This window comes from Phyllobacterium sp. GQ127, from assembly GCF_059758635.1.
Genome location: NZ_JCAXDZ010000001.1, coordinates 1,536,482 through 1,594,152, shown reverse-complemented (window position 1 = coordinate 1,594,152; position 57,671 = coordinate 1,536,482). Strand labels below are relative to the sequence as shown.

Sequence of the window (57,671 nt, the reverse complement as noted above, 5' to 3'; positions counted from 1 at the left end):
CACGTAAAATACGGCTTGAGGCCCCTTGGCCACGCCAGTCAAATGTGGCCACTGTAAAACCGCGCGCCGCAATATCCCTGGCTGTTTCGAAATATTTTTCGATACATTCGCTACGACCGTGCAAAATAATGACAGTTCCGCGGATCTGGGATGTGCTGGCGGGGATGATTGCATAACGCAGTTGCTTGCGATCCGGCAGTTCAAAGCTATCGACACGGGTACCCGCGGGAATAGGGTTGGACGCAATTTCGACGAGTGATCGGATCATGTGCGGTCGGGTGCCTCAAAGAGCAAGTTGCCTCCGTGATAAAGCCGCTCCGACAGAACGTCAAACAATGCCTGAAACGGCAAAGCTAAAAATAAAGATCGACCGGAAACTCTGCCTGAGAGCTTCCGGTCAGTACATTGCAGATGGAAGGGACGTTACATCTGCAATGATTTCGGCTTTTTTATCAGTAGGCCGGATTGATCTCGATGCTGAAGCCGGAGCGGCGATCACGGTCACGTCCGACGCGGCGGGTTTCAAGAATTTCGCCTCTGCGGGATACGACGACAATCACCGGATTGCCGCGGCGAGAAGCTCTTACAAAATAACGGCCACGTTCGAAATCGATATCGCGAACCCGGTAACCGCGACGCTCCAGCATGCGGGCAACATCGCGTGGCCCAAAGCGTTCACGGCGGTCATCGCGCCAGTCCGAACGGTCGCGATCGTAACGGCCACGATCCTGAATGAGATAGCCATCCGACTCGTCCTGCTCCAGATAGATGGCAGGTGAGTTATCGCGATAATAACGTTCCTGAGCAAATGCCGAGGAGGCGAAGCCGGTGATCAAAACGGCGGCTGCAGTAAGAGCGATAAGGGGTCTTTTCATTGTCCTATCCTTTATATGCCGGACCGTATCCGACCTTGGGTGTAGTTATAAAATCATCGAGCTGAACGTATTCCGAAGATGATGTTCATTTTGCGTTCATTGAACGTCGCAGTTTCATACAAATAGACTTGAAACCAGGAATTGCGCTTACCAAATATGGTTTGCAGCCGCCATATCGGGGTTGCTGGTTCAACAGAATTTGCCACATCGGGGATTCTGACGTGAATCAAAAAACGCAAACATTGTCGCTCTAAAGGAGGGCTTACCCATGCGTCACGTTGATTTTTCACCACTCTACCGTTCAACCGTCGGTTTCGACCGGCTTTTCACGATTCTCGACAGTTTGGCTCAGCCGGAAGGTGCCCAAACTTATCCGCCCTATAATATTGAGCGGACAGGCGAGAACACCTATCGCATCACAATGGCCGTTGCCGGGTTCTCTGAGGATGAAATCCAGATTGAAGCCCACCGCAACCAGCTCAAGGTGACGGGCGAAAAAACTGCTGAAAAGTCGGAAGATTCCGAGACATTATATCGCGGTATTGCGTCTCGCGCATTTGAGCGCCGTTTCCATCTTGCCGATTTCGTCGAGGTAAATGGGGCCAGCCTGAAAAACGGCTTGCTGCACATTAATCTCAAGCGCGAAATTCCGGAAGAGATGAAGCCGCGCAAGATTGCGGTTACGGCTTTGTCCGATAACGAAGCCAAGCAGATAGAAGCAAAAGCCACTCACTAAGCGGCTACTGCAATGAGTGGAGAGCGGCGCAGCGATGCGCCGCTTTTTATGCGATCAGATCGCCAAATTGGCGGATTTCTTCTTGCGTCGTAGCAAAGCTGGTTACGAGGCGGATCATTGTTTCGTCATTTGCAAGCAGGTTTTCTTCGTTGTGGGGTGGCTTCCACTCATAAAAAATGGCTCCGCTTGCCTGTAGGCTCGCCACAACACCCTTGGGGGCAATCGCAAAGACTTCGTTTGCCTGGGGTTGCCAGGCAAGTCTCATCTTCTTCGAACCAGCAATTTGTTCTGCAAGAAAGCGCGCCATCGTATTGGCGTGGGTCGCGAGCTCCAGCCATAATCCGCCAGCAAAATAGGCTTCGAATTGCGCTGCAACGAAACGCGACTTTGAAAAGAGCTGCGCGGATCTCTTTCGGATAAAGGGCACGTCCTTTGCCTGATCGGGGTTCATGAATATCAATGCTTCTGCACACCAGCAGCCGTTCTTGGTTCCTCCGAACGACAAAATGTCGACACCCTGTTTCCACGTCATATCCGCAGGACTGCAGCCAAGGGTAATGAGCGCATTGGCAAAGCGAGCGCCATCCATATGGAGTGGCAGGCTATTATCCTTGCACAGTGCTGAAATCGCTGAAATTTCGCCGAGCTCATAGATGGTGCCGATTTCTGTGGATTGGGTAATTGAGACACCCATTGGCTGTCCGGCGTGCACATTCCCGGGGGCGAATCCCCGAATAGCTGTTTTAAGATTATTAGTATCAATACGCCCGGTCGGACCGTCTACCGGCTGAAAACGGCCTCCAGCTGAGAGAAAGCCTGGTGCTCCGCCCTCGTCCTCAATCAGATGGGCCTCACGATGAGCGAAGGTTACGCCGCCTGGCCTGCCGATGGCAGCTTGGGCAAGCGAGTTGGCGGCAGTGCCAGTTCCGACGAAGAAAACGGCGACCTCCCGTTCAAAGATTGTGTTGAATGTTTCATCTATTGCGCGGTCGAGCGTGCTGGTGCCGTAAGCCGAGGCAAAGCCATCGGAATGCCGGTTTAAATTCGCGGCAATTTTGGGGTGGGCGCCAGCCCAGTTATCGGACGCAAAGTGCATGAAGCAAACCTCTCTTCAGGATGGATGAGCAGAGGCTTACGCCTTTAGAAGCATAGTGGAAAGCAGCCGTAACTGTTAATAATGGAGGAAGTAACTATTCAGCATTCTATTTTTAGCGGAAACACCTGCTCTCGTAACTAATGCGAGCAAATTGACAATTTGACGCAATCTTCTTTCGTGGAATGATGTTATTTTTTGCTTTTCCATCTTGTTTGTTTGGAATAATTCTGGCATACGCTGATACGACAGCATTGCTGTCCTATTTGCGGAGACTGATAATTGAGGACGGCAGTCAAGTGCTTTCGTCCTTCTTAAGGTGCCCGCAATCTACAATCGGAAGATATGCCGCATGAAGCGGGGCAGGAATTATGCTATTCCGTCCCATATGACTAAGACCGCCCTGTGAGGGCTTCAATGGAGGAATTGACGATGTCGGATTTGACGCCATCTGTAACGACTGAACTCGCTCAGGCCGTACAGAATCGTGCGGTCAAAACCAATAAATTGTCAGGTTTCCCCAAAGCCCAAGGCCTTTACGATCCCCGTAATGAACATGACGCATGTGGTGTGGGCTTCGTTGCCCATATGAAGGGTGTGAAGTCCCGTAAGATCATCGAAGACGGGCTTTTCATGCTCGAAAACCTGACCCATCGCGGCGCTGTTGGTGCCGATCCATTGATGGGCGACGGTGCTGGCATGCTTGTCCAGATTCCGGACGCGTTTTTTCGCGCGGAATGGGCAGAAAAGGGTGTCGAGCTTCCTCCGGTCAATCAATATGCCGTTGGCTATTTCTTCATGCCGCAGGACCCGGAAGAGCGTGCACATATCGAGCAAGTCGTAGCGGAAGTTATTGCTTCGGAAGGCCAGACACTTATCGGTTTCCGTGACGTGCCCGTTGATAATTCGTCTTTGTCAAAGGCTCCGCATATTGCTGCCACCGAGCCGTTTCATCGTCAGGTCTTCATTGGACGCAACCCGAATATTGAATCCAATGAAGACTTCGAAGGTCGCCTGTTTGTCCTGCGCAAGGTGATTTCAAACCGTATCTATCAAGAGAACGGTGGCAAGGAGAGCGACTTTTACGTTGTCTCAATGTCTGCCCGTACGATTGTCTATAAGGGCATGTTTCTCGCCTATCAGGTGGGTGCCTATTATAAGGATCTGAAGGACCCACGCTTTGTCAGCGCTGTCGCGCTTGTGCATCAGCGGTTTTCGACAAACACGTTCCCTTCCTGGAAGCTGGCGCATCCCTACCGTATGGTTGCGCATAACGGCGAAATCAACACGTTGCGCGGCAACGTCAACTGGATGGCTGCGAGACAGGCTTCGGTTGATTCCGAGTTTTTTGGCAACGACATCTCAAAGCTCTGGCCAATTTCTTATGAAGGCCAGTCGGATACGGCGTGCTTTGATAATGCTTTGGAGTTCCTGTTTCAGGGCGGGTATTCGCTTGCCCATGCAATGATGATGCTGATCCCCGAGGCATGGTCCGGTAACAAGCTGATCGCGGATGATCGAAAAGCATTTTACGAATATCATGCTGCGCTGATGGAGCCGTGGGATGGACCAGCTGCTGTCGCGTTCACGGATGGCCGTCAAATTGGCGCGACCTTGGACCGCAATGGTCTGCGTCCAGCGCGCTATCTCGTGACTGATGATGATTTCGTGGTCATGGCCTCGGAGGCGGGTGTGCTTCCTGTGCCGGAAGAAAAGATCGTCAAGAAGTGGCGGTTGCAGCCCGGTCGCATGCTGCTGATCGATATGGAAAAGGGTGAGATTGTTTCTGATGACACGATCAAATCCGAAATAGCCAATCGCCATCCATACAAGCAGTGGCTCAAGAACACCCAGTTGATCCTGGAAGAATTGAGCCCGGTTGAGCCGCGCGCCTTGCGCAAGGATGTCAGCCTTCTCGATCGCCAGCAGGCATTCGGCTACACGCAGGAAGACACAAGAATCCTGATGTCGCCCATGGCGACGACGGGCCAGGAAGCCATTGGTTCGATGGGTACTGACACGCCGATCTCGGCAATGTCTGACAAGTCGAAGATGCTTTATACCTATTTCAAGCAGAACTTCGCACAGGTCACCAATCCGCCGATTGATCCGATCCGTGAAGAGCTGGTGATGAGTCTTGTTTCATTCATCGGTCCACGCCCAAATCTTTTCGATCTGGTTGGAACATCGCGCCGCAAGCGGCTGGAAGTACGCCAGCCCATCCTGACCAATGGAGATCTGGAGAAAATTCGCTCCATCGGCCATACGGAAGATCGTTTTGACACCAAGACGCTCGATACGGCCTATAATGTTGAAGAAGGCGCTGCTGGAATGGCCGGTGCCGTGGAGCGGCTTTGTGATCGCGCTGAAGCGGCGGTTCACGGCGGCTACAACATCATCATTCTTTCCGATCGCCAAGTTGGTCCGGACCGGATTCCAATCCCGGCGCTTCTCGCAACCGCGGCCGTTCACCATCATCTGATCCGCAAAGGGCTGCGTACGTCGGTTGGTCTCGTGGTTGAGTCGGGCGAGCCGCGTGAAGTGCATCACTTCTGCTGCCTTGCAGGTTATGGTGCGGAAGCAATTAATCCGTATCTGGCTTTTGATACATTGCTCGATATGCACAAGCGGGGTGAATTTCCGCCGGAAGTGGATTCGAGGGAAGTTGTATCGCGCTACATCAAGTCCATCGGCAAGGGCATCCTCAAGGTCATGTCGAAGATGGGCATTTCGACCTATCAGTCCTATTGCGGTGCTCAGATTTTTGACGCTGTCGGGTTGAAGTCGGAATTTGTTGATCGCTTCTTCTTTGGTACGGCGACGATGATCGAAGGCGTAGGACTTGAGGAAATAGCGGAAGAAACAGTGCGCCGCCATCGTGACGCCTTTGGCAATGATCCTGTTTTGTCCACTACACTCGATGTTGGCGGCGAGTATGCCTATCGCATGCGCGGTGAAGCACATTTGTGGTCGCCGGACGCGGTAGCAAAGCTGCAGCATGCCGTGCGTACGGACTCGGCCAGCACGTTTAAAGAATATTCCGATATGGTGAACAGCCAATCGGCGAGGGCCAAGACCATTCGTGGCCTGTTCAATATCAAAATGGCTGCCGATACCGGACGAAAGCCAGTTTCGATTGATGATGTCGAACCTGCAAAAGAGATCGTAAAGCGATTCTCCACCGGCGCCATGTCGTTCGGCTCGATCAGCCGCGAAGCCCATACAACATTGGCTGTGGCGATGAACCGTATTGGCGGTAAGTCGAACACTGGTGAAGGCGGCGAGGAGCCTGATCGTTTCTACCCGCTGCCCGATGGCAAGCCAAACCCGGAACGTTCGGCGATCAAGCAGGTGGCGTCAGGTCGCTTTGGTGTCACAACCGAATATCTCGTCAATTCTGACATGATGCAGATCAAGGTTGCCCAGGGCGCAAAGCCCGGTGAGGGTGGTCAGCTTCCCGGACATAAGGTCGATGCGACAGTTGCCAAGACCCGTCACTCGACGCCCGGTGTTGGCCTGATTTCGCCGCCGCCGCATCATGACATCTATTCCATCGAAGATCTGGCGCAGCTGATCTACGATTTGAAGAACGTCAATCCCGAAGCGGATGTGTCGGTCAAGCTTGTTTCGGAAGTTGGTGTAGGCACAGTTGCTGCCGGTGTGGCCAAGGCACGCGCTGATCATATTACCATTTCCGGTTATGATGGCGGCACAGGTGCATCGCCGCTGACGTCGCTCAAGCATGCCGGTAGCCCTTGGGAGATGGGTCTTGCTGAAACCCAGCAAACGCTGGTGCTTAACGGGCTTCGCTCGCGCATAGCCTTGCAGGTCGATGGTGGCCTGCGAACCGGTCGTGACGTGATTGTCGGCGCACTTTTGGGAGCGGACGAGTTTGGCTTCTCTACCGCTCCATTGATAGCGGCAGGGTGCATCATGATGCGCAAGTGCCACTTGAACACCTGTCCCGTTGGCGTTGCAACGCAGGATCCGGTCTTGCGCAAGCGCTTCAAGGGCACGCCTGAGCATGTGATCAACTTCTTCTTCTATATGGCGGAAGAAGTTCGTCAGTTCCTGGCTGAGATGGGTTACACGCGGTTCGAAGAGATCGTCGGCAAGGCCGAACTTCTCGAAAAGCGCGAGGCGATTGATCATTGGAAAGCCAAAGGGCTCGATTTCTCTCGCATATTCCACAAGCCGGAAGCGCCTGAGGAAAAGACACGTTGGACAGAACGACAAAACCATCCAATCTTCGATATTCTCGACCGCAAGCTTATTGAGCAGGCGCTGCCCGCCCTCGAAAGCAAGCAACCGGTCAAGATCGAAATGGGCATCAAGAATGTGGATCGCTCTGTAGGTGCAATGCTTTCTGGTGAAGTTGCCAAGCGTTATCGGCACAAGGGACTAAAAGAAGATACAATCTCGGTGAGATTCACAGGTACGGCCGGGCAATCTTTTGCTGCATTTTTGGCCAGAGGCATCTCCTTCGAGTTGATTGGCGACGGCAATGATTATGTAGGCAAGGGACTTTGCGGTGGCCGCATTGTCATTCGCCCGCCTGAAAATACGAAAATCGTGCCGGAAGATTCAATCATCGTTGGCAATACCGTGCTGTACGGAGCAATTGAAGGCGAGGCTTATTTCCGTGGGGTCGCGGGCGAACGGTTTGCTGTTCGTAATTCCGGAGCAATTGCCGTTGTAGAAGGCACCGGCGATCATGGTTGTGAGTATATGACCGGCGGTGTTGTTGTCGTCATTGGTCAAACGGGCCGAAACTTCGCAGCGGGTATGTCCGGCGGCGTCGCCTATGTCCTTGATGAAGCTGGAGATTTTGCCCAGCGTTGCAACATGGCCATGGTTGAGCTGGAGCCTGTTCCGGAAGAAGATGACATCCTTGAGAAGCTTCATCATCATGGCGGTGATCTGGCACATAAGGGGCGTGTTGATGTTTCGGCCAATATGACAAGGCATGATGAAGAACGTCTGGTTCAACTGATTTCGAACCATATGCACTATACGGGTTCTGGCCGCGCGAAAGAAATTCTCGATAATTGGGAGAGTTTCAGGCCGAAATTCGTGAAAGTTATGCCGGTGGAATACCGACGCGCGCTCGAGGATATGGAGCGTATGCGGATGGGTGTCGCAGCCGAATAGTTTCAATGCCTTAGCTTCGAGCGTCGCTGTTGCGATGCTCGGCAAAGGTCCAATGCTGCCCGTTGATTTAAATCGATATGGGTGGCCCTCCAAGAGGCGAGGGGAGCAGTTTTATGGGTAAGGTTACAGGTTTTCTTGAAATAGACCGGCAGGTTGGCAAGTATCAACCAGCGTCAGATCGTATTCGCCATTTCAGGGAATTCACCATTCCCATGACCGATGGCGAGGTCAAAAAGCAGGCGGCACGCTGCATGGATTGCGGCATTCCGTTTTGTCATGGCCCTACGGGTTGCCCGGTTCACAATCAGATCCCTGACTGGAATGACCTCGTCTACAATGACAATTGGGATGAGGCGATCCGAAACCTGCATTCCACCAATAATTTCCCTGAATTTACAGGCAGAATCTGCCCTGCGCCTTGCGAAGAAGCCTGTACGCTGAACCTTGAAGATGTGCCGGTATCGATCAAGACGGTCGAGCAGGCCATCGCTGACAAGGCCTATGAAACCGGTTTTATCATTCCTCAACCAGCCGCTTCCAAGACCGGCAAGAATGTTGCGATCATCGGTTCGGGTCCGGCAGGGATGGCGGCGGCGCAACAACTTGGTCGCGCAGGACATGAAGTTCATGTTTACGAACGCGAGAGCAAGCCAGGTGGATTGCTGCGATATGGCATTCCGGATTTCAAAATGGAAAAGCATTTCATCGACCGGCGGGTGAGTCAGATGGAAGGTGAGGGCGTCACTTTCTTCTGCGGCGTCAATGTGGGAATTGATAAGCCAATTCAGGAGCTTATCGATAGCTACGATGCCGTTTTATATTGCGGCGGCGCCGAAACGCCACGCCCTGCAGGCATTCCCGGCGCTGAATTTGAAGGTGTCCACGATGCGATGCACTATCTGGTTCAGCAAAATCGTCGTGTAGGCCGTGAAAACATTGAATCCGTTGCCTGGAAAAGCGACTCGATTGTCGCGTCCGGAAAGCACGTTGTGGTTGTTGGCGGTGGTGATACGGCGTCTGACTGCGTGGGCACGGCATTCCGTCAAGGCGCGGTAAAAGTGACCCAGCTCGACATCCGCCCGCAGCCTCCAGAAAAAGAAGACAAGCTGAGCGTATGGCCTTACTGGGCAACGAAAATGCGTACTTCTTCATCGCAAGCCGAGGGTGCTGCCCGTGAATTTCAGGTGGCAACGCTTGAATTCATTGGAGAAAATGGCGAGCTGACCCATGTGAAATGCTGTGAAGTGGATGAGGCACGCAAGCCTATTGCCGGAACGGAATTCTTCATCAAGGCCGATCTTGCCTTCATCGCCATCGGCTTTTCCGGCCCGTTCGAAGACGGGATTGTCAAAGAGCTTTCCGGTTCGCTGGAAATGAAAGCCGACCGTCGTGGCAACCGCTCGGTTGTAGCGGATGATGTCGATTATCGTACCAGTGTCGACAAGCTTTTCACCGCTGGCGATGTCAGGCGGGGACAGTCTCTGGTGGTCTGGGCGATCCGGGAAGGTCGTCAGGCGGCAGCTTCAATAGATGAGGCTTTAATGGGAAGTTCGGTGCTCCCTCGATAGGTATTTCTACCGCGCGCAACCAAATTGCACGCGGTAGTTACAATTCTTCGGCAAAAATCGACGATTCTTCGGCAATTCCCAGAGAGTTTTCGTTGTTTTTGTATCAGTTCCGGAAATTCTGATTTGAGTTCGCAACTTGTCGGATTATTTTTGCGGAAATCCCGATGACAATCTCATGCACGTGGCGCGCGAGTACCAGTGTCGGTCCTATTTGGCCGGTTTTGGCCAAGAAAAATCATTTGTGCGTCCGGGCTGGCTTGCTGGTGTCACACCCTGTTTGATGAGCAGATCGCGGTCCGATTTTTCGGCAGCGGGGACGGAGCGCGTGGAGGCGCCAAGTAGATCGGTGCCGCCGTCCAGTTCGGGATCATTCAGGCTGATTGGCGCAAGCCTGTCAACTCTGACAGGACCGGATGGGGTTTCCGGCAATGCCTGCACAGGAGCACCCGGTTTGATGGCGGCAATATCGGGCGCGGTGGCTGTACCCAGCATTTGGCGCAATGGCTTTTCGACATAGAAAGCGAGTTTACGCTTGCCGGCAGGGGTCAGGCCGATTCCGTCATTGTTACGCAGGCGCGCCGTTTGCCCCGACATATCGAAGCCGGTAAGCGTAAATGAGCCACTTTGATCAACGAAGCCATCCCACACATCGACGAACGTGCCTTCGGCTTTTTCAGCGGCATTGCGATAGAGTTCGTTAAAGGCCAGCACGTCATTGGTCATGCTCTTGGTTTTGAAAGCCGGTTGCCCGACCCAGACGACCGGTTTGCCGGTTTTCTCGACCGCATCTAGAAATGCACCGAGCCGAGCCTGATACTCCTTCGACCATTCTTCACTCAGAAATGGTTTTCCCTTGGCCTCAGACTGAACACCGGTAAATTGCTGCCGGTCATTGGCTCCCGCCATCACCACGACGACTGAAGGTTTTTCCGTTTCAATCAATCCACCTATGGTCATAGGCCAATTGCGATGATCGTCGCGCACGAACCCGGATGAGCCATCGGCCTTATCAATGACGCGCACGCCGGGGCTATCGATAAAAGCTGCCTCAAGACCCTCCGCCAGACCGCTGGCCATGAAGTCGCCAACGACAAGAACTGTCTTGGCATCAGGCAATTTGTCAGGAATGGCTGGTTCAACCGCTACCGATGGCGCGGGTCCCGATTGCGGTCCTGCCGGAACTGCTTTCGGGCGCGCGGGTTTGGTTGCGCGATTTTTAGGCCGAGGGCGGACCCTCCGGCCATCATCGATCAGGCGGTCGGTATCTTCGCGATAAATTTCACGACGTCCCATCAGCATATCGAGCAGGGTTCGGGCAGCTGCGGTTTCGGTGAAAACGAGTATCCCAGAAAGTCCGAGCGCCATAGCAAAACCTGCCAGCCGTATAATTCTTTGCTCGGGCGCAGTGCGTGGTTCGACTTTCGACAAGCGCTCAGGAAGCTCACCACGAGGAAGCTTCGTGGGTTGCAAAGAAAGTGGCAACCTCTGAGTTTCTTTAGTTTCTGCCGTCAAACCACATTCCTCACGGTGAGCTTGTCGTACCACGCTATGTTCGCGCAGTGCGACAGACTCTCCCCTACTTCTTACGCAGGATCGTCAGCACTTCCTTGCTGGGGTGACCATCAGGGTCCAGGCCCATGCGGGTCTGGAATGCCTGAATGGCATTGCGCGAACCACTGCCGATCTTGCCATCTACCTTGCCGTCATAATAGCCGAGTTCGGTCAAATGATGTTGAAGTTCTTCGCGTTCTTTCATTGTGATGGGCGTAAACGGCCGGTTCCAGTCCTGACGCAGGCCCGTTGAACCGGCAATCTGATCGGCCAAAAGGCCAACGCCCAATGCATACTTATCGGCATTATTGTAGTTTTTCAGCACGAAAAAATTCTTGGTCATGAGGAATGACGGACCTTGGCGTCCATCCGGCACTTTCAACGTCGCTTTTACGCTACCATTGGGGAAAGCCTTGCCATTGGCACGGACGACTCCGAGTTGTTGCCACTCTGCGATGGACTTTGAACCGGCGGGGAATTTGCGCCCGGCAGGCAGCACAACCTCATAACCCCATGTCTGGCCGCTCTGCCATCCATTCTTGCGAAGAAGATTGGCGGCTGTCGCCAAGGCATCAGGCACGGAGTTCCAGATGTCGCGTTTGCCGTTGCCATCCATATCCACGGCATAGGCGATATAGCTTGTCGGAATGAACTGCGTATGGCCGAGCGCGCCTGCCCATGAACCGGTAAGGTGACTGCGGTCAATATCGCCGGACTGAAGAATTTTCATGGCGGCAATCAATTGCGTGCGGCCGAATTTGCCCCGGCGCGGATCAGCATAGGCAAGAGTGGCGAGCGAGCGCACAGCATCGCGCATCACATCATCGCGTTTCATGATCTCGCCGTAGTTGGTTTCCATCGACCAGATTGCGAGAAGAATATTGCGATCAACGCCGAATGATTTCTCAATGGCACCCAGCCAACGGCTGTACTTCTTGGCCATTTCGCGGCCTGTTGCCACCGAGTTTTCATTGACGCGGTTATCAATATAATCCCAGACAGGCGCAGTGAATTCCGGCTGGAATTTCGCCTTCTCCAAGACTTCCGGATCGATCTCCGTGACGCCGGCAAAGGCGCGCTTATAGGTTGCCGCAGAAATGCCGCTGGCCATCGCCGTTGCCCTGAAATCGGCGATCCAAGCCTGGAACTTTGCATCGGCGGAGGCATTGTTGACGTTGAGTGACAGGATAAGACCCGCCGCAGCTGCAATCATGCAAAAACGTTTAGACAATGCCGACGAAGCTTCAATCATGTTATGCCCTCGAAATGTGTTCCCACAGGTTCAGACGATAATATTAGCATGTCAAAGTTAGGAATTAGTTTACCATGCCTTCCTCAGTGCCCACATTAACATCGGCAAAGAATATTTATTTTACAGGCCTGTGCATTTTCGTTCTTTGAGGCCAGATTGTCCAGGATCTAACCAAAAACCAGAATCGGTATTTGGGAATTATATCAAACTTTGAATTGTTACTGCGGCTTTTGTGAGTTCACGACGACAATAGATGCTTTAACGAAGAAATCGCATGCAACACCAACGAGGTACCGATGACGACACTGAAGAAAATTCGCAAGGCCGTCTTTCCCGTTGCGGGTTTTGGAACCCGCGTTCTTCCAGCAACAAAATCCATTCCGAAAGAAATGCTGACAGTCGTCGACAAGCCAGTCATTCAGTATGTGGTCGATGAAGCGCGCGAAGCTGGTATTGAACATTTTATTTTCGTTACGGGCCGCAACAAGGCTGTTATCGAAGATTATTTCGACGCGCAGTACGAGTTATATTCATCGCTGACGGAGCGCGGTAAAACAGCCTTGCTGGAAGAATTGCAGAGCATTCAGCCAAGGCCGGGCACAACCAGCTTTACCCGCCAGCAGGTGCCGATGGGGCTTGGCCACGCCGTCTGGTGCGCACGCGATATCGTCGGCAATGAGCCATTTGCGCTGCTTTTGCCTGACATGATCATGCAGCCGGAAAAGAATGGCTGTCTGGCCGATATGGTGGAGCTATACAATCAATCGGGTGGCAATATCGTTGCGGTGCAGGAATGCGACCCGGCTGAAACACACAAATATGGTATTGTCGGGCAAGGCAAGCCGGTCGGCAATGGGTTTGAGCTGACGGAAATGGTAGAAAAGCCCGCCAAAGGCACTGCGCCTTCAAATCTTTACATTAATGGCCGCTATATTCTCCAGCCGGAGATTTTCAACATTCTGGAAAATCAGGAACGCGGTGCGGGCAATGAAATCCAGCTGACGGATGCCATGCTCAAACTGACCAAAGAACAGGATTTCTTCGGTTATCATTTCAAGGGTCGTACCTATGATACCGGCTCCAAGGAAGGCTTCGTTGAGGCCAATGTGGCCTTCGCACTGTGGCGCGAGGACATCCGCAATGGTGTGTTCGACAATATTGGCAATATGCTGAAGACGATCAAGCCAAAGGGGCAGTGATCTATTTTAGTTGGGAGCGGTCTTGGCTGCTCCCAATGTTTTGTGTGGTTCGTCCTTCGATAAGCTCAGAAAATGGGTAATCGCGTCTCCATTATGCGTGGTTCGACGAGGCTCACCATGAGGAAAGTGAGTTGATTGCAGGGAATCGAAATCCTGCAAAGTTGAAAATCATCATGCAGCCCTCGGAGTTGTGAGGCAGGACCATGCAATCAACCGACCTTCCTCATGGTGAGCCCGTCGAACCACGCATTAGTTCAATGCAATAACTTAGTATTACCGCTGCAATGTCACGCCGACATACACACTCGTCTCATCGGTATTGCGTGATTCAACGTCGCTGCGGACAAGCTGGTGGCGGGCGCTGACATCCAGCCCGACAAAACGATTAAACCAGTAGGTTGCACCGATCTCGGCGCCGAAACCCTTATCCAGTCCCGTATCATCTTTATTGTCGCGCAAAGAAGCGATCAGCTTGGCGTTAAAGTCCAGGTTAACCCGGACCTGACGTTTGATGCCAACCGTTCCTTCATAATAGACCGAACCGCTTTCTCCGGGGGCGGTTGCGCCTTCGACGCGGGTCAAAAGACCGATATCGACATCGGTTCCGCGCTGCGGAGACCATTTGATCGCCGCATCCGCACTGAGGCCTTCGACAGCTTGCAAACGGTCATCGTCAATACCTTGGCGTAAATAGCCAAGTGCGAACTCGCCTGACATTTTCTCCCCGAAATCAATCTCGACGCCGCCGCGAAGCCCTGAACGCACACCGGAACGGCGATAGCCGCTAAAATCGACTTTCTCATCATAAATGAGTTTACCAAACTCGACCTCGACAAAGGGCTTGATGGCAGGCGACATTTCAAAGCCGCCACGCAAGGCGATGCTGGCGAAGGTGTTGTCGCGATCTTTCTGGCTGACAGCGATATTGCCGAATTCGGCATTGCCGTAGGTGGTTCGGTTGACCTTGCCTTTGACATCGCCGAAAAATTTGCCGAACTCGTGGCGCAAGCCAAGCGTTCCATCAAGCTCTTGCACGCCAGGACGGTTTGATGTGCCTTGAAGCGTTGTTGGCGCGCTTGGATCTTCCTGCCGATAGCGATAGCCCGCTTCACCTTTTACAGTTGTGCGTGCGCCGAGATCCAGTTGAAAGCCAGCACGCAGCCCAATATTGGGCGCTGAATATTCCTCACCGGAAAGGGTCTTGTCATAGGTCCCATCAAAATCCAGCCATGCGGAATGGCGTGACCAATCTGTCGTGGCACGGGCACGCAGCCGGGTTTCCGACAGGATGGCGGATTTGCCATCCGAACTATTATCGGCATTGGTTGTTGCCCGCAGACCCTGACTGAGGGAGGGGCGCAAAGTTACTGTTCCGGCCCGTATGCCGAGCGGCGCGAAGGGTTCAGGATCGGGACGCGGTATACGGCGCTCAATCGCCGAAACAGGCATATTGTCCTTTTCAGCGCGATTTTCCGCCGGATTGGCTTCCTGACTCTGTTCGATTGCGCCGGTGTCATAAGGATTTTCCGGATCTCGGTCAGTGTTATTTTCGTCTCCGGCCGCGGCTGTGGGGCGTGGCGCTCCTGGCCGTGGTTCCGGTGTTGGCACTGATGCCGTCGGAACTGGCGTCATCTGATCCTCCGGCGAAGGCGGCGGGTTCAGTCCACCGCTATCATCGGCTGGACCGCTCGGAGGGCTGCCGTCGTTTTGAGGTACACCCAACAATCCCAGATTGGAACTATCATCCTCGGCGGGCAGGGCGCCGGGGCTGACAGGCTCATAGGCGCGGGAGGGAATGCCGGAATCGGTTGTAGCTGCGCGCGAATCAGCGGGACGTGTAGTTTGCGTCTGCAGGGTGTTTCCCTGAATAGACCCGCGCAACTGAGAGTTGTCTGGCAGAACAGTTTGCTGAGCCAGAGCAGGGCCGCAAACCATAGACACAGTGCTGCCAAGCAAGATTGCGATGACGCAAAGATTGCTTGAAGCTTTGAAGCGATAACTCGCTTTTGCGCGTGGTTTGGACGAATGAGTCAATAGATTTGCCAAAGGGTTCGAACCTTCAACGATGGTAAAGAAGCATGGTTAATGACTTGATAAGACCGCTGGTTTTGCGCGGTGCTCATACGGATTTGCGAAGCGGCAATGAACAAAAATTGGACATGAGCCAGCGGAAGCGCTAACGGTTTGCCCATGCAGGCTATAAATGACACCAAACTGGACAGGTCCGCAGCGGTTGACTCCGCAAAACGGACAATTGCAACCGAACAAGACGGGCTAGTTGCGCTAGGCGCAGCGCTGGAAGGTTCGATGGCCGATGCGTTCTGCCGCGCGATTGAGAAAATCGCTGCAATCAAAGGGCGCATCATTGTTACCGGCGTTGGCAAGAGCGGCCATGTCGGCGCCAAGATCGCTGCGACATTTGCCTCGACAGGCACACCGGCCTTTTTCGTACATCCTTCGGAAGCCAATCATGGCGACCTTGGCATGATCGCCGCCGATGACGCCATTCTTGCGCTGTCATGGTCTGGCGATACGGCGGAACTGAAAGGAATAGTCAGCTATTCGCGGCGGTTCCGCATTCCGTTGATTGCGGTGACGGCGGGTGAAAAATCAGCACTGGCAATGGCTGCCGATGTGGTGATCCTGATGCCGCGCGTGGCGGAAGCCTGTCCGCATGGCCTTGCGCCGACGACATCTACGCTGATGCAACTGGCGATGGGCGATGCGATTGCCGTGGCGCTGCTTGAGGCACGCGGCTTTACCCCCGGTGACTTCAAGACATTCCATCCGGGCGGTTCGCTCGGTGCCAGCCTCACTCATGTGCGCGAGATCATGCATCGCGACGACCAGATCCCCCTTGTGCCGCTTGGGACGCTGATTCCCGACGCGATGAAGGTTCTGTCCGAAAAACGTTTCGGTTGTATTGCGGTCGAGAATGCCGATGGCACGCTGGCTGGCATTATCACTGACGGCGATCTTTCGCGTAATCTGCACCGCAGTCTGGTGACAATGACCGTCGAAGAGGTCATGACGCGGAACCCGAAGACTGTACCGCCGACCATGCTGGCAAGCGCAGCACTGGCTTTGCTCAATGATCACAATATTGGTGCGCTGATCGTGACTGAAGACAATTACCCGGTCGGGATCGTGCATTTCCATGATCTGTTGCGCATCGGCGCTGCATAAGAGCGTTGTAATTCGATTGTGCGTGGTTCGACGGGGGCTCACCATGAGGAAGGTGGGTTGATTGCAGGGAAACACTCCTGTAGCGCTGGCGAATTAACCCGCAGCCCACTGCCCTTCCTCATGGTGAGCTTGTCGAACCACGCATTTTGTTGTGCAATGAGCTGAAGCGTTTTTTGCTAGAGCGCTTCGACCCGCAATGTTCCCTGATCGATCCCGACGATTTTCACTGGCGTTCCGGCGGCAAGGTCCGGACCTGTGACACGCCAGAGACTATCGCCGACACGCGCGCGGCCCCGGCCATTTACGGTCGCTTCTTCAAGAGTAACAATCTGGCCAATGAGCTGTTCACCGCGCCGGTTGAGCAAGGGTTCGTCTGACTCCGCATCGGTCGCGCCGACGAGCTTGCGCCCGATGAAAACGGCGATCAGCGAAAGCACCAGAAACAGGATGACCTGCACCTGCCAGCCGAATGGGAAAGCTTCGCCAAGCAGGATGACAAAGCCGCCGACAATGAGCGCGGCGATGCCGAACCAGAGGAAGAATATTCCCGGCGCGGTCACTTCCAGGATCATCAGCAAAAGGCCAAGTACGATCCAGTTCCAGGGGCCAAGTTCCGCAAAGAGACGTTCCAGCATTTCAAAGCCTCACCCGAATTATGAATTCGTTCCGCTGGTACCTGGAACGGTGCGTCCGCGGGCTGGTGCAGCAGGCGGCGACGCAGGCGCATTATCGCCGAAAACTTCACGAGCAATTGCGCCAATGCCGCCAAGCGAACCGACAAGAGCGGAGGCTTCCATTGGCATCATGATGATTTTCTGGTTGGGGCTGGAAGCAAACTTGCCGAAGGCTTCGGTGTATTTTTGCGCGACGAAATAGTTAAGCGCCTGAACATTGCCGCTGGTGATGGCGGCTGACACCATTTCGGTTGCCTTTGCTTCAGCTTCCGCAAGACGCTCGCGGCCTTCAGCTTCGCGATAAGAGGCTTCGCGCTTGCCTTCTGCTTCGAGAATTTGCGATTGCTTCAAACCCTCAGCGCGCAAAATCTGCGCCTGACGGGTGCCTTCAGCTTCCAGAATAATGGCGCGCTTGTCACGTTCGGCCTTCATCTGACGGCCCATGGAATCGAGCAAATCCTTCGGTGGATTAATGTCTTTGATCTCCACGCGGGTCATTTTAATACCCCATGAATGCGCGGCCTCGTCGACAACGCGCAGCAACCGATCATTGATCGTGTCACGGTTGGAAAGCAGCTCGTCGAGAACCATGGAGCCCATGACGGTACGGATATTGGTCATGGTCAGGTTCAAAATGGCGTTTTCCAATCCGCTGACCTGATAAGCCGCCTGTGGCGCATTGAGGATCTGATAGAAGGCGATGCCATCCACGGCAATATTGGCATTGTCCTTGGTGATGACTTCTTGCGTAGGAACGGCAAGCACCTGTTCCATCATGTTGAGCTTGGCGCCGATGCGATCGAAGAATGGGACAATGAGGCTCAAGCCCGGCGATAGAGTGCGGGTATATTTGCCGAAACGTTCAATGGTGTAATTGTAACCTTGAGGCACGGTTTTTACGCCCGCAAACAGAATTGCCAGTACGAGAATGGCAAGCACTGGTATCGTGAAATCAAAACCGCTCATTGTATCGCCCCCTTGGTCGGCCCTGAGGCCCGAAACTCACACTATCCCGTTTAGCGGGTCAGTGCACGATAGACCATAGTGGCAACATCAAAAAGCAGCGATTCTACACCCAACCCTGTAGTTCGCGGCGGACGAGCTGTTCGATGACCCGCATGCCTTCATCGCTATCATTGAGGCAAGGCACGTGAGTGAAGTTCACGCCGCCATGCTCGTGGAAGATTTCCTCGCCTTCACCGGCGATTTCCTCAAGCGTTTCAAGGCAATCGGATACAAAGCCGGGGTTGAAGACAGCAACGGATTTCACACCCTCTTTGGCAAGTTTTTCCAGGGTCTTGTCCGTGTAGGGTTGCATCCATTCTTCGGGGCCAAAACGTGACTGGAAGCATGTTATCAGTTTGTCTTCGGCCCAGCCCAGTCTTTCACGCAGGAGCCGGGTGGTTTTCCAGCAATGGCAGGGATAGGGATCGCCGCGCTTGAAATAGCTCTGCGGTATGCCGTGATAGGAAGCGATCAAAAGCTCAGGTTCAAAATCAAGCGTGGCATAATGCTTCTCGATCGATGTCGCCAATGCATCAATATAGACGGCCTCGTCCTGGTAGGAGGGGACGATGCGCGTCGCCGGCATGAAGCGCATCTTGATCAGCGCTTCGAAAAATTTGTCGTTGACAGTTGCGGTCGTCGTTGCCGAATATTGCGGATAGAGCGGGAACATGAGAATGCGCTTGCAGCCTGCTTTATCCAATCGCTCCAGCGCCTGCTCGATTGAGGGCTGGCCATAACGCATACCCCAATCGACAACGATTTCCGGGTGCTCGGCCAGAGCTACCCCAAGTTTTTCGCCTTGAGCGCGGGTATAGGTGCGCAACGGCGATTCGTTGCGCTCGCGGTTCCAGATCTTGTCATAGAGCGCGCCGGATTTTTTCGGACGTGTGTTCAGCACAATGCCGTAAAGCACGGGAAGCCAGATAGCGCGGGGCCATTCAATGACGCGCTTGTCAGAAAGAAACTCCTTGAGATAACGGCGCATCGAGGTTTTATCAGTGCCATCCGGAGTGCCCAGATTGACGAGCAGAACGCCGATTTTCGACGTCTCAATATGCGGATGGTCCTGGGGTTTTTTAACCGTCGCCATCGGCTCGTCAGAAATTTTCATTGTCGTACTCCGCTTCTGCCGCCAGAAACTAGTGTCCGCCGGTATTATTGCAAGGGCACCAAAGGCCGCATGTTGAGTGCACAGATCAGGATTAAGCCGATTCAAGAAGTTTCGGGATTTGTGGCCGAACCACGCAGTATGCTTGGACATTAGCCCCCTAAGTTTTTCGTCGCAGGCTTCCATTTGGCATGGAACTTGCGTTTAATCGGTTGTCTGCGTTCGTCACTCAAAGGAAATGACTGTCATGTCCAGCCACCAGCATGCAACGCCTCCCGTTCTTCTTGTTACCGGCGCACATCCTCAGCTCTACAGCGCCGATCTAGCCCCCACCGCTCCTGAGGGACGAACCTGGGGCGCATTCAGCCTTTTTGCCATGTGGATGTCCGATGTCCATTCTGTTGGCGGCTATACATTTGCCGCGAGCCTGTTCTTTCTGGGCCTGACAGGATGGGAAGTTTTGATCGCCATGATCGTTGGCATAACGGCTGTCTATTTCCTGATGAACCTGATCGGCAAGCCATCGCTGAAATATGGTGTGCCGTTTCCCGTTGTGGCCCGCATGTCTTTTGGTGTCATGGGTGCCAATCTTGCTGCCGTTCTGCGCGGCATTGTCGGTATTGTCTGGTACGGCGTGCAAACCTATTTCGCCTCCAAGGCAGTTCAGGCGCTGGCAATTACCCTTGTGCCGAGCACTGTTGAACTGACTCGAAACGACATATTCGGGCTGTCGACGCTCGGCTGGCTCAGCTTTCTTTTCATGTGGGTTTTCCAATTGCTGATTTTCTTGCGCGGCATGGAATCCATCCGCAAGTTCATCGATTTTTGCGGGCCTGTGGTCTATGTGGTGATGTTCGCGCTTGCCATCTGGATATTATCGCAAACCGGCTTTTCCAGCCTATCGCTGCAGCTTGCGCCACCGGCGGAGGGTTCTTCCCTGTCGCATATGGCGAATGCCTCCATGCTGATCGTTGCCTATTTTGCAGCGCTGCTGCTTAATTTTGGTGATTTCTCGCGTTTCTCGCGAGACGAGAAAGCCATGAAGATCGGCAACTTTCTGGGGCTGCCGGTCAATTTCATCGTCTTTTCCATCATCGTTGTGATCGTGACTGCCGGTACGGTTCAGGTCTTTGGCGAGGCCATTCTTGACCCGGTTGCCATTGTCGAGCGTATCAATAATTCTTGGATCGTCGTTCTTGGTTCGATTACCTTCATCGTCGCAACCATGGGTATCAACATCGTCGCAAACTTTGTCTCTCCGGCCTATGATATTGCCAATCTCTTTCCTGAGAAGATCAATTTCCGTATGGGCGGATTGATCACCTCCATTCTTTCGGTCCTCGTCTGCCCTTGGCTTTTTGTCTCAAGTCCTCAGGCGATCACCATTTTCGTCAGCATATTCGGCGCCGTTCTTGGTCCGATTTTTGGCATCATGATCGCCGACTACTATCTGGTGAAGAAGCAGAATGTTGTACTCGAAGACCTCTATACGATGTCCCCGGAAGGATCGCTCTATTTCGAGCGGGGATGGAATAGCCGTGCGCTGCTGGCATTGGCGATAGCCAGTGTTATGTCTATCGGATTGTCGGTGCTTGGGGCCACGCAATATATCCGTAATGGTGGCGATTGGGGCTGGCTGCTCGGAGCAGTCATAGGTGGTGGTGTGCACTATCTGCTGATGCGCAATGAGCGGGTTGCTGCTGCGGCTCTGGGAGCGAAAGCGTGAAGTTGAAGCGGTGCATGCCCATTATCTCCCCCTCCAAGGGGGGGTAATGGGACGGTGAGGTGTGTATATGGCTCACCGTAAGGGGATAGGCTGCTGCATCTAGGCTGTGCGTGGTTCGCCCTCCTGAGCCTGTCGAAGGGCCAACCACGCCATTGCAGCTTGTGTATTACTTGGCAGGCACTTTCATCTCGGCACCAACAGGCAGTTTCATAACTTTCATATCGGGATTTGCTTCAGATAGCTTCTTCCAGGAAAAACCATCGCCGTAGAGCTGTTCGGCAATATCCCAGAAATTATCGCCAGCCTTGATCACGTAGGAAGTCGGGGTTGTCGCAAGAGCTACGGAATCAGCAGGTTTGGCGGCATCGGCAGGTTTGGCAGCGTCTGCTGCCGGTGCTGCGGGCGTCGTTGTTTCGGAGGGAACGGGCACTGCAATCGGACTTGCGGATGTAATGCGGCCGTCCATCACAGGCTTGTATGGGTTGTTTTTAACGAGATAGTCGGCAAGGACTTCTTCAAGGCCGGGACCATAATCGTAGGCATTGATCCCATTGGTGGCAAAGACCTTGTAGCCATCGCCGCCGGCGCGCATGTAATTGTTGGACACCACGCCATAGGTTGCAGCAGGATCGATTGGCTTCCAGCTTTCGCCCTGCATAACCTGAACATCGGAAATACGGCTGCCGACAGGCTTGGAAATGTCGAATGTATATTTCAAACCAGCGACCTGCGAAAAGCGGCCCGCGATTTTTTCAATCTGGCTCGCTCCATTCTCCAGCGCCGCAACGACATCCGAGCCGCGCAACTGGAATGTCGCAAGGGTGTTCTGGAAGGGTAGAACAGTCAGAACCTCGCCCATGGTCACTTCACCGGCATCAATTGAGGCGCGCAAGCCGCCGCCATTGATGATGGCAATAGTCACACCTTGCGCCTTGACGCGATCAAGCATTGCGTCGGCGACAAGATTGCCCATGCTGCATTCGCCGATGCGGCAGACTTCACGAGAGCCGTCGATCTCGCCTGCAGTATCGGCGACTTTGCGGGCCTTCAGTTCTTCTATCGGCTTGGCAAGTTCGGCCACGCGGGCAACAAGGGCTGCATCCGGCGTGACTGAAGAGTCGAGCAGGATCGGCGCGCCGGAGCTTGCCGTGACATTGCCGTCATCATCAAAGGTGACTTTGAGCTCGCCCAGATATTTGGAATAGGCCTTGGCCTGAACGATTGGAACCTCACGTCCTGCGGGATTTTTGACGAGGGTGGGGTAGGGGCCGCCAGAGTCAGGATCAGTACTGGAAAGCAGAGTATGGCTATGACCGCCGACGATCACATCAATACCGTCGACCTTGGCCGCAATCTCTTCATCCTCAAAATAGCCGGTATGGTTGAGCGCGATGATCTTGTTGACGCCCTCAGCTTTTAATGTGCCAACGAGCTTTGTCAGGGTCTCGATCTCATCCGCGAATTTGACAGTGGGTCCGGGTGTAGAGATTTCAGCCGTATCGGTCGTCAGGGCGGATATGATTCCGATTTTCTGGCCGCCGATTTCCTTGATCAGATAGGGTTTGAACTTACCCGCGATCAGCGGTTCTGAATCAGCCTGGGTATTGCTGGAAATGATGGGGATTTTGACCTTATCGAGGAATTTACCCAACACTGACGGGCCACCGTCAAATTCATGATTGCCCAGCGCCATGGCATCATAGCCAATTGCATTCAGAAACTCGGCGGTGTCATCGCCCTTATAGGTTGTGTAAAACAAGGAGCCCTGGAATTCATCGCCAGCGTTGAGCACAATGACATTGCCGCCGTCCTTGGAAAGTGCCGCGCGGCGTTCATCGATCTTGGCTTTTACGCGCGCAATGCCGCCGAAACACTCATTCTTGGTCGTCTCTTCGGGCGAACAGGTGGAATCATATTTGTTGATGGCTTCGATGCGGGAATGCAGGTCGTTAATGTGCAGAATATTGAGCGTATAGTCGGCCATGGCGCTTCCCGCGCTGATGCCGAGGGCGGAGGCAGCTAGAAAAAGCTTGCCGAGAATTCTGGACATGACCTGCTCCGTTCAATTCGATGTGGTAATACATCAGCACCTTGATGTGCTTGTGACAAAGCCATGGTTTCATCACTTTGCACACGATGCAAGAGAGGAAAACAAGCCTGTGTAAACACGCCAAGGCAATATTTAGTTCGGAAAATTACCTGTTCATTACAACAAGGAGTTTAAAACATGAGTGACAAGCCCACGGTTATTTTGGTGCACGGATTCTGGGGCGGTGCGGCCCATTGGAACAAAGTAATTATTGAACTCACGCGCATGGGGCATACCAATATCCACGCCGTCGAACTGCCCTTGACCTCACTCGGCGATGACGCCGAACGCACGCGCAAAATGGTGGCGCAACAAAGCGGCCCGGTTCTTTTGGTGGGACACTCCTATGGTGGTGCCGTCATTACAGAGGCGGGCAATGCGCCCAATGTGGCCGGTCTGGTCTATATTGCAGCTTTTGCTCCGGATGCAGGGGAAAGCCCTGGTGCTATCACGCAGGAGCACGTGCCACTTGCAGCGGCAAATCTCGCACTGGACAGCGACGGCTATCTTTGGGTCAAGCCGGAACTCTTCCATGAATGCTTCTGTCAGGATTTGACCGAGGAGGAAGGGCTTGTCATGGGGATTACCCAGAAGGCACCTTTGGCGAGCACTTTTGGCGATACAATCACTGCGCCCGCCTGGAAGACAAAACCGTCCTGGTATCAGATTTCCACTGACGACCGGATGATCGCGCCGGAAAACCAGAAACGCATGTCGTCACGTCTTGGTGCGCGGAAAATCATATCTCTTGACGCCAGCCATGCCTCGCTGGCGTCACAGCAGGTGGAAGTTGCATCGTTGATTGATGAAGCAGCAACGGAACTGGCGAAGAACTAGAGGATCGCTTTGCCGAAAGATGTCCACGGGACCCTCCGTGGACATCTGCAAAATGGCGGACGAAGTCGAACCGCGATCTTAAGCGGAGCGGCGCGTCAAAGAAAACTGCTGGCCCGAGGAGGACGTGCAGTTCAACTGGCCGCCACTCACGAGCGCACAATTGACCTTGGACTGCGTACCGCGAGCAAGCGAGCGAAGATCGATCTCGACAAGATTTGCAGATACGAAGCGGTAATTGCCCTCGGCAAGTTTTTCCTTGGTATCATTGGCACGGGTTTCGAAAACACCGCCATTGAAGTTCGAGAATGCAACACCGGATGTATCAAACCATTGGCCCTGAACGGCGTCAGTGGGGCGTGCGGTCTGTACAGGCCCGCCATCTGATTGCGGCCCGCTCATGCAACCGGCGAGGACAATGGTCAATGCGGCTGAACCGAGGCCAAGTGATAAACGTTTCATCCAAACAATCTCCCATGGGTGTGGCCCATAAATGACGCTAAAATTAAGCAATAACAAGACTTAAGTTTATTGATAATCTGCGGCAAGCTCAGATTCGTACAGCAAAGAGGGTGGGTATGATAGGATATACGATGGTCGGCACGAATGATCTGCGCAAGGCGGAAGCATTCTATGACCCGCTCATGGTCGAGCTTGGCCTGGAGCGCTGCTTTAGCGATGAGGTTATGTTTTCGTGGGGCAGAAAAACCGATGACGATGTTCCCCGCTTCATGGTGGGCCTGCCTTTTGACGGAGAGGTGGCAAGTGTCGGCAATGGCAACATGACCGCGTTTCGGAGCGAACAAGCTGGTCTTGTCGACAGGCTCTACGCATTGGCTCTTAAGAATGGCGGTAGCAGCGAGGGCGAGCCAGGTTTGCGCCCGCAATATGGGCCGGGATTTTATGCGGCCTATGTCCGCGATCCGGATGGCAATAAGCTCGCCTTCGTTTGCTATGATGCGAAGATTGACGATCAGGAAAAATGAAGGATCATTCTTTCCGGCTGGAGCAGGCATCTGAACAGGATTTTCAAAGATTGTTCGAGTTGCGGCTTCTCACCATGCGTGAAAGCCTTGAGCGGATCGGGCGTTTCGATGAGAGGCGGGCATTTGAGCGGTTCCGCAAGTCATTTCGAGCTGAATATACGCGACTGATTGTGCTTTCGGATGGTTCGCTCGGCGGTTGCGTGGCGCTTGGCCCGTCTGATGATGGATTGCTGCTAGAGCACTTCTACATTTCCCCGGCATTGCAGAATACCGGCTTGGGAACGGCTGTCCTTCAGACGCTTTTGATGGAATCGGATGAACGCGGCTTGGCTGTGCGCTTGAGCGTATTACAGAAGAGCGATGCCGGTCGGTTTTACAGCCGGAACGGATTTACCACGACCGGTGAAGATGAATGGGACGTCTATTACGAAAGAAGCCCGCAAAAGAAACGGCACCTGTGAGGGTGCCGTTTGCCATTTCAGTATGGTCCAGAGCAATATCAATGGACGAGAATATTGCGGAACTGCCAAGGATCGCTTTTATCAATGTCTTCCTTGAACAGGCCCGGCCGGTTTTCCAGCGGTGTCCAATCGGTATAGTGACCTTTTAGCGGGCCGAGATATGGCGTCTGAACTTCGAGGCAACGACGGAAATCAATCTCGTCCGTTTCCACGATACCCGCTTGCGGGTTTTCGAGAGCCCAAACCATGCCAGCTAGAACAGCGGAAGAGACCTGAAGGCCGGTCGCGTTCTGATAGGGAGCAAGCTTGCGGGCTTCCTCAATTGTCAGCTGCGAACCATACCAATAGGCGTTCTTGTCGTGGCCATAGAGCAAAACGCCCAACTCGTCGGCGCCGTCCACAATCTCGGACTCGTCCAGCACATGCAGCTTGGTTTGCGGCTGGCCAGCAGCACCAAACATTTCATCAAGCGACAGGGTTGCCACATTGGATGGATGATAGGCGTAGTGGCATGTCGGCCGGTAGGTTGCCTTGCCCTTCTTGTCGAAAACAGTGAAGAAATCGGCAATCGAGATCGACTCATTATGTGTGACCAAAAGGCCGAACTGCGCGCCCTCTGTCGGGCACCAGGTGCGAATGCGGGTGTCAGCGCCAGGCTGCTCGAGAAAAATGGCGGCCTTGTTGCCCTTCTTCTGCTTACGGGCATTTTTTGGCATCCATTTTTCATGGGTGCCCCAACCAAGCTCAGCAGGCTGCAAGCCTTCTGAGATGAAACCTTCAACGGACCAAGTGTTCCAGAAGACGCCGAAAGGCTTTGGATCAACGGCACGCTGCGTATCGCGCTCGGCAATGTGGATGCCTTTGACGCCAACCTGTTTCATCAACTTGGCCCAGCCATGGCGATCAGAGCGTTCAGGCTCGGTATGTTCAATATTGAGGTCTTTGGCCAGATCAAGCAAAGCACGTTTGACGAACCATGAAACCATGCCGGGATTTGCCCCGCAGCATGAAACCGCGGTCGGACCGCCCGGGTTTTTCTTCTTCTCGGCAAGCAGCGTCTGGCGCAGCGCATAATTGGTGCGCTCGGCATTGTCGATGCCGCTTGCATAGTAGAAGCCAGCCCATGGCTCGATGACCGTATCGATATAGAGCGCGCCGAGCTTGCGGCAAAGATGCATGATATCGACGGATGACGTGTCTACCGAAAGATTGACGCAAAACCCCTGTCCGCCGCCTTCGGTAAGAAGTGGCTTGAGCAGTGTCTTGTAATTTTCCTGGGTGACTGCTTCCTGAATGTAGCGAATACCGCGTTCATCCAGCAATTTCTTGTTTGCATCGCTCGGGTCAATAACGACCAAGCGGGACTTGTCAAATTTGAAGTGGCGTTCGATGAGGGGCAGGGTACCCCGTCCGATGGACCCGAAACCGATCATCACGATCGGACCAGTAATTTCTCCATGTATAGGCCATTTAGCCTTCGCCATTTTTTCGTTGCTCCTAATTTTGATCTCCATCATTGAGGGCAGCGGGTTGATATACCGCTTCAAAAGCAACCATAGAGCATAGTCATGCTCAAGAGCAAACAACCGCTGGCCGCTTTGAGGTGAATTTTTGCCCTAATGTTAATTAAAACAGGATTACAGACGATTTAGAGTGTCAATCAGCCGCTCGCGGATTGTCATAATACCTTTATAATTGGATTGGGCAGGATTAAGCGCCTCCAATTGGCGGCAAAAAGCTTCTGCGACAGCGCGGCATTGCGGATGTTTCTTCAATGCATTTACGGGGTCGAGATAAATACGGATCGTGAAAAGAATATCCCCGGACATGGGTAATTTACGCAAGGTCTGCCGCTCGACCCGGATATGGCAATGGGTTGCCAGATCATCATCGGTGTAAAGCGCCCCTTTCTGATGGCTGGCGAGCGGGTGATACATCTCATCACCTGGCTGCAAAGACCAATTCATGCGATAGACGGATCGATCAGGGCGCAGATTGTCAAACATGCGGGTTATCAAATCGGCATTGCGGGTGCCTGCATTAAAGTCAGGAACGGGCGCATGAATATCGTCCATGGACCGCCCGAATTTTTCCAGCAATGTCCATGATGAGGGAAAAGACAATGACGCAGCGGCAAGATGCCAGCCGCGTTTCTCGTCTTTGCGCATGAGAACCAGATCTTCCTGAACAAGATTTGCAGCACGGAGCAGCAAAGGCGTTTGTGCCGAGCCCAGCTCAATTTTATCGGGCCAACCGGAAACGGTAATCTCGTCACCATTGCGGGCGTAAAGTTGCGGATATCTGTCAATCAGATGAGCAGCGAGCAGCTCAAGAATTTCTGCTTGCGCGGCTTGCGTCCCCGGTTCCTCGACGAAAATCCGCTCAGCATGCAGACCAAAGAGCCGCCTCTTTTCTGCAAGATAGGCGAGAAGATTCTCGTCTACCTCTATCCAGTCTTTCAAATCCAGCTGTTGCAGCCCGATCGTGAAAGGCTGGCTCGATCCATCATAGGGCGTATGGACAGGCGCTTTATTCATGCTGATGGTGTCCTGACCCTAGTCCTGATCCATGGTCTCCAGCTCGTCGATAATGCCTTCAATAACCGACAGGCCTTTTTGCCAGAAGGCTGGATCCGTTGCATCAAGGCCGAAAGGAGCAAGCAGTTCGGAATGATGCTTGGTGCCACCAGCCTTTAACATGTCAAAGTATTTCTGCTGAAAGCCCGATTCCGCATTCTGATAAACGGCGTAAAGCGAGTTCACCAGACAATCGCCGAAAGCATAGGCGTAAACATAGAAAGGCGAGTGGATAAAATGCGGAATATAGGTCCAGAAATTCTCGTAGCCCGGGCCGAAATGCACCGCATCGCCCAGGCTTTCCTTCTGAATGTCCAGCCAAATCTCGCCGATCCGATCTGACGTCAGCTCACCATTGGACCGCTCGGTGTGAACGCGACGTTCGAACTGATAGAACGCAATCTGCCGCACGACCGTATTGATCATGTCCTCCGCCTTTTGCGCCAGCATCGCCTTGCGTTCGCGCTTATCCCTGGTCTTTTCCAGCAATGAACGGAATGTCAGCATTTCACCGAAAACCGAGGCGGTTTCGGCAAGGGTCAGGGGTGTTGACGCCATGAGCGCGCCCTGATCCCCGGCCAGTACCTGATGCACGCCATGACCAAGCTCATGCGCCAGAGTCATCACGTCGCGTGGCTTGCCCATGTAATTGAGCAGAACATAAGGATGGGCAGAAGGAACAGTCGGATGGGCAAATGCGCCGGGCGACTTGCCCGGGCGCGTCGGCGCATCAATCCAATTCCGGTCAAAAAAGCGCTTGGCAATCTCGGCCATTTCGGGGGCAAAGCCATTATAGGCTGAAAGCACGGTTTCGCGCGCTTCGGCCCATGGAATGACCGCTTGTGGTGTTTCCGGAAGGGGCGCGTTGCGGTCCCAGCTATTGAGATAATCGAGGCCGAGCCACTTGGCTTTCAACTTGTAATAACGATGAGAGAGACGCGGATAGGCGGCCTGCACCGCTTCCGCCAACGCGTCGACAACTTCACGCTCAACACGATTGGCCAGATGACGGCTATCGGCGATATCCTCGAAGCCGCGCCAGCGGTCGGAAATTTCCTTGTCTTTCGCCAAAGTATTGGTGATGAGCGTGAAGATGCGCAGATTTTCCTTGAAAGTCTTGGCCAGCGCATCGGAAGCGGTCTTGCGCACTTCCGCATTCGAATCCTGCAGAAGGTTGAGGGTTGGCTCAATCGGTAATTCCTCGCCATTTACCTCAAAACGCAATGATGTCATTGTTTCATCAAAAAGCCGGTTCCAGGCGCCGCGGCCTGTAATAGACTTCTCGTGAAAGAGTTGTTCCAGCTTGTCATCGAGCTGGTATGGCTTGTCTTTGCGCAGATCGACCAGCCATGGGCGGTAATGGCCGATGGCTGAATTGTCATCCATGGCCTTTTCGATCAGTGCATCTTCAATACGGTTCAGTTCGAGGCCGTAAAAGATCAGATGGGTGCTGGCATCGGTGAGCTTTTGCTGGATATCGCCATAGAGCTTGGCATTTTTCGGATTGGAAGTATCGCTGGCATAGACCAGTCCGGCGTAGGAGCCGATTTTGCCCATCAGATCATCGAGCGCTTCATACTCTGCAATGGACTGAGCAAAATCGCCGCCCTGCGGTTTTGCTATTTCGGCGGCGAGGGTGCCTTTCCATCGTTCTTCAAAGGCGATGGAAAGTTCACCGGCCTTTTGCAGATCAGCCGTAAGTTCACTGCTTTCGGGGGAAGGATACAGATCAGCCAGGTTCCATTCCGGCAATATGCCAAGTGCAGCCTGTTCCTCCTTTACGGCGGCGGCGCCGGATTTTGGGGAAAAAACAGTGGCCTGCAATATGTTGTGTCTGTTCATTTCAAAACTCATTATTGCGCCATAAAATGGCTGGGCGTAGGAGGTCCGGTCGAATCAGACCAGTGGAAATCGGAACACTAAACTTAGTGCAAAGAGACGGCTGTGCAACGATTTGACGCCAATGACGTAAACATGCTGACAAAGCCAAGTTGCCTAGGCAAATGAGACTTTGACCGCTTAGAGGCGATATTTTGGCGTGGGCGGGGTGGATTCTTTCGTCAAAACGCCTTATTCCTGTCGTTAACCAACTGTTGACCATGTCACATAACAGTGGATTTCATTCAGGTTTTTGCCATGCTCTCAACGTATTTGATGTTCAATAAGTGACCATTAACCATTAAATTGGATAATCCAGCTATTCGGGGACTTGAGAAAACGATCAAGGTTGGGACGACATTGTCAAACATGGTGCATGCACAGAGCGGTAAATTGACGGCAGGTTTTAACATGCGTGCCGGTTGGTTTGCGTTCCTCATGGTCTTCGCGTCGATGCTTTTTGTATCCGCTCAGGCTCAAGCCGAGACGAGAACTCTCAAGCTTTATTTCATTCACACGAAAGAACGCGCTGAAATCACGTTCAAGAAGAATGGACGCTATCAGCAGGATGGCCTGAACAAGCTGAACAAGTTTTTGCGCGATTGGCGCCGCAATGAACCGACCAAGATGGACCCACGCCTTTTCGATCTGGTCTGGTCGACCTATCAGAAGGTTGGCGGGCGAGACTATATCAATGTGGTTTCGGCCTATCGTTCCCCTACTACCAATTCGATGCTTCGCTCCCGTTCGCGCGGTGTGGCAAAGACAAGCCAGCATATGCTCGGCAAAGCAATGGACTGGTATTTGCCAGGTGTAAAACTTGCAACCTTGCGCAATGCAGCGCTGAAATTTGAAGCTGGTGGCGTTGGCTATTATCCGCGTTCCGGATCGCCCTTCATTCATACTGACGTTGGTAATGTCCGCCATTGGCCGCGCATGAGCCGCAAGGAATTGCTGGCGGTGTTCCCGGACGGCAAGACCATGCACATTCCGACCGATGGTAAGCCATTACCCGGTTATGAACAGGCGGTCGCAGCTTACGAATCCCGTAAGCGCAGTGGAGGTTCGATCCAGGTTGCAAGTTCAAGCTCTTCGCGTCGCGGTGGCAAGACTCTGTTTGGCGTATTGTTTGGCGGTGGCGCGGATGAAGAAGAGGATTCAGGCGAAAGCTCAGTAGCGGTTGCTTCGGCGCCGACACCGGCCCGGGGCACCACACGGCAAGCACCCGCCGCTGCCGCTGAATCCGACGAGGATTCAGGAGCTGCGCCAGCAACCACAGCCGGTAACCTTCCGGGCGTGATGGAACCTGCATTGCCAAACCGTAATGCGCCTGCGCCAGTGGCTGCACCGCGTCCTGAAACGCCGGTTGAGCTGACGCCGGAAGACAATCAGGCTCTTGCTTTTGCTGTGCCTGTGCCGCTGCGCCGTCCGGATTATGCGCCAGCTGTAGCAACGCCGGAGCCCTCAACGCTTAATGCGCTTGCAGCGGATAATTCAACGCAGGATAGTGCTGCAGCGATTGCTCAGATGATCGCAGCCAATCCGGCGCCGGAACCCGCGCCAGCAAATGTGGCGCAGCCGCAAATGGTGAATGCGCTTGTGCCTGTACCATTCGAAAAGCCGCGCACAGCGCCAAAGCAAAACGACATGATGGTCGCCTCCATTGTTCCAACGCAACGTCCGGCGAATATACCAGCTTCCGTTCAGACAGCGGATAACGACGTCATTCCGGTTCCAGACGATGATCTTGAAGCGATCATCAAGCAGTCTGATCCCGAACACAGCACTGTTGTGGCGGCGTCCGATCCTTCGCCGGAACTGCCAACCACTGTCGGCAAGACAGGTGGACGGGTGAAGAAGGTTACCGGCAATGATGCTGCTCAAGTTGCATCTGCCGCTCCCCAGCCTTCATTGCGCAAGACCATGCTTGAAGCCAAGGGCGGTGATCCGGTTGCCATGCTCGACAGCGGTGTGGTGACTACGGCCAAGGCATCCAAGCCACGCCGTCAGGCAGTGCAGGAGGCGCCGAAGGCGATGCAGGTCGCGTCCGATGTGCCGGAGCGGGCACTTTCGAATGAGCAGGTCGCCGACACAGCACCGGCAGTTACCCCTGCAGTACTGCGCAATGAAACAATGCGCATGGCCCCGACGACAGTCTATGTCGCCGGATTCCAGCAGAAGTTGCCGGTTGCCGACGCCAACAAGTTTACCGGCAAGGCTGTAACCTTCATGCAGATCGCAAAGTTCAATCCCAGCCACGGCTCGTAAAACAAGACCCCTCCCTGCTGCTTCGCAGCTTCCCTCCCCACAAGGGGGAGGGTAAGGCTGCGGCGTAATAGGCTACCGTTGTAGAAATTTCAGAAATTGGCGCCGTTACCCTCCCCCTTGTGGGGAGGGAGGACGCGTAGCGTCAGGGAGGGGCGAGCGTTTAATGCCACACAGCAATATCCCGCCAAAAGCAAGGCAACGTGCTCAAACTCTTCGCCGGGAACTGACCAAGGCGGAATGGCGAATGTGGGATATGTTGCGAAGCTTTCGTAATCGAGGTGCACGGTTCCGCCGCGAAACCCCCATTGGTCCATACATCGCTGATTTTGCTTGGCTATCAGCAAAATTCTCATTGAAGTAGATGGGGACACGCATGAGACGGACTCTGGCGTCAAACATGACGAAGCCCGCGATATATTCTTGCGCGGGCAAGGTTTTCAGATACTACGATTTGACAATAATGACGTGATTTCTTCGGAAGAGGCCGTATATCAGGAAATTGAGGCGGCGCTGCAATCGAGATTATCGCAACATCCACCTCATAATTTATCAAATCGTGTCAAGCGGCCAGCTTGACGGCTTCGGCTGCCAGCTTGGTGATTTCGTCCCACTTGCCTTCCTTGACCAGATTTTCCGGCGCGACCCACGAGCCGCCGACGCAGACAACATTTGGCAGGGAAAGATAGGTTTTTGCATTGGCAATGCCGACGCCGCCGGTTGGGCAGAACATCGTTCCGGCCAGCGGCGAGGAAAGCGATTTGAGGAAAGCTGCGCCGCCAGCCTGTTCGGCCGGGAAGAATTTCAGCATTGTATAGCCTTCTTCCCGCAGCGCCATGATCTCGCCGGGGGTGATCGCGCCGGGAAGCAATGGCACCTTGCTGGAGCGGGCAGCCTCAAGCAATTGCGGTGTTACACCGGGGCTGACGATGAAGCGCGAGCCGGCATTGGCCGCCTCTTCATACTGGCGCGCGTTGAGAATGGTGCCGGCGCCTACGATTGCTTCAGGAACCTCATTGGCAACCGCGCGGATGGCGTCGAGCGCGGCGGCGGTGCGCAATGTAATTTCGATGGCGGGCAGGCCACCAGCAGCAAGCGCGCGCGCCAAGGGCACCGCATCGGCAACATTTTGAATGAGGAGGACCGGAATGACCGGCTGGCCCTTGAGGACAGGTAGCAATAAATCGGTCTTCTGGGTCATGACAATCTCCGTCTTTTTGAACTCTAATCGATTTAGTGTTGCTGAACCTTTTTGTCCAATGATTCAAGTCCAGCATCATGCAAGAAATGCGGCCAAAGCACCGCTTGTCGCAAATATCTTGAAATTGACGTTGTGGCACAGTAGTTGAATGCCATCATGACAGATCATTCTTCCAATCTGCCCTTTACAGTGGCTGCACTATATCGGTTTGCCCGGCTGGATCACTACCAGTCATTGCAGGAGCCGCTGGCGAAACTGTGTTGCGCGCAAGGCATAAAGGGCACGCTGCTGCTGGCGGCCGAAGGCATTAACGGCACGGTTGCGGGCTCCGCTGCCGCGATCAAGACGCTGGTCGATTTTCTTGAAGCAGAACCTGCAATTGCAGGAATGGAACTGAAATATTCCCATGCCAGCGAAATGCCGTTCAAGCGTATGAAAGTGCGCTTGAAAAAGGAAATCGTCACCATGGGCGTTGAGGATATCGACCCGCTGCAAAGTGTCGGGACCTATGTCGCTGCGCAAGACTGGAACGCGCTGATTTCGGACCCCGATACGGTAATCATTGATACGCGCAATGATTATGAGACCGCCATTGGCACATTTACGGGCGCGCTTGACCCGCAGACGAAAACATTTCGTGAGTTTCCGCAATGGGTGGAAAACCATCGCGAGGAACTTGAAGGCAAGAAGATTGCCATGTTCTGCACTGGCGGTATTCGTTGCGAAAAGGCTACTGCCTTTGTCAAAGGTCTCGGCTTTGATGATGTGTTTCATCTCAAGGGTGGCATTCTTAAATATCTGGAAGATGTACCCGCTGAGGAAAGCCGCTGGGAAGGCGAGTGCTTTGTATTTGATGAGCGCGTTTCCGTCGGCCATGGGTTGATTGAAGGCGAGGCAGAACTTTGCCACGCCTGCCGTAATCCTATCGCGCCCGAAGACAAGCTGTCGCCTTTGTTTGCAGAGGGGATTTCCTGTCCCAATTGCTATCATGAGCGCACTGATGAAGACCGCGCCCGCTTCGCGGAACGGCAAAAACAGGTGCGGCTGGCGCGTGAACGCGGGTTGAAAGAGCATATCGGGTCTTGAGCTTGCCGAGGGATGAACCACGTATGTCGTGATTGCGAGCCACAAATCCTTCCCTGTCATTGCAATGCCATGAAGCTGTTCCTAACTAAGACCAGCGAATTCATGCGACCAAGAGGGAGAAATGCATGCTCGATCCGAAGAAGATTTTGAACGATTTCCTGGGAAGCAATATCCCCGGCGTGGGAACCTCGGTACGCGACACAGCCGGAAAGGCGACGCAAATGGCCAAGGACAACCCCCTGGCGGCAGGTGCGCTGGCAGCGATTTTGCTTGGCACGGGTACAGGCCGTGAAGTTGCCGGCGGCGCTTTGAAGCTTGGCGGTCTCGCCGCAGTCGCAGGATTGGCCTACAAGGCCTATCAAAATTATCAATCGGGCAAGGCTCCCGCAGAAACCGCGCAGGCTCCGGCAAATGGCGAATTGCTGCCACCGCCGAGCGATTCAGGTTTCGATCCGCAGACGGCGCCGCAAGGTGAGCACGAATTTGCCCTTGTGCTGGTGCGTGCGATGATTGCTGCTGCCCGCTCCGACGGCATGGTCGATGATGCAGAGCGCGCGCGTATTTTGGAAAAGCTATCGCTCTCCGGCATGAACAGCGACACACAGGAATTCTTGAATGCAGAACTCAGCGCTCCCGTTGATGTGGATGCGCTGGTTGCAGCCGCCGTTACCGACGAGCAGAAGGTTGAGCTTTATACAGCTTCCCGTCTCGCCATTGATCCAAAGACACGCGGCGAACGCGGTTATCTCGATCTGCTCGCCGGTCGTCTCAAGCTGCCGGATAGCCTCATCGATCATATTGAGGCAACGGTAAGTCAGGCGAAGGTCGCTTCGCCCGCCTAAGCTGATGGCATATCTAGTGCGTGGTTTGCCTTTCGCAAACTACGCGCTACATGGAGGCGGGCGGCAACGCCCGCTTATTTTGCCAGAAATTTCTCGATGCGTTCGATGGCGCGGATGATATTTTCTTCGGAATTGGCATAGGAGAGGCGGATATAACCTTCGCCGAGAATGCCGAAATCCGGACCGCCGATCAAAGCCACGCCAGCATCATCGAGCAGGGCAGAAGCAAGTTTTTTGGCGGGCCAGCCGGTTTCCTTGACGTTTGGGAAGGCATAGAAGGCTCCCTTGGGCGTGGCGCAGCTAATGCCCGGCAGGCTGTTCAGTCCATCGACAACAATTTTACGGCGATTGTCGAATGCCTTGCACATTTTCTCCACATCATCCTGCGGACCGTCAATGGCAGCTATACCGGCATATTGGCTTGGCGCGTTGACGCAGGACCAGCAATTGACCGCGAGTTTGCGCACCTTGTCATAGAGCTGATCGGGCCAGATGGACCAGCCCATGCGCCAACCTGTCATTGCCCAGGTCTTCGACCAGCCATTCAGCACGATCAGGCGGTCACGGATTTGCGGGAAGGTAAGAAGCGAGCAATGTTCTTCGCCATCATAGGTCATCACATCGTAAATCTCATCTGACATGATGGCGACATGGGGATGGTCTTCCAGACCTTTTACCAGTTTTTCGATTTCTGACTTTGGCGTGACGCCACCAGTCGGGTTGGCAGGTGAATTGAGAATAAGAAGCCGCGTATTCGGCGTAATCAGCGATAGCGTTTCCTCTGCAGAAAAAGCGAAGCCATTCTCCTCACGAATTGGCACCGGAACGGGTTTGGCACCCGTAAACTCGATCATTGAGCGATAAATGGGAAAGCCGGGATCGGGATAGAGGATTTCCGCGCCGGGTTCCCCAAAAATCATGATCGCGGCAAACATTGTCACCTTGCCGCCCGGCACGATGATAATGTTCTCCGGCGAGACTTCGACGCCCGTCATGGTCAGCGTGCGTCGTGCAACGGCCTCGCGTGTCGCCAGTAACCCATTGGCTGGCGTGTAGCCATGATGACCGTCTTTAAGCGCCTTGATGGCCGCTTCAACAATATGCGCCGGTGTTTTAAAGTCCGGTTGGCCGATGCCAAGATTGATGATGTCCTTGCCTTGGGCGCTGAGGGCTGTCGCGCGAGCCAGAACAGCAAAGGCATTTTCTTCGCCGATACGGTCGAAGCCCGAAATGGTACGCAGCATTTTCTTGTCTCACATACAATTTTCAACTTCTGCTTTGTGCGGGGACTAGCGTAACAAGTCAAACGTGCTTTGATAAAAATGGGCCGAATTACATGACCGATTTGAAAGACTGGACACCACGACCATTTCCTGCCCCTGAGCCACTTGAGGGACGCTATGTCCGTCTTGAGCCTATCAATGCGACAAAGCATGGCGATGGACTCTATGAGGCCTCGACGGTTGCTGATGCTGATGGCCGGTTCCGCTATCTTTTCGAGGACGTGCCTGAGAGTCGCAACGCCATGACGCCATGGCTGGAAAAAGTCGAAGCGAGCAAAGACCCGCTGTTTTACGCGGTCATCGACAAAGCTAGCGGCAAGGTTGCGGGACGTCAGGCGTTGATGCGCATAGACGCTGCCCATGGCTCCATCGAAATCGGCAATATTTACTGGGGACCGCTGATCGCGCGCAAGCCAGCAGCCACGGAAGCACAATATCTTTTCATGGCATATGCTTTCGATGTGCTGGGCTACCGGCGCTACGAATGGAAATGCAACAATAGCAATGAGCCGTCAAAGCGTGCCGCAGAACGGTTTGGTTTCACATTCGAAGGCATTTTCCGCCAGCATATGGTGCAGAAGGGCCAGAACCGGGATACGGCCTGGTATTCAGTGACCGATCAGGAATGGCCAGCGCTCAAAGCAGCCTATCAGGCTTGGCTTTCACCGGATAATTTTGATGCTGAGGGTCAACAGATCAAGCGGCTGGAAGAGCTTCGGCTTGCTGCAAGATAGTGAGCCCCGTCGAACCACGCACATTATCCATGCAGCTCGATAAAAAACGCCACCGCCAGTTTCTTCGTGGGTGGCGCATTATTCAACTTATGAAAGATCAAGCTTGTCGAACCACGCATATAAAGATTTGCCGGAATACTTGCTTTGCGACCGGATAGGGCTACAACGCCACTTATATCGAACTGAGTGGTGATGTTGATGGACCCCAAAACCCGGAATGCGGCCATAGCGGCCGGTTGTATCATGCTCGGCTTTGGCATTGTCGCCTATCTGATGCCAAGCCTGATGCTGGCAATTGGCGATAAGTCGCCACTAGCCGCTGGTATTTTCGGTGTTATCTTTGTTCTGGGCTTTTTCGTCGTGTTCTGGCTTCGGGCCAGAAGCCAGCGCCGCAATAATAATCAATAGGATAGTGAAGCCGTCAGAAGCAGGCCGCCGGTCAAAACGATGAACAGCGCCCCGCCGATCTCGATAAAATTCTGAACCCGGCCCGAAAGCGCCGTTTCGCCGGATATGCGCAAGGCCACATTCTTGGCGGTGACGGCCAAGGTTGCGAGTATTGCGACCGTTATGAATGTGCCCAAGGCCATGGCGAAAACGGACAAAATTCCCCCAAGCACCAAGCCGTTCAATAGCGAGAACGTCAGAACGATCAGTGCGCCGGAACAGGGGCGCAAACCAACAGCAATGATGGCCGCCCAAGCGGTTTTCCAGTTGAAATCGCCGGAAATCATGGCCGGATCCGGGGCATGGCTATGGCCGCATGTCTCGCAGACATGACCTGCAGCATGGGAATGACCATGACTATGCGCATGGTGATCATGGTGCGTGTGGTCGTGATGCTCGTGACTGTGGTGAGCATGGTCATGATCATGATGTATGTGACCCGCATGGGCATGAGCGGCATTTGCCGTGAAAAGCCGTGGCACCTTGCGCCAGAGCAATGACAGGCCGAAGGCCACGATCAGCGCGAAACTTGCCACTTCCATGATATGCGTCGCATCGTCCATGGACACAGTGGTGCCGCGAAGCACAAGAAAAGTCAGACCAATGATGAAAACGGCTGTGAGAGCCTGCAACATGGACGAGGCGAAGGACAGGAAGACGCCGCGCTTCAGGGTCGTTTCATTGGCAACCATATAGGATGAAATGACAGCCTTGCCATGGCCGGGACCAACAGCGTGCAATATGCCGTAGAGAAAGGACAGGCCAACGAGGATCGAAGCTTGCCACGGATCCTCGCGCATGGCTTTAAGGGCTTTCGTCATGGCCAGATAAAAGGCGCGCTGTTGCATATTGATCCATAAGATGAATTCGGCAAACGGACCGGATGGCTTCATCGCAACTTCATTCATGCCGATGCCAAGCGAAGAGGTTTGCGCTAGAGCATGTCCGCCAAGGAGCGCGAGCGCGAGCAGTGCGCAAAGCCAGATCGATTTCCGCATCATTTATCCTTTTACCCTTGGGAGGGGCATTCTATTTCGAGCCTGGTGGCAAAGATTTTAGTCATGTCAGTGCCAGTGGGATCATTGAAAAAAGCATCGGTCAGCGTTCCCTGATTTTGGGCAATGGCCTCATCGGGGTTGGGGCGCACCACCTTCTGCTTACAGGCTGGCGGCAGTCCCGTCACATGCACATCCGCGTCGTTGACGTAATCGATGGCCGTGTAGAAGGTTGGATCATAGACGCCGAAACTGGTCTTTGTGCCAAGCTTCAGCGGATGTTTGGGGGTGCTCTCAAAGATGATCATCAACTGATTGTTCTGGAAATCGGCAATCAAATGCTTTGGCGCTGCCATGACGATCTTCTTGTCATTGAGCTGGACAGACTGAAAATAGTCGAACTCGGAAATCGAGGCATTGATCGTTTCAGCCAGAGCAGCCAATTCCGCTTCATCCAGCTTCAGATCACCATTCTTGTCGAACTCCACCAGAACGGTGCTGGAAAAGATATCGTCAAAACGCCAGACATGGCCAAGCTTTTGAACAGTTCCATCAGGATTGATCGTGATATCGAGGCGCGCTTCGGCAAAGACGTGCGGATGGACATAGGCGGGGGTGGCGAGGGTCATGCCCAAAGCCAGAGTTGCCATGAAGACCGCGAGTTTCTGCTGCATGAATTGCCCTTTATAGTTGTGGTACAGGACATCCCGAACTTGGCAAAATTGGGACGATATAACATTAACAGCCCATCATTTTAGGCTTTGCGATTGTCCTTTTGGTCCTTGAACCATTTAGTCAAGTAATCGACAAGCACGCGCACCTTGGCGGGCAGATAGCGCCGATGCGGATAGACTGCATAAATACCGGCATCCCGCATGACGAACTCGTCAAGTACAGGCACCAGCCTGCCGCTTGCAACATCCGGCGCTGCGATAAAATCCGGAAGCATGGCAAAGCCCAGCCCTGAAAGAGCGGCGCGGCGCGCGGCAAGCGGGCTATTGATCTCCAGGGGGCCGGACACCTGAACGGAAATGATCGGTCCGCTTTGATTATGAAACTGCCAGCTATTGCGCGAGCGATTATTGGTATCGACGATGCAGGGCAGGGCACTCAGCTGTTCGGGGCGCTGCGGAACGCCCGTCTGTTCGATCAATGCAGGCGAGGCACAGGCGACGACACGGAAAGGAGCAATGCGCTTGGCGATCAGCGATGAGTCCTGCATGCGGGTAATACGGATGGCCAGGTCGAATCCTTCCTCAACCAGATCAACAAAGCGATCGTCAAGCCGAACATCGAGAGTGATTTCAGGCTGATCGGCGCAAAAATCGATGAGACATTGGCCAATATCGGCGTCGGCAAAGGTGCGCGGTGCCGAAATCTTGATCCGCCCCTTGATATCGCTGCTGGTGTCGCGAACCGTTTCCTTCAGGTTTTCGACATCGCGCAGAATTTCGCTGGCGCGCTGGTAATAGGTGTGGCCAGCTTCCGTCAGGGAAAATTGCCGCGTGGTGCGATTGAGAAGCAAAGCACCAAGCTCGTCTTCAAGTTCGCGTACATATTTGGACAAGAGTGCCTTGGAACGCCCGATCTTGCGGGCCGCCGCCGAGAACCCCTCCGCTTCCACGACATCAATATAGGCGCGCATGCGGGTGAGTGTGTCCATCAGTGTGCCTTTGATTGTAAAATGGTGCGGCCAAGGCGGATGAGCGCCATGTCACTGCCTTTCGGTCCAAGCAGCGAAAAGCCAAATGGCGCGCCGTGAACCTGACCAAGCGGCAAGGTGATCTGCGGAAAGCCCGAAAGGCCGGATATCATCAACAGGCGGAGCGCCTGTTCGCGATAGGCCTGAATATCCCCAAAAGGCGTTGCGGCCAGTGGTGCTGCACCGGGTACGGTCGGCATAACCAAAACACCATCATCCTGAAGTAAATCTGCAAGCTCGCGGGTGAAAAGCGCCCTGCGCTTTACCTGAGCCTGATAGGTGTCCAGATCAATGGCGGCGGCATATTCGAACCGCTCTTTAACGCCGGGGCCGAGTCCGCGATTCTTCTCGGAAAGCCACGCTCCGTGCGCCGCCCAAGCCTCAAAACCCTGAATCTGGCGGAAGCAGAGATAAAGATCATCCATGGATGCTGTTGATTGGCGGGCGGAACGGGCATGACCGAGATGGCCTGCGACCAATTTATACATTTGCCGGTAGGCGGCATCCTCCGCTTCGCCGACCAGAAGATGTTCCAGCAGCGGAATGAACAGCGGGCGCTTCAGCTTGAAGTCGCTTATGTCCTGACCAAGCAGGACATTGCCGACTTTCTCGTAAAGCTCGACATCACGGGCAAACCAGCCAAACGTATCGAGGGAGGGCGCCAATGGCATCGTGCCCTCCAGAGAGATGCGCCCATGGCTGATGCGCAAGCCTACCAGACCGCAAAAACTGGCAGGGGCACGGATGGAGCCGCCCGTATCCGTTCCGGTTGCGATGCTGGCCAATCCGCCTGCAACAGCTGACGCTGATCCTGATGATGAGCCACCGGTGACGCGATCGGGCGCATTCGGGTTTATCGGGTGAGGATAATGGGCATTCTGGCCCATGAGCGAAAAGGCCAGTTCATCGGTCTGGGTCTTGCCGATAAATGTCGCTCCTGCATCGAGCAATTTCTGCACAGCTGGCGCGGTGGTTATGGCATTGGGTGATTCGGCCTGTTTTTGCCTATTTCCGCAACCAGTGGGCAGGCCGGCCACGTCAAATATGTCCTTGACCGCCAAAGTTTCACCACTCAAGGGACCATCGCCCGAGACAAGGTTAACAGACGGTAAATCCAAAAGAGCGTTAAGGGGCTTTGATATGGTCATCGTTCAAAGATTCTACGTGATTTTGCTCTGTTTGTTCAATGAATAAAAAACTTTGTCACAATCGATATTTGTCATTGATTGGACACATATTCCGCCTTATATCGCCCTTGCCCAAAGTCGCACGTGCCCATGGGTGTCCGCCGATCTTCATTATGGTGAGGAAACGGTATGGTACCTGGAACTAACCCCTCCAGTCAGCTTAGCAGCCAACTGCCAAAGTTGAGGACATCTGAAGCAACGACGGTGCGGGCCTAGTCGGTCTCTTTCGGCTGTCCAAAAGCCGAGAATTACTGAAGAGGCACACCTTCATTGCCGGTAGTGCGGATGGGAACATCCAAACCAAGGCAGACAAAGCGGATCGACGCCAGTTGGCGCAGGTCCACCGCCGCATGAACTTGTCCGTGTTTTCAGCATCTCCAAAGGCTGGCTTCGCGGGGGATGGATTCATGCACTTTGTCCTCAGCAGTTTCGATGGGCGCGGCCCGAGAAATTGCACTGCTTGAGCGGCCATACCAGCCGCTATGGAATTGGAGCATAACATGGCTACGCAGCGCATTATCGACTTCATCAATACCCGACGCCCGAACGGCCCTTGCATGGTGCTCGATCTTGATGTCGTGCGTGAAAATTTCCACAATTTCGAAATGGCCTTGCCAGAGTCGAAGATTTTCTATGCGGTGAAGGCAAATCCTGCGCCGGAAATTCTGCGCCTGCTCGCTTCGCTCGGTTCCAGCTTCGATACGGCATCGGTTGCCGAAGTCGAGATGGCGCTTGATGCGGGGGCAACTGCGGATCGTATTTCCTTTGGCAACACGATCAAGAAAGAGCGCGATATTGCCCGCGCCTTCGAACTCGGTATTCGCCTCTTTGCCGTTGATTGCGTCGAAGAAGTTGAGAAAGTCGCCCGTGCTGCGCCTGGCGCACGCGTGTTCTGCCGTGTCCTCACTGACGGTGCTGGCGCCGAATGGCCCCTGTCGCGCAAGTTTGGCTGTGTTCCTGCCATGGCGGTTGACGTGCTTCGCTCCGCCCAGCAGCTTGGCCTCGACAGCTATGGCGTGTCTTTCCATGTGGGTTCCCAGCAGACAGATCTTGCTGCATGGGATCGTGCGCTCGGCGATGCAAAGCAGGTATTTGACGCGCTTGCCAAGGAAGGCATTACACTGAAAATGGTCAATATGGGCGGTGGTTTCCCAACCCGTTACCTCAAGGATGTGCCAACTGCACAGGCCTATGGTCAGGCTATTTTCCAGGCGCTGAGCAAGCATTTCGGCAATCGTCTGCCTGAGACAATCATTGAGCCCGGTCGTGGCATGGTTGGCAATGCAGGCGTCATCAAGGCCGAGGTCGTGCTCGTGTCAAAGAAGGCCGCCAACGACAATGTACGCTGGGTTTACCTCGATATCGGCAAGTTCGGCGGTCTGGCCGAGACGATGGACGAGGCAATCCGCTATCAGATTACAACGCCGCGCGATGGCGATGTTTCCGAGCCATGCGTTCTTGCTGGCCCAACCTGCGACAGTGCCGATGTGATGTATGAAAAGAACCCCTATCCGCTACCGATCTCGCTGACTATTGGCGACGAAGTGCTGATCGAGGGAACTGGCGCTTATACCACGACCTACTCGGCAGTTGCTTTCAATGGCTTTGAACCACTCCGATCATACGTAATTTAAGGGCTGTTGCCCGGTGATGGACTGCTGTCCGGCTTCAAGGCCGGACGGCGCTGACGCACCCTTATGATCGATTGGTCAAGACAATGAACGCAGTAGAATATATCGAACAAAATTTGCATCCGGATGGATTGCAGGCTTTCACTATCCGCAATGAAACCGCACAGGATGAACAAGCCCGTGAGGCCCTGCTCGACCGTGCCATGGGTGAGGGACGCCGCCGCAAGTCTTCTGAAAAACTGCGGCGCGGGCGCTTGCCTGCGCAAGGGCTGGCCTTTGTTGCACGCGGCAATGATGGCGCCTTGCTGGGAACGGTGCGGCTTTGGGACATTCAGGCTGGACATGATGCATCAGGAAAGTCCGTGCGCGCCTTGTTGCTGGGGCCATTGGCTGTCGAGCCGACGCTGAAGGGACACGGTATTGGTGCTGCATTGATGCGTCACGCGACAGCAGAAGCCGCACGCCTTGGCCATGGCGCGATTCTTCTGGTCGGCGATCCGGAATATTATGCACGTTTCGGATTTGACGGCACGAAGACAGCCGGTCTTGCAATGCCGGGCCCTGTTGAGCGCCATCGCTTTTTGGCGCTGGAGCTAAAGGCCGGTTATCTGGACGGTGCGCATGGCCTGTTGACGCCAAAGGGCAAGCGCTCATCGGCTATCAGGATATTGCCGGTGGCTATGCGGTTTTCAAGGTAAACACCAATCCCGCTTATCTTCACTTGGTGGAATAAGCGTGGTTTTTTACATTTGCAGCACAATCCTGCGTGGTTCGCCCTCCTGAGCTAGTCGAAGGGCGAACCACGCACAAATGACAATGCCAGCGGGATTTACGATCCAAAAAACCGCTGAATCGCGGCGATCTCGCTCTGCTGGATTTCATGACCGCCCGTGTGCCAGGCAAGATCAGTTTCTACACCTTGCCCAATCAGATAATCGGCAAAATCCTGCGTCAATGAGGGTGGGCAGATAGGGTCACGCTGGCCTGCGGTGATCAGTACACGCTTGCCGGCAAGGCCGGGTTGAGCGTCTGGTTGCCAAGGGATAAGCGGGTGCATCAGCACAGCTTCGTTGAACAGGCCAGGATGTTTCAGCATGACGGAGGCAAGAATATTCGCGCCGTTGGAATAGCCAAGACCAATGGTCCTGGACGGCCGTGCTTCGATTTTGCGGGCACGGATGAAGTCCGCCATGGCATCCGTGCGCAAGGCAAGATCTTCCATGTCGTAAACGCCTTCGCCGGTTCGGCGGAAAAACCGCAATGCGCCATGTTCCGATACATTGCCGCGTGGTGAAATAATGCCGGCATCGGGCAGCAATTGCCGGCCGAAATCGAAAAACTGATTTTCATCGCCGCCGGTGCCATGAAAAACAAACAACAGCGGCTGACCCTGCATTGCGGCAAGATGCGTGCGATTTTGATAGATGTCGGCTGACATTGTGGCCTTTCCGTCCGGCCCTTCTGCTGTCCGGATCGTTTGATGACTTTTATTGCCCCAATATGGGTGCTTGGCCAAGGAAAAGAAGGCCCGGCTATTGGATGGATTGTCTACTATTTGAAGACAGTGCGCCGCATTTGTCAGGTATTGGCTTTTATTGTCCGCTTTTCGTCCGGCACATGCGTATCGCGCTGTCATATCTGGCAATAATCTCCTAATATTAACACATAGGAGAGTTCAAAAATGTCCGCAGACACAGCGCTCATCGTTATTGACGTACAAGAATCATTTCGCCAGCGTGGCTATTGGAATGAAGCAGAAGCACAACCCTTTATCGCAAACATCCAGCGATTGATTGATGGTGCTAAAGCCAAGGGCCTGCCCGTGGTACGGATTTTCCATGTGGATGGGGATGGTCCATTTGCCATGGAGTCGGGCTTTATCAAGCCTCTCGCTCCAGTCTCGTTCAGCGCCGATGCCGTTTTCAACAAATCCCGGCACAGCGCGCTAGTCGGTAGCGGGCTTGACGTCTGGTTGACTGAAAACGGCATCCGCAAAGTGTTGGTATCCGGAATCCGTACCGAGCAATGCTGTGAAACGACAACGCGCCATGCGTCAGATTTGGGTTACGAGGTGGAGTTTGTCTCCGAAGCAACGCTGACCTTTGCCATGACACATGCTGATGGCCGTACATTCAGCGCCGATGAGATCAAGGCCCGTACCGAACTGGTGCTCGCCGGGCGCTTTGCGCGAATTGTGACGGTTGACGAAGCATTGAGCGGAGTCGAACGCGCGATGGCCGCATGAGTGTAATGGAACCGAGAAATATCGATGTTCTGGTGGTGGTGCCCGCAAGGGCACTGCTGCTGGACATTGCCGGGCCGGTGGAAGTGTTGCGCAAGGCAAATTTCGAGCAGGACGTGGTGCGCTTTAATGTGCGCTATGTCGGCCCGCTGGCAAATGTAACTACATCCATCGGATTGACGATCAGCGGCATAGAGCCATTGCCCGGCAATGTCCCGGCGGATGCCATGATTATAATTTCGGGAGACGCGACAGAGCTGCTGGATACACCGGCTTCAGCCCATGCGGAAGCGCAGGGCCATGGTGACACGGCGATTATCGACTGGCTTCGGACCCATGTCGGCGAGACACAGAAACTGGTGTCGATCTGCTCAGGTTCCTTGCTGGCGGGACGCGCGGGCCTGCTTGATGGATATGCCTGCACCACCCATTTCGGTTCGATCGAAGAATTGCGTGAAAATGTGCCGACAGCACGGATTTTTGACAACCGGCTTTATGTCGAAGATGGCAATCGTTACTCAAGTGCTGGGATTACGGCGGGCATTGATCTGATGCTCCATCTTGTCAGCCAGATTGCAGGGCCGGCATGTGCTGTGGCTGTTGCACGATATCTGGTGGTTTATCTGCGGCGCAGCGGCACTGATCCGCAATGGTCGCCCTGGCTTGACGGGCGCAATCACATCCATCCGGCGATCCACCGTGTTCAGGACAGGCTTGCCTCTGATCCGGCGCAGAATTGGACCTTGCAGTCGCTGTCTGACATTGCAGCCACAAGTCCACGCCACCTCTCACGCCTTTTCAACGAGCATACGGGAATGAGCATTCCCGACTATCTTAACCGTCTGCGGATCGCTTTGGCGCGGGAGATATTGAGCAATACGCGGCTGGATATGGAAGGGGTGGCGGATCGCGCGGGGTTTGCATCCGCAAGGCAATTGCGCCGAGCTTGGGGGCGGATTCATGCCGCTCCGCCCAGCAGTGCAAGATTGCCGTGATATGAACGGCAATCTCCATTTCGATTGAGGCTATCGATTCTGCTGCATTGGTGCTGTGCGTGGTTCGACGAAGCTCACCATGAGGAAGGTAGTGGTTTGCAAGATTATCTTCTGGCCTTGCAGAAATAGCTCCCCGCAATACACAAATCTTCCCCATGGTGAGCTTGTCGAACCACGTACAACGCCAATGCAATCAAGTTAGCACACGTCGTTGTATCGAGTTTGATTAAGCATCAGACCAAGGCCCGTGGAAATCACCCTCTTCGCCAAGGCGTTTAAATCCATGAGCGCCAAAGAAATCACGCTGCGCCTGAATGAGATTTGCTGTGCCGCGAGCCTGGCGGAATCCATCAAAATAGTTGAGAGCGGCAGAGAGTGCCGGAACTGGCAGACCTGCTAGCGAGGCTTCGGCAACGATCCTGCGCAAGGATTTCGAGCCTGACTGCATACGCTCGACAAAGGCCGGTACAAGAAGGAGATTTGTGCCTTCGCTACCTTCAAATGCCGCTGCAATCTGATCGAGGAACTGCGAGCGAATGATGCAGCCGGCGCGCCAGATACGGGCGGTCGTTGCAAGGGGGATGTTCCAGCCGCGCTCCTTCGATGCGCCTGCCATGACGTCAAAGCCTTGCGCATAGGCCGCAATTTTACCCGCAAGCAGACCCTGTTCGAGCGCGTCGATAAATGCCTGGCTGCCATCGGAGAGTTTGGCGGTGCCAAGATCGCCATAGGCCTTTGCCGCTTCGCTGCGCTGCTTGACCATGGACGAGATCGAACGGGCAGCAACAGCAGCCTCGATGCCGGTCGCAGGAATGCCGAGCATCTGCGCTTCGATAGCGGCCCAGCGGCCAGTGCCTTTCTGGCCTGCGCTGTCGAGAATGACATCGACGGCAGGCTTGCCAGTCTTCTTGTCACTGGCAAGCAGAACCTTGGCGGTGATTTCTATGAGATAGGAATTCAGCGGGCCTTCATTCCATTTTTGGAAAATCCTGCCAATGGCTTCGGAGGTGAGGCCAAGACCATCACGCAACACGCCGTAAACTTCGGCAATCATCTGCATATCGGCATATTCGATGCCATTATGGATCGTCTTGACGAAATGACCTGCTCCGTCAGGCCCAAGCAGGGCTGAACAGGATTCGCCTTCGTACTTGGCGGAAATTGCTGTCAGCACAGGCTCGATACGGGCATAGGATTCGGGCGTGCCGCCAACCATGATCGAAGGGCCATGGCGCGCGCCTTCTTCCCCACCGGAAACGCCCATGCCGACAAAGGTTGGGTCGTTCGTCCCCAGTTCTGCTAGGCGGCGCACCGTATCGTGAAAATTCGCATTACCTGCATCAATGATGATGTCGTCCTTGGCAAGGAAGGGTTTGAGAGCGGCAATCTGCTCGTCGACGGCCTCGCCAGCCTTGACCATGAGAATGATAGGTCGCGGCGCGCGGATGTTTTTGGCCAGATCTTCAAGCGTCTCGCACGCGATGATCTTGTCCTGCAGCGCACCTGCTTCGGCGTAAAATTCATTTGTCTTGGCAACGGTTCTGTTGAAAACCGCAACGCGATAACCGTTCTCAGCGATGTTCAGCGCCAGATTGGCACCCATGACGCCGAGGCCGATCAATCCGATGTCAGCTTGCTGCATGATTTTGGTCCTTACACATTCAATAGGGGCATAATGCGATAATTTCATCCGGATGAATGGCACCGAGCCTTTTTCGAGTCCGGGACAGCATTAGTATATTAATGAGCGTTGGCGGCAATGGCATGGCCGGGAGAAAATCTAATTATCCCGCAATTGCTCCAGATCGCGGATACGATCGGCACTGCTTTGTTCAAGCTTGCGCGTGACTTCGGCAATCAGTGTTTCCGCAATGAGAAAGAGTGCGGCAGACGAATCCCAAGGGGAGGGAACGGCGGTTCGGCCAGCGATGACATGGCGGGCGAAACGCGCGATGGGAGAGAGCCATTGGTCGGTGACAAGCACGATTTCAACGCCGCGGGCCTGCGCCTTTTCTGCAAACCGCAACAGGCTATCCTGATAGCGGCGTATATCGAAAACCAGCAGCACATCCTTTTTGCCCACATCGATCAGCTGGTCACGCCAATGGCTTTCCTGCCCTGCCAGATGGGTGACGCCGGAGCGTACAATCTTGAGATGCGCGGCCATATAGGTTGCGATGGGATCGGTGAAGCGTCCGCCGAGGAGATAGAGACGGGCACGATTGCGGCTCAGCGCATCCGTTACGTCTCCAAGCTGTTGCGCTGAAAGGTGCTGGAATGTTTCGCGGATATTCTCAATGGCGGCTTCCATGAGCGGGAAGGTGGCCCCGTCCTTTGGCCGCTGGATGGTTGCAGCACGATTCCATGGCGACTGTACCTGTGCGGCGAGTTCCTCCTGCAGGGCGCTTTGGAACTCCGGATAGCTTTGGAAGCCGAGACGGGAGACGAAGCGCAAGATAGTCGGCGAGGATACACCTGCCTGACCGGAAAATTCAGCAACCGTTCTCAGTCCGATCAGCGGGTAATTTGCGATAAGCGTTTGAGCCGCCCTGCGTTCCGAGGCAGGCATCGCGTCTATCTTTTCTGCGATTAGCTCGGAAATGCTTGTGCTCATTTGGCTGTCTCCCCCGGTCCGAATTTTGAAACGTAAATTTCGGATTTGACAATTTTGATTGTTATGTATCAAATCATACGAGAGTGGAAATAAAAACATAAAATGTAACGTAAAGTACAGTTTGCCAAAAAGGGCAAAAATGGGCCGGACCATAGCGAGCGGTGCGCCGCAGGTAGTGACAAAAGAATGGGCTCCCGTTCGGATAACAAATCCGGATGGCGCTGGACCATGCATCATTCTTTGTGATCACGCCTCCAATTTTGTACCGGACGGTTTTGGCACGCTCGGCCTGAAGGATAGCGACCTTCAAAAACACATTGCCTGGGATCCGGGTGCATTAGGCGTGAGCGCCGTCATGAGCAGGTTGCTTGACGCGCCGCTGGTCGAGTCCTGCGTGTCGCGCCTGATTATTGATTGCAATCGTCCGCTAAATGCGCCTGATCTTGTGCCTTCGCTGAGCGAAGTGACGGTAATCCCAGCCAATGAAAATCTGAGCGAGGCAGCGCGACAGGAACGTATCAAACTTTCGCACAGGCCATATCATGCCGCCATTGAAGCGCTCGTCGAGAAGCGAAAGGCGGCGGGCAAGCCTGAGCCGGTATTTGTCGCAATCCATTCCTATACGCCGGTCTATCGCGGTGTCGAGCGGCCTTGGCATATCGGCATTATTCATGACGCGGACGAGCGCATTGCTGCGCCGCTTATTGCAGGCTTGCAGGCGCCGGGGCGTTACAACGTTGGAATCAACGAACCTTATTCACCGGCAGATCGCGTTTATTATACGCTGGAGCGACACGCTTCTGCCCATGGAATGCCGGCTGTAATGATCGAGATTCGCAACGATCTTGTGACGACAGCTCAAGAGGAGGAGGGCTGGGGGGAACTGCTTTCAGCTCTTTTGAATAATATAACAAAAGGCCTTTGATGGGCATTGCGGGGACGACAAACAAGGAATTCTAGAAACTGACGCTGCTATCGACGTTGCAACTCTTTCAATAATAACAGGGGAACGTGATGACACACCAGGACTACACAGACACAGACAAGCTGGAGGACGTAAAAGTTCTTCACGGCATGGGCTATGCCCAGGAGCTGGAACGGCGAATGAGCCGTTTCTCGAACTTTGCAATTTCTTTCTCGATTATCTGTATTCTATCCGGCGGTATCAATTCGCTGGCGCAGGCAACCTCCGGTGCGGGTGGCGCTGCAATCGGCATTGGCTGGCCCCTCGGCTGCCTTGTCTCAGCAGTGTTTGCCATTGCCATGGCGCAGATCAGCTCCGCATATCCGACGGCTGGCGGGCTTTATCACTGGGGCTCAATCCTCGGTAATCGCGGCACGGGCTGGCTCACCGCCTGGTTCAATCTGCTGGGTCTCATCACGGTGCTCGGCGCCATCAATGTCGGCACCTATTATTTCTTTATCGGGGCATTCGGCGAATATCTTGGTATTGCCGATTCGACGACTGTCCGCGTGGTATTTCTTGTAATTTTGACCGGCGCGCAGGCGCTGATCAACCATATGGGTATTGGTCTTACTGCCAAACTGACGGACTTTTCCGGTTATCTGATCTTTGTGACGGCCATTGCTCTTTCAGTCGTTTGTCTGGCCGTCGCTGATGGCTATGATTTTGCCCGTCTGTTTACATTCTCCAACTATTCCGGCGAAGCTGGTGGAAATGTGTGGCCAACGACGTCAAGCGCTTGGGTCTTTCTGCTCGGCCTGTTGCTGCCCATTTACACGATCACAGGCTATGATGCCTCGGCACATACATCGGAGGAAACCGTTCGTGCGGCGCATTCTGTTCCGCGGGGCATGATCTCATCCGTGCTCTGGTCGGCAGTTTTCGGCTATATCATGCTCTGCTCATTCGTATTGATGATTCCAAACATGGATGCAGCTGCGGCGCAGGGCTGGAATGTTTTCTTCTGGGCGATGAACGAGCAAGTCAATCCGCTGGTAAAGGACATCCTCTACTTCCTGATCTTCATCTGCCAGTTCCTTTGCGGACTTGCGACAGTGACCTCGGTTTCGCGCATGATCTTCGCTTTTGCCCGTGATCGGGGGCTTCCGGCATCAAAGGCGCTTTCTAAAGTCAGCCCCAAATATCGTACGCCGGTTTCCGCGATCTGGACGGGTTCAACCCTTGCCGTTCTCTTCGTCTGGGGATCCTCACTGGTGTCGATCGGCGAAACGCCGGTTTATACGATCGTGGTATCCTGCACGGTCATCTTCCTCTTCTTCTCATTCGCTATTCCAATTGCGCTGGGTCTGTTGGCCTGGGGCACGCCAAAATGGAACAAGATGGGGCCTTGGGATATGGGCGAAGGCAAGTTCAAGTTCTTTGCTGTGCTGTCGATATTGGCAATGGCTTTGATCTTCGTGCTCGGCATTCAACCGCCAAATGAATGGGCGCTTTACATCACTGTCGGCTTTTTGGTGGTTACGGCAATCGTATGGTTTGGCTTTGAACGCCGCCGCTTCCGTGGCCCTCCAATTGGCGACGAAGTAGCGCGCCGCTCGGCGGAAATTGCAGCTGCTGAACGCGCAGTCGGCGAAAAAGCCTGATTTCAACAAAGAGGCGACCGGCACCAAGCCGGTCGCCTCTTCTTTGACCCAGTTGACGTTTTTGAGGATGGACTATGCCCGGACATTGGAGTTTCGACGAACTGAAAAGCCGCGTAAGCAGCGGTGAAATCGATACAATTCTGGCCTGTTTCGTCGATATGCAGGGCCGATTGATAGGCAAGCGATTCCACGCGAGCTTCTTTGTTGAATCCGCACATGATGAGACGCATGGCTGCAACTACCTGCTTGCCAATGATATCGATATGGAGCCGGTTCCGGGCTATAAGGCGGCGAGCTGGAAACAGGGCTATGGCGATTTCGTCATCAAGCCTGACCTTACGACCATTCGCCATATTCCCTGGCTGGAAAAATGCGCGCTGGTATTGTGCGATATTCTCGATCACCATCATCACGAGGACCTTTCGCATTCGCCGCGCGCTATTCTCAAACGGCAGCTCGCCCGGCTGAAGGATCGCGGCTATCTGGCCTATTTCGCCTCGGAACTTGAGTTTTATCTTTTCGATGAGACTTATGAGAGCGCGAGAGCCAAGCACTGGAAGGGCATGACAACCGCATCGCCCTATATTCAGGACTATGTGATCCAGATGACCACCAAGGAAGATGCGGTGATGCGCGCCATCCGCAATGGCCTGTTTGATGCGGGTATTCCGGTTGAAAATTCCAAGGGCGAATGGGGGCCGGGTCAGGAAGAAATCAATGTGCGCTATGCCGAAGCGCTGGAAATGGCCGACCGCCATGTGGTCATGAAAAATGGCTGCAAGGAAATCGCCACCCAGATGGGCAAGGCGATCACCTTCATGGCGAAGTATGATTATTCGCTCGCAGGCAGTTCAAGCCACGTCCACAATTCATTGTGGAGCGCAGACGGCAAGACCCCGCTCTTCTATGACAAGAACGCGGAATATACGATGTCGCCTTTAATGCGCCAGTGGGTGGCGGGGCAGCTTAAATATGCCGATGATTTCACCTATTTCCTCGCGCCCTATATCAATTCCTATAAGCGGTTTCAGGCCGGTACATTCGCGCCGACGAAAAATGTCTGGAGCCTTGACAACCGCACGGCAGGTTTCCGCCTGTGCGGCGAAGGCTCCAAGGCTATCCGTATAGAGTGCCGCATCGGCGGGGCTGACCTCAACCCATATCTCGCTTTTGCAGGGTTGATTGCGTCCGGCCTTGCCGGGATTGATGAAAAGCTGGAACTCGGCCAGCCGTTTCAAGGGGATGCTTATGGCGGCGCAAGATTGCGGGAGATTCCAAAGACCCTGCGTGAGGCGACTGACACGCTGGCCCGCTCGAAAATGCTCAAGGAAGCATTGGGTGAGGATGTCATCGAGCATTATGTTCACACGGCCAAATGGGAACAGTTTGAATATGATCGCCGCGTGACCGATTGGGAGTTGCATCGCGGCTTCGAACGGTATTGAAGAACTGAAAATAGAGAAATACCCCTCCCTGCTGCGATGCAGTCTGCCTTTGTGGGGAGGGCTATAAAAACGAAAGCACGAGGTTTTGACATGGCCGAAACGGTCAAACTGATTACACCCATTGATGGCACTGTTTATGCCGAACGCCCAATTGCCAGCGACAAGGCGATTGATACAGCGGTCGAATCCGCGAAACAGGCGCAAGCGGATTGGGCACAGACCAGCATTGCAGAGCGCGGTCGTCTATGTCTTGCAGCGCTTGACGCATTACTGGCCATGAACGATGAAATCGTGCCGGAAATTGCATGGCAGATGGGCCGGCCAGTACGTTACGGTGGTGAAAAAGGCGGCGTTGAAGAACGTACGCGCTATATGGTCAAAATTGCCGAACAGGCGCTTGCGCCCATCTTGGAGAATGACAGGCCGGGTTTCCGTCGTTACATCAAGCATGTGCCGCTCGGCGTCGTCATGGTCATTGCGCCATGGAATTATCCCTATCTTACGGCGGTCAATACCATCATTCCTGCCCTGATGGCGGGCAACAGCGTCATTCTGAAACATGCAGCCCAGACCTTGCTGGTCGGAGAACGATTTGCGCAGGCTTTCGAAAAGGCAGGTCTACCTAAGGGCGTATTTCAGAACATCGTGCTTGGTCATGCCCAGACAGAAAAGTTACTTGGCTCCGGTCGCATTGATCACGTGAATTTCACGGGGTCAGTGGGTGGCGGACGCGCCATTGAAAAGGCGGCGGCGGGCACATTCATGACCGTGGGTCTGGAACTTGGCGGCAAGGACCCGGCCTATGTGTTGCCGGATGTTAATCTCGATCATGCGGTTGCCAATCTTGTTGACGGGGCATTTTTCAATTCCGGTCAATGTTGCTGCGGTATTGAGCGCATTTATGTGCATGAGAAGGTTTATGACCGTTTTGTCGACGGCTTCGTTAACCTGACCAAGCAATATGTTGTCGGTAACCCGCTGGAAGAGGCGACCACGATGGGCCCGATGGCGCAGACCCGCTTTGCCGAACTGATCCGTGAACAAAAGGCCGAAGCACTGCGCAAGGGCGCGAAAGCTCACGTGAACATGAATGTTGCCAATGACAAGGCTGGTTCTCCCTATCTTGCTCCCGAAGTGCTGACCAATGTCGATCATCAAATGAGCGTCATGCGCGAAGAAAGCTTTGGGCCAATCGTCGGCATCATGAAAGTGCGCAATGACGAGGAGGCCGTGGCCTTGATGAATGACAGCCCATACGGCCTGACTGCCTCGCTATGGACCACTGATACCGATCACGCGGCTTTGATCGGGGACCAAATTGAAACCGGCACTGTGTTCATGAACCGCTGCGATTATATCGATCCCGCGCTGGTCTGGACGGGTGTCAAAGACACGGGCAAGGGTGCGGCCATGTCAGCCATCGGATATGGCAATTTGACAAGACCAAAATCTTACCACCTGCGCGAAGAGATTTAACAAGCATTGGAATTGTGCGTGGTTCGACAAGCTCACCATGAGGGTCGTGAGTGGGCTACAATAGAACAAGGCAGAGTTGCCTATCTTTGCAAGCAACCCATCATCCTCATGGTGAGCTTGTCGAACCACGCACAACAGATATGCCAAACGTAGAGACATGATATGAGCCAGCTTATTTCCAAATGGAACTATCCAACCACGGTGCGTTTTGGCGCAGGACGCATCAAGGAATTGCCGGAAGTTCTGGAAGCGACCGGAATCAAAAATCCGCTTTTCGTTACTGATCCCGGCTTGGCGAAACTGCCAGTGGTTGCGAGCACACTGAAAATTCTGGACGATGCCAAGATTCCCTACGGCGTATTTTCAGATGTGAAGCCCAACCCGGTGGATTCAAATCTGACCGCAGGCATTGCAGTGTTCAAACAAGGCAAGCATGATGGCGTCATCGCATTTGGTGGCGGCTCGGCGCTGGACCTTGGCAAGCTTATTGCGTTTCAGGCAGGGCAGACCCGGCCAATCTGGGATTTCGAAGATATTGGTGACTGGTGGACCCGTGCCAATAGCGAGGTGATCGCGCCGATTATTGCCGTGCCAACCACTGCTGGAACCGGCTCGGAAGTTGGCCGCGCGGGCGTTATCACCAATGAAGCAACCCACACTAAAAAGGTGATTTTTCACCCGAAGCTCCTGCCGGCAATCGTTATCGCTGATCCTGAGCTATCTGTGGGCATGCCAGCTTTTATTACTGCGGGCACAGGCATGGATGCATTGGCCCATTGTCTTGAGGCCTATTGCGCTCCGGGCTATCATCCAATGGCTGATGGTATTGCTGTTGAAGGCATCCGGCTCGTCTTCGAGAACCTGCCCAAAGCCTATGCCAATGGCAATGATCTGACAGCGCGCGCGCATATGATGAGCGCGGCGGCCATGGGGGCGACCGCCTTCCAGAAGGGGCTCGGCGCGATCCATTCACTATCTCATCCAATTGGCGCGCTTTATGACACGCATCACGGCATGACCAACGCCGTATTCATGCCCTATGTGCTTGCCTTTAATCGCGGCGCTATTGAAGAGCGCATCGTAAGGCTTGCCAATTATATCGGCATCAAGGGCGGATTTGATGGATTTGCCAAGGCAATTCTTGATTTGCGCACCGAGCTGAAAGTACCGCATGCCTTGCCAGGTTTGATCAAGGATCTGGACATGGATGATGCGCGCAAGGAGTTGATTGCCGAGATGGCAATCGTTGACCCAACGGCGGGAGGCAACCCCGTCGAACTGACCAAACAAGCAGCACTCAAGCTGCTGAACGAGGCGATCAAAGGATAGCCGAAAGGCGAGCTTTGAAAGTCAAATTTAAAAGGGCGCTGGAGACAGCGCCCTTTTTGCATTTTGTCTGGTTTTGCCTGCGGCCATGGCAGTTGGTTTTCTAAGAGCGGTGATTCCGGTAATCTTGTTCTGCTCAGGACCCTTGCTTCCATAATTTGGGCTGTTTGGGTAACTGGCTTAGGCAGAGGAAATATGCCGACTTCGAAATTTGTCGGATCGTCATTTTCTGAGATTTTGACATTTTGGTTTGTCGAGAGCCTCGTCATGTCGGCTTGGCTCACAATTATTTTGTGGCAATCTGATAAGCCTATTCAAGCATCGCTATGGACGTTCGGTGTCCAGTTGACGATCTTTTTTGGCATGATGACTCTATTCAATTATTTTCGTCAGAAAACGGCTGACCAAGAGAATTGCGCTGAATTATCAGATTAATCTGCGTCTCAACCTTATTGGCGATGAAATTGCCACATTAGCGGCAATTTCCGATACGCTGTGTCACAACAGCTAATAACGATCCGGATCGTCTGCAATCCGGATCAATGCGATATTTGTCTATTGCCCCAAGAGCAGCATATCCTTTGCCGCCAGGCTGACCTTCACGTTTTCGCCCGGTGAGGGTGGAGGTGCGCTTGGATTATTGAATGTGTCGAAGGAAACGGTATTTTCGCCGAGCGAAGCGCGTATGCGGATGACCGAGCCAAGGAAGTGCACGCTGTTGATCTTGCCATCCAGCGTTGTCTCGCGCTTGTCGGTTGCTTCACCGAGACTGACAGCCTCCGGCCGTACCGCGAGAGAAATCTTATCACCAACCTTGTGATTGGTGATCTTCTGGCCGATCATCACATCCTTGCCATCAATTGCAATAATACCGGCAGCGGCATCGCGAACTGTCGCATCGAGCGTGTTCAACGTGCCAACGAAGGACGCAACGAAACGCGAGGATGGTTGATTGTAAATCTCGAATGGCGCGGCGACCTGTTCAGCCTTGCCTTCATACATGACGACTATACGATCCGAGATCGACAGCGCTTCTTCCTGATCATGTGTCACGAAGATGGTGGTGATGCCAAGCTTGCGCTGAATGGCGCGGATTTCCTCACGCAGCGAAACGCGAATCTTGGCGTCGAGCGCTGAAAGCGGTTCGTCCAGCAGGAGAACCTGTGGCTTGGTAGCCAGCGCGCGGGCTAAAGCCACGCGCTGCTGTTGGCCGCCTGAAAGCTGATAAGGATAACGATCCGCCAAGTGATCCAGTTTGATCAATGAGAGCATTTCATGAACGGTTGCGTTAATTTCCGCTTGCGGTTTCTTTGCGACCTTCAATCCGAAAGCGACATTCTGAGCGACGGTCATGTTGGGGAATAGCGCATAGGCCTGAAACACCATGCCGATATTGCGCTGGTTCGGTTTCAGGTTCACCACGTCCTGACCGCCAATGCTGATCTTGCCGGATGTGGGCGTTTCAAAGCCGGCTACCATACGCAGCACTGTGGTCTTGCCGCAGCCGCTGGGTCCGAGAAAAGAAACGAACTCACCCTTCTCGATATTCAGATTGAAGTCATGAACGACAGTGGTCGCTCCGAAACTCTTTTTCAAATGGCTGATTGTGAGAAATGACATTGTTTCTATCCGGTCTTAGCGCTTGGTGGCAGCGAGGGATTTATTGAGACGGGTGACAACC

General features: G+C 54.0%; 48 protein-coding genes and 1 pseudogene (2 of these 49 running past the window's edge). 24 read left to right on the top strand and 25 right to left on the bottom strand.

From position 1 onward, the window contains the following. Together AC6CHM_RS08045 and AC6CHM_RS08040 are read right to left on the bottom strand one after the other, a co-directional pair. Positions 1 to 268, bottom strand: the 5' portion of a protein-coding gene (locus AC6CHM_RS08045) for an alpha/beta fold hydrolase (protein WP_498172601.1). 716 nt of this gene lie to the left of the window's left edge; only the first 268 of its 984 coding nucleotides appear in the window; the start codon lies at positions 266 to 268; the stop codon falls past the left edge of the window. 184 nt (positions 269 to 452) lie between these two features. Beyond that, a complete protein-coding gene (locus AC6CHM_RS08040; RefSeq protein ID WP_115052248.1) occupies positions 453 to 875 on the bottom strand; it encodes a hypothetical protein in 423 nt (140 codons plus the stop codon). 268 nt (positions 876 to 1,143) lie between these two features. Here AC6CHM_RS08040 and AC6CHM_RS08035 point away from each other — a divergent pair, with 268 nt between their 5' ends. Then, positions 1,144 to 1,611, top strand: a complete 468-nt coding sequence (locus AC6CHM_RS08035; RefSeq protein WP_498172599.1) for an Hsp20 family protein — start codon at positions 1,144 to 1,146, stop codon at positions 1,609 to 1,611. 46 nt (positions 1,612 to 1,657) lie between these two features. Here AC6CHM_RS08035 and AC6CHM_RS08030 read toward each other — a convergent pair whose 3' ends face one another. Beyond that, positions 1,658 to 2,707, bottom strand: coding sequence for a threonine aldolase family protein (locus AC6CHM_RS08030; RefSeq protein ID WP_498172598.1), 1,050 nt, complete (start codon positions 2,705 to 2,707; stop codon positions 1,658 to 1,660). Positions 2,708 to 3,136: 429 nt separating this feature from the next. Between AC6CHM_RS08030 and gltB the strand changes: the two genes are divergently transcribed. Both gltB and AC6CHM_RS08020 read left to right on the top strand, forming a co-directional pair. Beyond that, positions 3,137 to 7,855 (top strand): glutamate synthase large subunit, encoded by a 4,719-nt coding sequence (gltB, locus tag AC6CHM_RS08025; protein WP_498172597.1) that lies wholly within the window; start codon positions 3,137 to 3,139, stop codon positions 7,853 to 7,855. A gap of 113 nt (positions 7,856 to 7,968) precedes the next feature. After that, a complete protein-coding gene (locus tag AC6CHM_RS08020; RefSeq protein WP_115052251.1) occupies positions 7,969 to 9,423 on the top strand; it encodes a glutamate synthase subunit beta in 1,455 nt (484 codons plus the stop codon). Between the two features lie 207 nt (positions 9,424 to 9,630). On the opposite strand, the gene AC6CHM_RS08015 is transcribed toward AC6CHM_RS08020, so the two are convergent. Both AC6CHM_RS08015 and AC6CHM_RS08010 read right to left on the bottom strand, forming a co-directional pair. Beyond that, positions 9,631 to 10,935 (bottom strand): SGNH/GDSL hydrolase family protein, encoded by a 1,305-nt coding sequence (locus tag AC6CHM_RS08015; protein ID WP_337354405.1) that lies wholly within the window; start codon positions 10,933 to 10,935, stop codon positions 9,631 to 9,633. A gap of 64 nt (positions 10,936 to 10,999) precedes the next feature. Beyond that, entirely contained in the window at positions 11,000 to 12,226 is a 1,227-nt protein-coding gene (locus tag AC6CHM_RS08010; RefSeq protein WP_115052253.1) for a lytic murein transglycosylase, read from the bottom strand. Positions 12,227 to 12,522: 296 nt separating this feature from the next. Between AC6CHM_RS08010 and galU the strand changes: the two genes are divergently transcribed. Next, a complete protein-coding gene (galU, locus tag AC6CHM_RS08005) occupies positions 12,523 to 13,425 on the top strand; it encodes a UTP--glucose-1-phosphate uridylyltransferase GalU (protein WP_162802453.1) in 903 nt (300 codons plus the stop codon). Positions 13,426 to 13,698: 273 nt separating this feature from the next. On the opposite strand, the gene AC6CHM_RS08000 is transcribed toward galU, so the two are convergent. Then, on the bottom strand, positions 13,699 to 15,459 hold the full coding sequence (locus AC6CHM_RS08000) for an outer membrane beta-barrel protein (protein WP_498172596.1): 1,761 nt from the start codon (positions 15,457 to 15,459) through the stop codon (positions 13,699 to 13,701). 156 nt (positions 15,460 to 15,615) lie between these two features. Between AC6CHM_RS08000 and AC6CHM_RS07995 the strand changes: the two genes are divergently transcribed. Then, entirely contained in the window at positions 15,616 to 16,611 is a 996-nt protein-coding gene (locus AC6CHM_RS07995) for a KpsF/GutQ family sugar-phosphate isomerase (RefSeq protein WP_307279922.1), read from the top strand. A 176-nt stretch (positions 16,612 to 16,787) separates the two neighbouring features. Here the strand turns inward: AC6CHM_RS07995 and AC6CHM_RS07990 are convergent, their stop codons facing one another. The 3 genes from AC6CHM_RS07990 to hemH form a co-directional block, all read right to left on the bottom strand. Then, entirely contained in the window at positions 16,788 to 17,246 is a 459-nt protein-coding gene (locus AC6CHM_RS07990; protein WP_115052256.1) for an NfeD family protein, read from the bottom strand. Between the two features lie 18 nt (positions 17,247 to 17,264). After that, complete coding sequence (locus AC6CHM_RS07985) at positions 17,265 to 18,251, bottom strand: SPFH domain-containing protein (protein ID WP_307279917.1); 987 nt, start codon at positions 18,249 to 18,251, stop codon at positions 17,265 to 17,267. Positions 18,252 to 18,354: 103 nt separating this feature from the next. Further along, a complete protein-coding gene (gene hemH, locus AC6CHM_RS07980; RefSeq protein ID WP_307286215.1) occupies positions 18,355 to 19,383 on the bottom strand; it encodes a ferrochelatase in 1,029 nt (342 codons plus the stop codon). A gap of 265 nt (positions 19,384 to 19,648) precedes the next feature. Here hemH and AC6CHM_RS07975 point away from each other — a divergent pair, with 265 nt between their 5' ends. Then, positions 19,649 to 21,127, top strand: coding sequence for an NCS1 family nucleobase:cation symporter-1 (locus tag AC6CHM_RS07975; RefSeq protein ID WP_337354407.1), 1,479 nt, complete (start codon positions 19,649 to 19,651; stop codon positions 21,125 to 21,127). Positions 21,128 to 21,293: 166 nt separating this feature from the next. Here the strand turns inward: AC6CHM_RS07975 and AC6CHM_RS07970 are convergent, their stop codons facing one another. Then, positions 21,294 to 23,177 (bottom strand): 5'-nucleotidase C-terminal domain-containing protein, encoded by a 1,884-nt coding sequence (locus AC6CHM_RS07970; protein ID WP_337354408.1) that lies wholly within the window; start codon positions 23,175 to 23,177, stop codon positions 21,294 to 21,296. Between the two features lie 177 nt (positions 23,178 to 23,354). Here AC6CHM_RS07970 and AC6CHM_RS07965 point away from each other — a divergent pair, with 177 nt between their 5' ends. Further along, complete coding sequence (locus AC6CHM_RS07965) at positions 23,355 to 24,053, top strand: alpha/beta hydrolase (protein WP_498172594.1); 699 nt, start codon at positions 23,355 to 23,357, stop codon at positions 24,051 to 24,053. A gap of 78 nt (positions 24,054 to 24,131) precedes the next feature. Here AC6CHM_RS07965 and omp10 read toward each other — a convergent pair whose 3' ends face one another. Then, complete coding sequence (gene omp10 / locus AC6CHM_RS07960) at positions 24,132 to 24,512, bottom strand: outer membrane lipoprotein Omp10 (protein WP_115052262.1); 381 nt, start codon at positions 24,510 to 24,512, stop codon at positions 24,132 to 24,134. A 116-nt stretch (positions 24,513 to 24,628) separates the two neighbouring features. Here omp10 and AC6CHM_RS07955 point away from each other — a divergent pair, with 116 nt between their 5' ends. Both AC6CHM_RS07955 and AC6CHM_RS07950 read left to right on the top strand, forming a co-directional pair. After that, positions 24,629 to 25,036, top strand: a complete 408-nt coding sequence (locus AC6CHM_RS07955) for a VOC family protein (RefSeq protein WP_115052263.1) — start codon at positions 24,629 to 24,631, stop codon at positions 25,034 to 25,036. Further along, positions 25,033 to 25,497: a GNAT family N-acetyltransferase gene (locus AC6CHM_RS07950; protein WP_337354409.1), complete on the top strand. Its 465-nt coding sequence runs from the start codon at positions 25,033 to 25,035 to the stop codon at positions 25,495 to 25,497. Before AC6CHM_RS07955 ends, AC6CHM_RS07950 begins: the two co-directional genes overlap by 4 nt. A gap of 38 nt (positions 25,498 to 25,535) precedes the next feature. Here the strand turns inward: AC6CHM_RS07950 and AC6CHM_RS07945 are convergent, their stop codons facing one another. The 3 genes from AC6CHM_RS07945 to AC6CHM_RS07935 all read right to left on the bottom strand — a co-directional run bounded on the left by AC6CHM_RS07945 (position 25,536) and on the right by AC6CHM_RS07935 (position 29,915). Next, positions 25,536 to 26,981, bottom strand: a complete 1,446-nt coding sequence (locus tag AC6CHM_RS07945; RefSeq protein ID WP_115053209.1) for a homospermidine synthase — start codon at positions 26,979 to 26,981, stop codon at positions 25,536 to 25,538. A gap of 153 nt (positions 26,982 to 27,134) precedes the next feature. Next, positions 27,135 to 28,034 carry a heme-dependent oxidative N-demethylase family protein gene (locus AC6CHM_RS07940; RefSeq protein WP_498172591.1) on the bottom strand — a complete coding sequence of 300 codons (900 nt, stop codon included), beginning with the start codon at positions 28,032 to 28,034 and terminating at the stop codon, positions 27,135 to 27,137. Between the two features lie 18 nt (positions 28,035 to 28,052). Next, complete coding sequence (locus AC6CHM_RS07935) at positions 28,053 to 29,915, bottom strand: M3 family oligoendopeptidase (RefSeq protein ID WP_307279900.1); 1,863 nt, start codon at positions 29,913 to 29,915, stop codon at positions 28,053 to 28,055. Positions 29,916 to 30,362: 447 nt separating this feature from the next. Here AC6CHM_RS07935 and mepK point away from each other — a divergent pair, with 447 nt between their 5' ends. After that, positions 30,363 to 32,219, top strand: coding sequence for a peptidoglycan L,D-endopeptidase MepK (mepK, locus tag AC6CHM_RS07930; RefSeq protein ID WP_307279898.1), 1,857 nt, complete (start codon positions 30,363 to 30,365; stop codon positions 32,217 to 32,219). 163 nt (positions 32,220 to 32,382) lie between these two features. After that, positions 32,383 to 32,795 (top strand): annotated as a pseudogene (locus tag AC6CHM_RS07925) (endonuclease domain-containing protein). Here the strand turns inward: AC6CHM_RS07925 and AC6CHM_RS07920 are convergent. After that, positions 32,779 to 33,417, bottom strand: a complete 639-nt coding sequence (locus tag AC6CHM_RS07920; protein ID WP_498172588.1) for a 2-dehydro-3-deoxy-phosphogluconate aldolase — start codon at positions 33,415 to 33,417, stop codon at positions 32,779 to 32,781. The pseudogene AC6CHM_RS07925 and the gene AC6CHM_RS07920 sit on opposite strands and share 17 nt — an antisense overlap. A gap of 156 nt (positions 33,418 to 33,573) precedes the next feature. Between AC6CHM_RS07920 and trhO the strand changes: the two genes are divergently transcribed. Continuing rightward, the gene (trhO, locus tag AC6CHM_RS07915; RefSeq protein WP_337354412.1) at positions 33,574 to 34,503 is read left to right on the top strand and encodes an oxygen-dependent tRNA uridine(34) hydroxylase TrhO; all 930 of its coding nucleotides are present in this window, start codon (positions 33,574 to 33,576) and stop codon (positions 34,501 to 34,503) included. A 125-nt stretch (positions 34,504 to 34,628) separates the two neighbouring features. Next, entirely contained in the window at positions 34,629 to 35,345 is a 717-nt protein-coding gene (locus AC6CHM_RS07910; RefSeq protein ID WP_115052268.1) for a tellurite resistance TerB family protein, read from the top strand. A gap of 74 nt (positions 35,346 to 35,419) precedes the next feature. On the opposite strand, the gene AC6CHM_RS07905 is transcribed toward AC6CHM_RS07910, so the two are convergent. Then, positions 35,420 to 36,589 (bottom strand): pyridoxal phosphate-dependent aminotransferase, encoded by a 1,170-nt coding sequence (locus AC6CHM_RS07905; protein ID WP_337354413.1) that lies wholly within the window; start codon positions 36,587 to 36,589, stop codon positions 35,420 to 35,422. 92 nt (positions 36,590 to 36,681) lie between these two features. Here AC6CHM_RS07905 and AC6CHM_RS07900 point away from each other — a divergent pair, with 92 nt between their 5' ends. Both AC6CHM_RS07900 and AC6CHM_RS07895 read left to right on the top strand, forming a co-directional pair. Further along, complete coding sequence (locus AC6CHM_RS07900; RefSeq protein ID WP_498172586.1) at positions 36,682 to 37,362, top strand: GNAT family N-acetyltransferase; 681 nt, start codon at positions 36,682 to 36,684, stop codon at positions 37,360 to 37,362. Positions 37,363 to 37,560: 198 nt separating this feature from the next. Further along, a complete protein-coding gene (locus tag AC6CHM_RS07895; protein ID WP_115052271.1) occupies positions 37,561 to 37,770 on the top strand; it encodes a hypothetical protein in 210 nt (69 codons plus the stop codon). On the opposite strand, the gene AC6CHM_RS07890 is transcribed toward AC6CHM_RS07895, so the two are convergent. The 4 genes from AC6CHM_RS07890 to AC6CHM_RS07875 form a co-directional block, all read right to left on the bottom strand. Then, entirely contained in the window at positions 37,764 to 38,807 is a 1,044-nt protein-coding gene (locus AC6CHM_RS07890) for a nickel/cobalt transporter (protein WP_498172678.1), read from the bottom strand. The genes AC6CHM_RS07895 and AC6CHM_RS07890 overlap by 7 nt on opposite strands. A gap of 11 nt (positions 38,808 to 38,818) precedes the next feature. Then, positions 38,819 to 39,478 carry a DUF1007 family protein gene (locus AC6CHM_RS07885; protein ID WP_115052273.1) on the bottom strand — a complete coding sequence of 220 codons (660 nt, stop codon included), beginning with the start codon at positions 39,476 to 39,478 and terminating at the stop codon, positions 38,819 to 38,821. An 80-nt stretch (positions 39,479 to 39,558) separates the two neighbouring features. Next, a complete protein-coding gene (locus AC6CHM_RS07880; protein WP_115052274.1) occupies positions 39,559 to 40,467 on the bottom strand; it encodes a LysR substrate-binding domain-containing protein in 909 nt (302 codons plus the stop codon). Continuing rightward, positions 40,467 to 41,654: an amidase gene (locus tag AC6CHM_RS07875; RefSeq protein WP_498172584.1), complete on the bottom strand. Its 1,188-nt coding sequence runs from the start codon at positions 41,652 to 41,654 to the stop codon at positions 40,467 to 40,469. The genes AC6CHM_RS07880 and AC6CHM_RS07875 overlap by 1 nt, the downstream gene beginning before the upstream one ends. A gap of 539 nt (positions 41,655 to 42,193) precedes the next feature. Between AC6CHM_RS07875 and odc2 the strand changes: the two genes are divergently transcribed. After that, positions 42,194 to 43,327, top strand: a complete 1,134-nt coding sequence (gene odc2 / locus AC6CHM_RS07870; protein ID WP_115052276.1) for an ornithine/lysine decarboxylase — start codon at positions 42,194 to 42,196, stop codon at positions 43,325 to 43,327. Between the two features lie 83 nt (positions 43,328 to 43,410). Next, complete coding sequence (locus AC6CHM_RS07865) at positions 43,411 to 44,022, top strand: GNAT family N-acetyltransferase (protein ID WP_498172583.1); 612 nt, start codon at positions 43,411 to 43,413, stop codon at positions 44,020 to 44,022. 131 nt (positions 44,023 to 44,153) lie between these two features. Here AC6CHM_RS07865 and AC6CHM_RS07860 read toward each other — a convergent pair whose 3' ends face one another. After that, the gene (locus tag AC6CHM_RS07860) at positions 44,154 to 44,762 is read right to left on the bottom strand and encodes an alpha/beta hydrolase (RefSeq protein ID WP_498172581.1); all 609 of its coding nucleotides are present in this window, start codon (positions 44,760 to 44,762) and stop codon (positions 44,154 to 44,156) included. Between the two features lie 243 nt (positions 44,763 to 45,005). Here AC6CHM_RS07860 and AC6CHM_RS07855 point away from each other — a divergent pair, with 243 nt between their 5' ends. Continuing rightward, on the top strand, positions 45,006 to 45,569 hold the full coding sequence (locus tag AC6CHM_RS07855; RefSeq protein WP_115052279.1) for an isochorismatase family protein: 564 nt from the start codon (positions 45,006 to 45,008) through the stop codon (positions 45,567 to 45,569). Beyond that, positions 45,566 to 46,561, top strand: a complete 996-nt coding sequence (locus tag AC6CHM_RS07850; protein WP_498172580.1) for a GlxA family transcriptional regulator — start codon at positions 45,566 to 45,568, stop codon at positions 46,559 to 46,561. The genes AC6CHM_RS07855 and AC6CHM_RS07850 overlap by 4 nt, the downstream gene beginning before the upstream one ends. A gap of 226 nt (positions 46,562 to 46,787) precedes the next feature. Here the strand turns inward: AC6CHM_RS07850 and gnd are convergent, their stop codons facing one another. After that, a complete protein-coding gene (gene gnd / locus AC6CHM_RS07845) occupies positions 46,788 to 48,203 on the bottom strand; it encodes an NADP-dependent phosphogluconate dehydrogenase (protein ID WP_115052281.1) in 1,416 nt (471 codons plus the stop codon). 138 nt (positions 48,204 to 48,341) lie between these two features. Then, a complete protein-coding gene (locus AC6CHM_RS07840) occupies positions 48,342 to 49,175 on the bottom strand; it encodes a MurR/RpiR family transcriptional regulator (RefSeq protein WP_498172578.1) in 834 nt (277 codons plus the stop codon). 139 nt (positions 49,176 to 49,314) lie between these two features. Here AC6CHM_RS07840 and AC6CHM_RS07835 point away from each other — a divergent pair, with 139 nt between their 5' ends. From AC6CHM_RS07835 to AC6CHM_RS07815, 5 genes are all read left to right on the top strand, one after another. Then, entirely contained in the window at positions 49,315 to 50,100 is a 786-nt protein-coding gene (locus tag AC6CHM_RS07835; RefSeq protein WP_498172576.1) for an N-formylglutamate amidohydrolase, read from the top strand. 89 nt (positions 50,101 to 50,189) lie between these two features. Then, the gene (locus AC6CHM_RS07830) at positions 50,190 to 51,743 is read left to right on the top strand and encodes an amino acid permease (RefSeq protein WP_115052283.1); all 1,554 of its coding nucleotides are present in this window, start codon (positions 50,190 to 50,192) and stop codon (positions 51,741 to 51,743) included. A gap of 74 nt (positions 51,744 to 51,817) precedes the next feature. Further along, positions 51,818 to 53,188, top strand: a complete 1,371-nt coding sequence (locus AC6CHM_RS07825; protein WP_498172574.1) for a glutamine synthetase family protein — start codon at positions 51,818 to 51,820, stop codon at positions 53,186 to 53,188. Between the two features lie 90 nt (positions 53,189 to 53,278). Continuing rightward, positions 53,279 to 54,664, top strand: a complete 1,386-nt coding sequence (locus tag AC6CHM_RS07820; RefSeq protein WP_498172573.1) for an aldehyde dehydrogenase family protein — start codon at positions 53,279 to 53,281, stop codon at positions 54,662 to 54,664. Between the two features lie 162 nt (positions 54,665 to 54,826). Further along, entirely contained in the window at positions 54,827 to 55,993 is a 1,167-nt protein-coding gene (locus AC6CHM_RS07815) for an iron-containing alcohol dehydrogenase (protein ID WP_336439642.1), read from the top strand. A gap of 552 nt (positions 55,994 to 56,545) precedes the next feature. On the opposite strand, the gene AC6CHM_RS07810 is transcribed toward AC6CHM_RS07815, so the two are convergent. Beyond that, positions 56,546 to 57,610: an ABC transporter ATP-binding protein gene (locus tag AC6CHM_RS07810; protein WP_498172571.1), complete on the bottom strand. Its 1,065-nt coding sequence runs from the start codon at positions 57,608 to 57,610 to the stop codon at positions 56,546 to 56,548. 15 nt (positions 57,611 to 57,625) lie between these two features. After that, positions 57,626 to 57,671, bottom strand: partial view of an ABC transporter permease gene (locus tag AC6CHM_RS07805; protein WP_115052289.1) — the 3' portion only. It continues 746 nt past the right edge of the window; 46 of the gene's 792 nt are visible here — the last part of the coding sequence; its start codon lies beyond the right edge, outside the window; it ends in the stop codon at positions 57,626 to 57,628.

Coding starts and splice junctions, on each gene's coding strand:
- AC6CHM_RS08040 (WP_115052248.1), bottom strand. CDS start 875: ATGAAAAGACCCCTTATCGCTCTTACTGCAGCCGCCGTTTTGATCACC.
- AC6CHM_RS08035 (WP_498172599.1), top strand. CDS start 1,144: ATGCGTCACGTTGATTTTTCACCACTCTACCGTTCAACCGTCGGTTTC.
- AC6CHM_RS08030 (WP_498172598.1), bottom strand. CDS start 2,707: ATGCACTTTGCGTCCGATAACTGGGCTGGCGCCCACCCCAAAATTGCC.
- gltB (WP_498172597.1), top strand. CDS start 3,137: ATGTCGGATTTGACGCCATCTGTAACGACTGAACTCGCTCAGGCCGTA.
- AC6CHM_RS08020 (WP_115052251.1), top strand. CDS start 7,969: ATGGGTAAGGTTACAGGTTTTCTTGAAATAGACCGGCAGGTTGGCAAG.
- AC6CHM_RS08010 (WP_115052253.1), bottom strand. CDS start 12,226: ATGATTGAAGCTTCGTCGGCATTGTCTAAACGTTTTTGCATGATTGCA.
- galU (WP_162802453.1), top strand. CDS start 12,523: ATGACGACACTGAAGAAAATTCGCAAGGCCGTCTTTCCCGTTGCGGGT.
- AC6CHM_RS07995 (WP_307279922.1), top strand. CDS start 15,616: ATGCAGGCTATAAATGACACCAAACTGGACAGGTCCGCAGCGGTTGAC.
- AC6CHM_RS07990 (WP_115052256.1), bottom strand. CDS start 17,246: ATGCTGGAACGTCTCTTTGCGGAACTTGGCCCCTGGAACTGGATCGTA.
- AC6CHM_RS07985 (WP_307279917.1), bottom strand. CDS start 18,251: ATGAGCGGTTTTGATTTCACGATACCAGTGCTTGCCATTCTCGTACTG.
- hemH (WP_307286215.1), bottom strand. CDS start 19,383: ATGGCGACGGTTAAAAAACCCCAGGACCATCCGCATATTGAGACGTCG.
- AC6CHM_RS07975 (WP_337354407.1), top strand. CDS start 19,649: ATGTCCAGCCACCAGCATGCAACGCCTCCCGTTCTTCTTGTTACCGGC.
- AC6CHM_RS07970 (WP_337354408.1), bottom strand. CDS start 23,177: ATGTCCAGAATTCTCGGCAAGCTTTTTCTAGCTGCCTCCGCCCTCGGC.
- AC6CHM_RS07965 (WP_498172594.1), top strand. CDS start 23,355: ATGAGTGACAAGCCCACGGTTATTTTGGTGCACGGATTCTGGGGCGGT.
- omp10 (WP_115052262.1), bottom strand. CDS start 24,512: ATGAAACGTTTATCACTTGGCCTCGGTTCAGCCGCATTGACCATTGTC.
- AC6CHM_RS07955 (WP_115052263.1), top strand. CDS start 24,629: ATGATAGGATATACGATGGTCGGCACGAATGATCTGCGCAAGGCGGAA.
- AC6CHM_RS07950 (WP_337354409.1), top strand. CDS start 25,033: ATGAAGGATCATTCTTTCCGGCTGGAGCAGGCATCTGAACAGGATTTT.
- AC6CHM_RS07945 (WP_115053209.1), bottom strand. CDS start 26,981: ATGGCGAAGGCTAAATGGCCTATACATGGAGAAATTACTGGTCCGATC.
- AC6CHM_RS07940 (WP_498172591.1), bottom strand. CDS start 28,034: ATGAATAAAGCGCCTGTCCATACGCCCTATGATGGATCGAGCCAGCCT.
- AC6CHM_RS07935 (WP_307279900.1), bottom strand. CDS start 29,915: ATGAACAGACACAACATATTGCAGGCCACTGTTTTTTCCCCAAAATCC.
- mepK (WP_307279898.1), top strand. CDS start 30,363: ATGCGTGCCGGTTGGTTTGCGTTCCTCATGGTCTTCGCGTCGATGCTT.
- AC6CHM_RS07920 (WP_498172588.1), bottom strand. CDS start 33,417: ATGACCCAGAAGACCGATTTATTGCTACCTGTCCTCAAGGGCCAGCCG.
- trhO (WP_337354412.1), top strand. CDS start 33,574: ATGACAGATCATTCTTCCAATCTGCCCTTTACAGTGGCTGCACTATAT.
- AC6CHM_RS07910 (WP_115052268.1), top strand. CDS start 34,629: ATGCTCGATCCGAAGAAGATTTTGAACGATTTCCTGGGAAGCAATATC.
- AC6CHM_RS07905 (WP_337354413.1), bottom strand. CDS start 36,589: ATGCTGCGTACCATTTCGGGCTTCGACCGTATCGGCGAAGAAAATGCC.
- AC6CHM_RS07900 (WP_498172586.1), top strand. CDS start 36,682: ATGACCGATTTGAAAGACTGGACACCACGACCATTTCCTGCCCCTGAG.
- AC6CHM_RS07895 (WP_115052271.1), top strand. CDS start 37,561: ATGGACCCCAAAACCCGGAATGCGGCCATAGCGGCCGGTTGTATCATG.
- AC6CHM_RS07890 (WP_498172678.1), bottom strand. CDS start 38,807: ATGCGGAAATCGATCTGGCTTTGCGCACTGCTCGCGCTCGCGCTCCTT.
- AC6CHM_RS07885 (WP_115052273.1), bottom strand. CDS start 39,478: ATGCAGCAGAAACTCGCGGTCTTCATGGCAACTCTGGCTTTGGGCATG.
- AC6CHM_RS07880 (WP_115052274.1), bottom strand. CDS start 40,467: ATGGACACACTCACCCGCATGCGCGCCTATATTGATGTCGTGGAAGCG.
- AC6CHM_RS07875 (WP_498172584.1), bottom strand. CDS start 41,654: ATGACCATATCAAAGCCCCTTAACGCTCTTTTGGATTTACCGTCTGTT.
- odc2 (WP_115052276.1), top strand. CDS start 42,194: ATGGCTACGCAGCGCATTATCGACTTCATCAATACCCGACGCCCGAAC.
- AC6CHM_RS07865 (WP_498172583.1), top strand. CDS start 43,411: ATGAACGCAGTAGAATATATCGAACAAAATTTGCATCCGGATGGATTG.
- AC6CHM_RS07860 (WP_498172581.1), bottom strand. CDS start 44,762: ATGTCAGCCGACATCTATCAAAATCGCACGCATCTTGCCGCAATGCAG.
- AC6CHM_RS07855 (WP_115052279.1), top strand. CDS start 45,006: ATGTCCGCAGACACAGCGCTCATCGTTATTGACGTACAAGAATCATTT.
- AC6CHM_RS07850 (WP_498172580.1), top strand. CDS start 45,566: ATGAGTGTAATGGAACCGAGAAATATCGATGTTCTGGTGGTGGTGCCC.
- gnd (WP_115052281.1), bottom strand. CDS start 48,203: ATGCAGCAAGCTGACATCGGATTGATCGGCCTCGGCGTCATGGGTGCC.
- AC6CHM_RS07840 (WP_498172578.1), bottom strand. CDS start 49,175: ATGAGCACAAGCATTTCCGAGCTAATCGCAGAAAAGATAGACGCGATG.
- AC6CHM_RS07835 (WP_498172576.1), top strand. CDS start 49,315: ATGGGCCGGACCATAGCGAGCGGTGCGCCGCAGGTAGTGACAAAAGAA.
- AC6CHM_RS07830 (WP_115052283.1), top strand. CDS start 50,190: ATGACACACCAGGACTACACAGACACAGACAAGCTGGAGGACGTAAAA.
- AC6CHM_RS07825 (WP_498172574.1), top strand. CDS start 51,818: ATGCCCGGACATTGGAGTTTCGACGAACTGAAAAGCCGCGTAAGCAGC.
- AC6CHM_RS07820 (WP_498172573.1), top strand. CDS start 53,279: ATGGCCGAAACGGTCAAACTGATTACACCCATTGATGGCACTGTTTAT.
- AC6CHM_RS07815 (WP_336439642.1), top strand. CDS start 54,827: ATGAGCCAGCTTATTTCCAAATGGAACTATCCAACCACGGTGCGTTTT.
- AC6CHM_RS07810 (WP_498172571.1), bottom strand. CDS start 57,610: ATGTCATTTCTCACAATCAGCCATTTGAAAAAGAGTTTCGGAGCGACC.